The organism is Gracilimonas sp. BCB1 (genome assembly GCF_040117685.2).
Classification (GTDB): Bacteria; Bacteroidota; Rhodothermia; order Balneolales; family Balneolaceae; genus Gracilimonas.
On sequence record NZ_JBEDYP020000017.1, the window covers coordinates 1 to 57,671 of the forward strand.

At 45.4% G+C, this 57,671-nt stretch carries 51 protein-coding genes and 1 riboswitch; of the genes, 24 read left to right on the top strand and 27 right to left on the bottom strand.

What is annotated here, in order from left to right:
- Both ABFW99_RS13555 and egtD read left to right on the top strand, forming a co-directional pair.
- A partial coding sequence (locus ABFW99_RS13555; RefSeq protein ID WP_440707528.1) for an SUMF1/EgtB/PvdO family nonheme iron enzyme occupies positions 1 to 251 on the top strand: 251 nt, incomplete at its 5' end.
- 73 nt (positions 252 to 324) lie between these two features.
- Positions 325 to 1,266 carry an L-histidine N(alpha)-methyltransferase gene (gene egtD, locus ABFW99_RS13560; protein WP_349353063.1) on the top strand — a complete coding sequence of 314 codons (942 nt, stop codon included), beginning with the start codon at positions 325 to 327 and terminating at the stop codon, positions 1,264 to 1,266.
- 362 nt (positions 1,267 to 1,628) lie between these two features.
- On the opposite strand, the gene ABFW99_RS13565 is transcribed toward egtD, so the two are convergent.
- Complete coding sequence (locus ABFW99_RS13565; RefSeq protein ID WP_440707529.1) at positions 1,629 to 2,471, bottom strand: lysophospholipid acyltransferase family protein; 843 nt, start codon at positions 2,469 to 2,471, stop codon at positions 1,629 to 1,631.
- Between the two features lie 5 nt (positions 2,472 to 2,476).
- Here ABFW99_RS13565 and ABFW99_RS13570 point away from each other — a divergent pair, with 5 nt between their 5' ends.
- The gene (locus tag ABFW99_RS13570) at positions 2,477 to 3,430 is read left to right on the top strand and encodes a YheT family hydrolase (protein ID WP_349353065.1); all 954 of its coding nucleotides are present in this window, start codon (positions 2,477 to 2,479) and stop codon (positions 3,428 to 3,430) included.
- Positions 3,431 to 3,803: 373 nt separating this feature from the next.
- Here the strand turns inward: ABFW99_RS13570 and ABFW99_RS13575 are convergent, their stop codons facing one another.
- Positions 3,804 to 4,571 (bottom strand): DUF481 domain-containing protein, encoded by a 768-nt coding sequence (locus ABFW99_RS13575; protein ID WP_349353066.1) that lies wholly within the window; start codon positions 4,569 to 4,571, stop codon positions 3,804 to 3,806.
- 182 nt (positions 4,572 to 4,753) lie between these two features.
- Here ABFW99_RS13575 and ABFW99_RS13580 point away from each other — a divergent pair, with 182 nt between their 5' ends.
- Positions 4,754 to 5,710 carry a YpdA family putative bacillithiol disulfide reductase gene (locus tag ABFW99_RS13580; protein ID WP_349353067.1) on the top strand — a complete coding sequence of 319 codons (957 nt, stop codon included), beginning with the start codon at positions 4,754 to 4,756 and terminating at the stop codon, positions 5,708 to 5,710.
- Between the two features lie 84 nt (positions 5,711 to 5,794).
- On the opposite strand, the gene ABFW99_RS13585 is transcribed toward ABFW99_RS13580, so the two are convergent.
- Entirely contained in the window at positions 5,795 to 8,242 is a 2,448-nt protein-coding gene (locus ABFW99_RS13585; RefSeq protein WP_349353068.1) for a TonB-dependent receptor, read from the bottom strand.
- Between the two features lie 52 nt (positions 8,243 to 8,294).
- Positions 8,295 to 8,388, bottom strand: a riboswitch (TPP riboswitch).
- Between the two features lie 239 nt (positions 8,389 to 8,627).
- Between ABFW99_RS13585 and ABFW99_RS13590 the strand changes: the two genes are divergently transcribed.
- Positions 8,628 to 9,896 (top strand): M20/M25/M40 family metallo-hydrolase, encoded by a 1,269-nt coding sequence (locus ABFW99_RS13590; RefSeq protein WP_349353069.1) that lies wholly within the window; start codon positions 8,628 to 8,630, stop codon positions 9,894 to 9,896.
- Between the two features lie 57 nt (positions 9,897 to 9,953).
- Here ABFW99_RS13590 and ABFW99_RS13595 read toward each other — a convergent pair whose 3' ends face one another.
- From ABFW99_RS13595 to ABFW99_RS13625, 7 genes are all read right to left on the bottom strand, one after another.
- Positions 9,954 to 11,807: a Xaa-Pro dipeptidyl-peptidase gene (locus ABFW99_RS13595; protein WP_349353070.1), complete on the bottom strand. Its 1,854-nt coding sequence runs from the start codon at positions 11,805 to 11,807 to the stop codon at positions 9,954 to 9,956.
- 77 nt (positions 11,808 to 11,884) lie between these two features.
- A complete protein-coding gene (locus tag ABFW99_RS13600; protein WP_349353071.1) occupies positions 11,885 to 12,121 on the bottom strand; it encodes a type II toxin-antitoxin system Phd/YefM family antitoxin in 237 nt (78 codons plus the stop codon).
- Between the two features lie 2 nt (positions 12,122 to 12,123).
- Positions 12,124 to 12,516 (bottom strand): type II toxin-antitoxin system VapC family toxin, encoded by a 393-nt coding sequence (locus ABFW99_RS13605; RefSeq protein WP_349353072.1) that lies wholly within the window; start codon positions 12,514 to 12,516, stop codon positions 12,124 to 12,126.
- Between the two features lie 116 nt (positions 12,517 to 12,632).
- Complete coding sequence (gene mdh, locus ABFW99_RS13610) at positions 12,633 to 13,589, bottom strand: malate dehydrogenase (protein WP_349353073.1); 957 nt, start codon at positions 13,587 to 13,589, stop codon at positions 12,633 to 12,635.
- A gap of 126 nt (positions 13,590 to 13,715) precedes the next feature.
- Positions 13,716 to 14,591, bottom strand: a complete 876-nt coding sequence (locus ABFW99_RS13615) for an NAD(+)/NADH kinase (RefSeq protein ID WP_349353074.1) — start codon at positions 14,589 to 14,591, stop codon at positions 13,716 to 13,718.
- Positions 14,588 to 16,021, bottom strand: a complete 1,434-nt coding sequence (locus tag ABFW99_RS13620; RefSeq protein WP_349353075.1) for an ABC transporter substrate-binding protein — start codon at positions 16,019 to 16,021, stop codon at positions 14,588 to 14,590. The genes ABFW99_RS13615 and ABFW99_RS13620 overlap by 4 nt, the downstream gene beginning before the upstream one ends.
- A gap of 73 nt (positions 16,022 to 16,094) precedes the next feature.
- On the bottom strand, positions 16,095 to 17,288 hold the full coding sequence (locus ABFW99_RS13625) for a D-alanine--D-alanine ligase family protein (RefSeq protein WP_349353076.1): 1,194 nt from the start codon (positions 17,286 to 17,288) through the stop codon (positions 16,095 to 16,097).
- 195 nt (positions 17,289 to 17,483) lie between these two features.
- On the opposite strand from ABFW99_RS13625, the gene ABFW99_RS13630 reads away from it, so the two are divergent.
- The gene (locus ABFW99_RS13630; protein WP_349353077.1) at positions 17,484 to 18,380 is read left to right on the top strand and encodes a dimethylarginine dimethylaminohydrolase family protein; all 897 of its coding nucleotides are present in this window, start codon (positions 17,484 to 17,486) and stop codon (positions 18,378 to 18,380) included.
- An 86-nt stretch (positions 18,381 to 18,466) separates the two neighbouring features.
- A complete protein-coding gene (locus ABFW99_RS13635) occupies positions 18,467 to 20,890 on the top strand; it encodes a penicillin acylase family protein (protein WP_349353078.1) in 2,424 nt (807 codons plus the stop codon).
- A gap of 159 nt (positions 20,891 to 21,049) precedes the next feature.
- Here ABFW99_RS13635 and ABFW99_RS13640 read toward each other — a convergent pair whose 3' ends face one another.
- The 5 genes from ABFW99_RS13640 to gcvT form a co-directional block, all read right to left on the bottom strand.
- The gene (locus tag ABFW99_RS13640) at positions 21,050 to 22,078 is read right to left on the bottom strand and encodes a lysylphosphatidylglycerol synthase transmembrane domain-containing protein (RefSeq protein WP_349353079.1); all 1,029 of its coding nucleotides are present in this window, start codon (positions 22,076 to 22,078) and stop codon (positions 21,050 to 21,052) included.
- A gap of 75 nt (positions 22,079 to 22,153) precedes the next feature.
- Positions 22,154 to 22,861, bottom strand: a complete 708-nt coding sequence (locus ABFW99_RS13645) for a LolA family protein (RefSeq protein WP_349353080.1) — start codon at positions 22,859 to 22,861, stop codon at positions 22,154 to 22,156.
- On the bottom strand, positions 22,854 to 25,400 hold the full coding sequence (locus ABFW99_RS13650; protein ID WP_349353081.1) for a DNA translocase FtsK: 2,547 nt from the start codon (positions 25,398 to 25,400) through the stop codon (positions 22,854 to 22,856). The genes ABFW99_RS13645 and ABFW99_RS13650 overlap by 8 nt, the downstream gene beginning before the upstream one ends.
- Positions 25,393 to 26,130 carry a 2-phosphosulfolactate phosphatase gene (locus ABFW99_RS13655; protein ID WP_349353082.1) on the bottom strand — a complete coding sequence of 246 codons (738 nt, stop codon included), beginning with the start codon at positions 26,128 to 26,130 and terminating at the stop codon, positions 25,393 to 25,395. The genes ABFW99_RS13650 and ABFW99_RS13655 overlap by 8 nt, the downstream gene beginning before the upstream one ends.
- A gap of 12 nt (positions 26,131 to 26,142) precedes the next feature.
- Positions 26,143 to 27,243 (bottom strand): glycine cleavage system aminomethyltransferase GcvT, encoded by a 1,101-nt coding sequence (gene gcvT / locus ABFW99_RS13660; protein WP_349353083.1) that lies wholly within the window; start codon positions 27,241 to 27,243, stop codon positions 26,143 to 26,145.
- 245 nt (positions 27,244 to 27,488) lie between these two features.
- On the opposite strand from gcvT, the gene ABFW99_RS13665 reads away from it, so the two are divergent.
- Complete coding sequence (locus ABFW99_RS13665) at positions 27,489 to 28,613, top strand: P-loop NTPase (RefSeq protein ID WP_349353084.1); 1,125 nt, start codon at positions 27,489 to 27,491, stop codon at positions 28,611 to 28,613.
- Positions 28,614 to 28,689: 76 nt separating this feature from the next.
- Here the strand turns inward: ABFW99_RS13665 and ABFW99_RS13670 are convergent, their stop codons facing one another.
- Positions 28,690 to 29,211, bottom strand: coding sequence for a hypothetical protein (locus ABFW99_RS13670; protein WP_349353085.1), 522 nt, complete (start codon positions 29,209 to 29,211; stop codon positions 28,690 to 28,692).
- Positions 29,212 to 29,406: 195 nt separating this feature from the next.
- Here ABFW99_RS13670 and ABFW99_RS13675 point away from each other — a divergent pair, with 195 nt between their 5' ends.
- Complete coding sequence (locus tag ABFW99_RS13675) at positions 29,407 to 30,015, top strand: trimeric intracellular cation channel family protein (RefSeq protein ID WP_349353086.1); 609 nt, start codon at positions 29,407 to 29,409, stop codon at positions 30,013 to 30,015.
- A gap of 99 nt (positions 30,016 to 30,114) precedes the next feature.
- Here ABFW99_RS13675 and ABFW99_RS13680 read toward each other — a convergent pair whose 3' ends face one another.
- The 5 genes from ABFW99_RS13680 to ABFW99_RS13700 form a co-directional block, all read right to left on the bottom strand.
- The gene (locus tag ABFW99_RS13680) at positions 30,115 to 31,620 is read right to left on the bottom strand and encodes a sodium/proline symporter (RefSeq protein WP_349353087.1); all 1,506 of its coding nucleotides are present in this window, start codon (positions 31,618 to 31,620) and stop codon (positions 30,115 to 30,117) included.
- A gap of 71 nt (positions 31,621 to 31,691) precedes the next feature.
- Entirely contained in the window at positions 31,692 to 33,098 is a 1,407-nt protein-coding gene (locus ABFW99_RS13685; protein ID WP_349353088.1) for a Glu/Leu/Phe/Val family dehydrogenase, read from the bottom strand.
- A gap of 76 nt (positions 33,099 to 33,174) precedes the next feature.
- Positions 33,175 to 33,906 carry a hypothetical protein gene (locus ABFW99_RS13690; RefSeq protein ID WP_349353089.1) on the bottom strand — a complete coding sequence of 244 codons (732 nt, stop codon included), beginning with the start codon at positions 33,904 to 33,906 and terminating at the stop codon, positions 33,175 to 33,177.
- Positions 33,907 to 33,936: 30 nt separating this feature from the next.
- Positions 33,937 to 34,335 (bottom strand): hypothetical protein, encoded by a 399-nt coding sequence (locus ABFW99_RS13695; protein WP_349353090.1) that lies wholly within the window; start codon positions 34,333 to 34,335, stop codon positions 33,937 to 33,939.
- A gap of 90 nt (positions 34,336 to 34,425) precedes the next feature.
- Positions 34,426 to 34,692: a GlsB/YeaQ/YmgE family stress response membrane protein gene (locus ABFW99_RS13700; protein WP_349353091.1), complete on the bottom strand. Its 267-nt coding sequence runs from the start codon at positions 34,690 to 34,692 to the stop codon at positions 34,426 to 34,428.
- Positions 34,693 to 34,821: 129 nt separating this feature from the next.
- On the opposite strand from ABFW99_RS13700, the gene ABFW99_RS13705 reads away from it, so the two are divergent.
- The 4 genes from ABFW99_RS13705 (at position 34,822) to ABFW99_RS13720 (ending at position 39,708) form a co-directional block, all read left to right on the top strand.
- On the top strand, positions 34,822 to 36,114 hold the full coding sequence (locus ABFW99_RS13705; RefSeq protein WP_349353092.1) for a dipeptidase: 1,293 nt from the start codon (positions 34,822 to 34,824) through the stop codon (positions 36,112 to 36,114).
- 215 nt (positions 36,115 to 36,329) lie between these two features.
- Complete coding sequence (locus tag ABFW99_RS13710; RefSeq protein WP_349353093.1) at positions 36,330 to 36,821, top strand: GNAT family N-acetyltransferase; 492 nt, start codon at positions 36,330 to 36,332, stop codon at positions 36,819 to 36,821.
- 125 nt (positions 36,822 to 36,946) lie between these two features.
- On the top strand, positions 36,947 to 38,269 hold the full coding sequence (locus tag ABFW99_RS13715) for a TlpA family protein disulfide reductase (RefSeq protein ID WP_349353094.1): 1,323 nt from the start codon (positions 36,947 to 36,949) through the stop codon (positions 38,267 to 38,269).
- 194 nt (positions 38,270 to 38,463) lie between these two features.
- Positions 38,464 to 39,708 carry a S8 family serine peptidase gene (locus ABFW99_RS13720; protein WP_440707530.1) on the top strand — a complete coding sequence of 415 codons (1,245 nt, stop codon included), beginning with the start codon at positions 38,464 to 38,466 and terminating at the stop codon, positions 39,706 to 39,708.
- A gap of 128 nt (positions 39,709 to 39,836) precedes the next feature.
- Here ABFW99_RS13720 and ABFW99_RS13725 read toward each other — a convergent pair whose 3' ends face one another.
- Positions 39,837 to 40,610, bottom strand: a complete 774-nt coding sequence (locus tag ABFW99_RS13725) for a lytic murein transglycosylase (protein ID WP_349353096.1) — start codon at positions 40,608 to 40,610, stop codon at positions 39,837 to 39,839.
- A gap of 131 nt (positions 40,611 to 40,741) precedes the next feature.
- Here ABFW99_RS13725 and ABFW99_RS13730 point away from each other — a divergent pair, with 131 nt between their 5' ends.
- The 9 genes from ABFW99_RS13730 (at position 40,742) to ABFW99_RS13770 (ending at position 47,717) form a co-directional block, all read left to right on the top strand.
- Complete coding sequence (locus ABFW99_RS13730) at positions 40,742 to 40,954, top strand: addiction module protein (protein WP_349353097.1); 213 nt, start codon at positions 40,742 to 40,744, stop codon at positions 40,952 to 40,954.
- Complete coding sequence (locus ABFW99_RS13735) at positions 40,951 to 41,256, top strand: type II toxin-antitoxin system RelE/ParE family toxin (protein ID WP_349353098.1); 306 nt, start codon at positions 40,951 to 40,953, stop codon at positions 41,254 to 41,256. Before ABFW99_RS13730 ends, ABFW99_RS13735 begins: the two co-directional genes overlap by 4 nt.
- Positions 41,257 to 41,382: 126 nt before the next feature.
- Positions 41,383 to 42,804 carry a dihydrolipoyl dehydrogenase gene (lpdA, locus tag ABFW99_RS13740; protein WP_349353099.1) on the top strand — a complete coding sequence of 474 codons (1,422 nt, stop codon included), beginning with the start codon at positions 41,383 to 41,385 and terminating at the stop codon, positions 42,802 to 42,804.
- Between the two features lie 81 nt (positions 42,805 to 42,885).
- Positions 42,886 to 43,608 (top strand): lipoyl(octanoyl) transferase LipB, encoded by a 723-nt coding sequence (lipB, locus tag ABFW99_RS13745; RefSeq protein ID WP_349353100.1) that lies wholly within the window; start codon positions 42,886 to 42,888, stop codon positions 43,606 to 43,608.
- Positions 43,609 to 43,786: 178 nt separating this feature from the next.
- On the top strand, positions 43,787 to 44,665 hold the full coding sequence (lipA, locus tag ABFW99_RS13750; RefSeq protein WP_284700193.1) for a lipoyl synthase: 879 nt from the start codon (positions 43,787 to 43,789) through the stop codon (positions 44,663 to 44,665).
- Positions 44,666 to 44,771: 106 nt separating this feature from the next.
- Positions 44,772 to 45,482, top strand: a complete 711-nt coding sequence (gene plsY / locus ABFW99_RS13755; RefSeq protein WP_349353101.1) for a glycerol-3-phosphate 1-O-acyltransferase PlsY — start codon at positions 44,772 to 44,774, stop codon at positions 45,480 to 45,482.
- Positions 45,479 to 46,495, top strand: coding sequence for an NAD(P)H-dependent glycerol-3-phosphate dehydrogenase (locus ABFW99_RS13760; RefSeq protein WP_349353102.1), 1,017 nt, complete (start codon positions 45,479 to 45,481; stop codon positions 46,493 to 46,495). Before plsY ends, ABFW99_RS13760 begins: the two co-directional genes overlap by 4 nt.
- A gap of 40 nt (positions 46,496 to 46,535) precedes the next feature.
- Entirely contained in the window at positions 46,536 to 47,234 is a 699-nt protein-coding gene (locus ABFW99_RS13765; protein ID WP_349353103.1) for an AlbA family DNA-binding domain-containing protein, read from the top strand.
- Positions 47,235 to 47,264: 30 nt separating this feature from the next.
- On the top strand, positions 47,265 to 47,717 hold the full coding sequence (locus ABFW99_RS13770) for a HesB/IscA family protein (RefSeq protein ID WP_349353104.1): 453 nt from the start codon (positions 47,265 to 47,267) through the stop codon (positions 47,715 to 47,717).
- A gap of 147 nt (positions 47,718 to 47,864) precedes the next feature.
- Here the strand turns inward: ABFW99_RS13770 and ABFW99_RS13775 are convergent, their stop codons facing one another.
- The 4 genes from ABFW99_RS13775 to hslO form a co-directional block, all read right to left on the bottom strand.
- On the bottom strand, positions 47,865 to 50,204 hold the full coding sequence (locus ABFW99_RS13775) for an amino acid permease (protein WP_349353105.1): 2,340 nt from the start codon (positions 50,202 to 50,204) through the stop codon (positions 47,865 to 47,867).
- 109 nt (positions 50,205 to 50,313) lie between these two features.
- Positions 50,314 to 51,564: an NAD(P)/FAD-dependent oxidoreductase gene (locus ABFW99_RS13780; protein ID WP_349353106.1), complete on the bottom strand. Its 1,251-nt coding sequence runs from the start codon at positions 51,562 to 51,564 to the stop codon at positions 50,314 to 50,316.
- A 24-nt stretch (positions 51,565 to 51,588) separates the two neighbouring features.
- Positions 51,589 to 52,422, bottom strand: a complete 834-nt coding sequence (locus ABFW99_RS13785) for a TMEM14 family protein (protein WP_349353107.1) — start codon at positions 52,420 to 52,422, stop codon at positions 51,589 to 51,591.
- 13 nt (positions 52,423 to 52,435) lie between these two features.
- Positions 52,436 to 53,338 (bottom strand): Hsp33 family molecular chaperone HslO, encoded by a 903-nt coding sequence (gene hslO, locus ABFW99_RS13790; RefSeq protein ID WP_349353108.1) that lies wholly within the window; start codon positions 53,336 to 53,338, stop codon positions 52,436 to 52,438.
- Between the two features lie 379 nt (positions 53,339 to 53,717).
- Here hslO and ABFW99_RS13795 point away from each other — a divergent pair, with 379 nt between their 5' ends.
- On the top strand, positions 53,718 to 54,089 hold the full coding sequence (locus ABFW99_RS13795; RefSeq protein WP_349353109.1) for an endonuclease domain-containing protein: 372 nt from the start codon (positions 53,718 to 53,720) through the stop codon (positions 54,087 to 54,089).
- Between the two features lie 312 nt (positions 54,090 to 54,401).
- On the opposite strand, the gene ABFW99_RS13800 is transcribed toward ABFW99_RS13795, so the two are convergent.
- Positions 54,402 to 55,577 (bottom strand): Glu/Leu/Phe/Val family dehydrogenase, encoded by a 1,176-nt coding sequence (locus ABFW99_RS13800; protein WP_349353110.1) that lies wholly within the window; start codon positions 55,575 to 55,577, stop codon positions 54,402 to 54,404.
- A 296-nt stretch (positions 55,578 to 55,873) separates the two neighbouring features.
- Between ABFW99_RS13800 and recJ the strand changes: the two genes are divergently transcribed.
- Positions 55,874 to 57,583, top strand: coding sequence for a single-stranded-DNA-specific exonuclease RecJ (gene recJ, locus ABFW99_RS13805; protein ID WP_349353111.1), 1,710 nt, complete (start codon positions 55,874 to 55,876; stop codon positions 57,581 to 57,583).
- Positions 57,584 to 57,671 lie beyond the last annotated feature (88 nt).

The window sequence follows — 57,671 nt, forward strand, 5'->3', positions numbered from 1 at the left end:
CATTCATCCGAAAACTAAGGCAGATGTATGGTGAGGTTTGGGAGTGGACGATGAGCGCCTATGCTCCCTATCCCAACTACAAGCCACTGCCCGGTGCGCTTGGGGAATACAACGGAAAATTTATGGCTAATCAGTATGTACTGAGGGGTGGATCTTGTGCCACATCGCAAATGCACATCCGTAAAACCTACCGCAACTTTTTCCATGCGGATGCCCGCTGGCAGTTCAGCGGAATCAGGCTCGCCAAATAAAATGCCCCGTAATAAATGATTGGATTAAGACATCTGTTAGGAAAATGTATCAGAGAAACAGCTACAGAAATAAATGACCAAAGTTAAAGAGCGGACATCGATGCTGGATGAAGTACTGCATGGATTGACCGGGCCTCAGAAATCACTGCCCAGCAAATATTTTTATGATGAACGAGGTTCGAGGTTATTCGATGAGATTACGGAGCTCGAGGAATATTATCCGACCCGAACCGAGCGAAATATTCTCGAGCAGAATATAGAAGAAATTGAATGTCATCTGGGTGAGGAAGCCATTTTAATTGAGCCGGGTAGCGGTAGCAGTGATAAAACCCGGATTTTGCTAAAGGGCTTGAACAACATTGCCGGTTACATCCCCATTGATATCTCCGGTGATTACCTGTTTAGTGTGGCATCGGAACTGCAGAAAGCTTTTCCCGAAATTACCATTCAGGCTCTTCAAGCCGACTATACTCATTCCATCGATTTGCCTGATGCTTTGCCCGAAGGTAGAAAAGTGGTGTTTTTCCCGGGCTCAACCATTGGGAATTTCAAAAGAGATACGGTAGATCGCTTCCTGAATGTGGTGGCTGATATTGTGGGCTCAAACGGAGCTTTTCTGATAGGCGCTGACCTGAAGAAAGATATTGATGTGTTGCTTGCTGCCTATAACGATTCAAAAGGAATTACAGCGGAGTTCAATAAGAACATCCTCCGGCACATTAACAGGGAATTAGGCACGGATTTTAATCCGGACTTGTTCGATCACAAAGCTATCTGGAATGAAGAGGAAAGCCGTATTGAAATGCATCTGATTTGCAGAGAAGCTCATGAGGTTGAAGTCGCCGGAACCACGGTTTCATTTCGCAAAGGGGAATCCATTCACACTGAGAATTCCCACAAATACACGCTTGCCGAGTTTTCTGAAATCGTATCTCCATGGTTCGATGTGAAGAAAGTGTGGACGGACGAAAAAGATTGGTTCAGCCTGCAGTACCTGGAGCCGAAGCAAGGATAGTTTTCCAAGAGAGAAATTATTTATGAGTCGGAGTGCAGTCATTCCGCGGCGAAAGCCGGAATCTAATTGTTTGATGTTGACCCTACTCTTGATGTATAACTACAACCAGATCCCTGCCTGCGCAGGGATGACTATTAGGCCTAGTTGCACTTTTCGATATAGAAAAAGCATCCGTGCGCTATAAAAATAGATCAATTAAGAGATATGAAGCTGTCATTTCGCGGCGTATGCCCGAAATCTAGTTGTTTGATATTGTTTTAACTTTCGACGCAATAGCTACAATCAGATCCCTGCTTTCGCAGGGATGACCATGTTCGTGGCAGCCTACTTATTTTTAATGTTATTGAACTTCCGGTGAGTTGCTATTCTTCCACCCCGGCCCATTCGAGGTACTTATTCCGAACTTCGGCTATGTGCTCGTTCAGCGTTTCCCGCTTCCAGTCAGAAGTGTCAACCGGTGGATGAATATGGGCATTAATGGTTCCGCTTTTGGATAGCAGGGATCCGCCGAGACTCAGCTCCTGGTTTCCGTCAAAGTAGATGGGGACAATGGGGAAGCCGAGGTCGATAGCCATGTGAAAAGCCCCTTTCTTAAACGGTCCGATTACACCGGGATGCTTTCGTGAACCTTCCGGAGCCACCATAATGGAGAGTTGATCCCGCTTGAGGCGGTCGTATGCACTTTGAATGCGCCGGATGGCTTTTTCACTTTTTTTGCGCTGAATGAAGACCTGTCCGGTCAGCCTTCCCACAATAAAAAACAGCGGATTATACTGCAGCTCCCATTTTGCCACGAAACGAATCCCCGGAAGCCCGAGGGCAATCATCGTAACCAAATCGAGGGTGGAGCTGTGGTTGATGGTGTAAATGACCGGCTGATCGACAGGTTTACCGTGCTGGATCACATTGAATTTGATGCCGAGAGTCCACAACACCGGGTAGGCAATAAAAGGCCCGAAGTTTTCTACCACAAAATTCGTTGCCTTCCCAAAAGAGAGGATAAGTAAAATAGTAATCAGCGGTGTGGAAATGGCAAACATGATAAAGAATACCACGATGGCCAGAATGCTTCGGATGTATTCAATGGGTGTGAGGGATGTTGCCATAGGAATAAATTTGAGTCCGAATATAGGGCAAGCTGCGGTTGACTGAAAATCGGAAATGGAATCCGTGCTGATTTCTGTATAGTTTTGCCGGGAAATCATTCATCATGCCTGAAAAAGAACAGAACCGCATTTCTCTTGAGCCGTTTAAGCCAGCCTGGTGGGCGTGGAATGTGCACGTGCATACCATTGTGGCTTCACAGTTCTCGAAAGTGAAGAAGCCATCGCACGAGCGCATTGAAATCGATACCCCGGATGGAGACTTTCTGGAAATTGATGCCTGTATTCCGGATACAGACAAACCGGTGGTAGCCTTGTTTCACGGACTGGAAGGCTCTACCGACCGCTATTACATCGCCAACCTGATGTCGGAGTTGAAGGAGGCGGGTTTTTCGTCTGTAGCATTGAATTTTCGGGGATGTGGAAGCCGGATGAATAACCGACCGAGATTCTATCATTCCGGAGAAACGGAAGATTACCGGACTTTTTTTAAATGGATTGCTGAAACCTATCCTGATAAAGAAATATATGCGGTCGGGTTTTCGCTGGGTGGAAATGCATTGGTTAAATACCTGGGTGAAGAAGGAAGCCAAAGTCGGGTAAGCCGGGCAGTTGCCGTTTCTCCTCCTTACGATTTGAAAGAAGGCTCGCTTAGGTTGAACCAGGGCTTTAATCGTATCTACGAAATCAATTTTCTGAATACCCTGGTGCAAAAGCTGGAAAAGAAACGGCAAAAAATGGAGATGCCGAAATTCAACGGTTCTTCTGTATATGAATTTGACGATCAGGTGACCGCAAAGCTGCACGGATTTAAGGATGCCGACGACTATTACCATCAATGTTCCAGTAAGCACTTCTATGGAGAGGTAAAAACCGACCTGCTGGTCATTCACAGCAAAGAGGATACGCTGTGTCCTTTTGAGTTTGCCCCTTTTAATGTGATGGAATCAAACCCGCACATCCAAACCTGCTTTACAGACGAAGGCGGCCATGTCGGATTCCTCAGCTCACCAAAAGGCTGGTTGTTTCGGGTGATCCTGCAATGGTTGGATCAGAAATAGATTGCCCCGTCCTTCAGGGCGGGGGAATTGAAATCTAAATGGAAAAACCCAAGTATCCATGGATTAAAAGGCAGTTTGGTGTCGCAGGGTTGGGCTCAATATCTTTTTGCGGGCAATGTTGCCAAAGCTTCGGAAAACTACCTTGCTTTTATCAAGAATGGGGCGAAGCTTGGTTCTTTATCTTATTCTACTCCGCCCTGAAGGGCGGAGCTATTTATTTGTTTGGCTTTGCTTACTTCTATTCTTAATTAAGTTTGAAATGAAGCAACCTTTCAGCGTCCGCAGGACCTGGAAGCGTTGCGGGGTTTGGGGGACAGAGTTTACCAGCGAACGCTCCAAGGTCTTTCAGACGCGTGGAGGTTCTTTTCTTGCATTAAAGCTTTATGACAAATCCATTACTTAACTCATACGTCCAGTTGGGGATATCGATGACCGGGTCGGCATCATAAGCGGCCGAGAATTGCACGCTCATTGAAATGCGCCGTGTCATTGTAACCTGAAGCTGCGTCTCCAGAATAGACCGGGCTTGAAAAAACTGATCGGGACGGGCTTGGTAATATCCAATCAAAAGAAACGTAGTCTGCGGGTTCAGTTTTCCCCTTAGGGAAAGATTAGAAGTGCTTTTCAGGAACTCATTCTCGATGGGCGGTTGACCGGTTTCTTTCCATTGTTCGTACTCGGCCATTAGTCCGGTTGAAAAGCTCCCGGTCCAGTTGTCCCCATCAAACAGCGTGTATCGAAATCCGGCTCCGCCCAAAAAACGATTCCGGAGTCCCAGGTTATTGTTGTACTGATATTGGAAAAACACCTCAGGTGAAAAACGGTTCTCCCGGTTAAACGTAGTGCGCAGGTGACTGTAACCGCTGCTTATGACAGAAGCGCCATCCAGGTTAACCAGCTTCAGGTTGTTCAAAAACAGGTATGCGTGATGGTCAGAAAAGTAGGAGAGGTTAGCTTTGTTGGTAAACTGAAGCACCCGGTCGTTATACTGGCTCAGGGATAGATTGAAGTTCAGCTGCCCGTGCCAGCCGGCAGAATCAGCATCTGAGCGAACACTTTCAACATTGAGAAGCTGTGCCTGGGCTGAAGAGGAGAAAAGCAGGATGAATAGAAGTACAATGGAAGAAATGTTGTTCTGCATTCGGGCTGTTGTGGTACGGTTCGTTTGTATGGAATGAAAGGTACGGCTTTGAGAAAAGTTCCGTAAATAAAAACCTACCCTTATCATCCCCATTAAAGAGTTAAACGATTCGTATCTTTGGGCTGTTAAGAACCTTCATACAACTACTTACTTACTCAAACCTAAGAACTACGAAAACGGATATGGTTATTATTATAGGTGCGGGTCCAATCGGGCTTGCAACCGGAATTGCACTTCAACAGAAAAACATCCCTTTTAAAATAATTGAACGTGGTTGCCTGGTAAATTCTCTGTATCACTACCCCACCAACATGACCTTCTTTTCCACTTCGGATAAATTGGAAATCGGGAACGTGCCTTTTATTTCTCACGGACCCAAACCTACGCGTGCCGAAGCCCTTGAATATTACCGCCGGGTGGCTGAGCACTATGAGCTGCCCATCAACTTGTATGAAACCGTCACTTCGATGGAAGGAGAAGATGGCAACTTCACCGTTAAGACAGATAAAGATGAATACAAGGCCAAAAAAGTGATTGTAGCTTCCGGCTTTTATGGTCAGCCCAACATGATGGGCGTGCCCGGCGAAGATCTCCCTAAAGTGAAGCATTATTATGATGAACCTCATCCCTATGCCTGGCAAAAAGTACTGGTGATTGGTGGTGGAAATTCCGGCGCGGATGTAGCCCTGGAGTGCTGGAGAAGTGGTGCCGATGTAACCATGCTGCTGAAATATGATCAGATTAAACCCTCAGTGAAATACTGGGTAAAACCGGATATCGAAAACCGGATTAAGAACGAGGAAATCCCCTGCTTCTTTAATTCTGAAGTGAAGGAAATCCGGGAAAAGGAAGTAGTGATTAATACTCCGGACGGTGAAGTTACCATCGAGAATGATTTTGTGTTGGCTATGACCGGATATCACCCCAATTACGAGCTGATGGACAGCTTAGGAGTTGAGTTAACCGATGACGAAAAATGCATGCCTGTTCATGATGAAGATAGCCTGGAAACCAGCCGGAAAGGCGTTTATGTGGCTGGTGTTGTGTGTGGAGGAATGGATACGAGCCGCCTATTCATTGAAAACTCTCGAGTGCATGCCGAGCAGATTGCCAGTCATATTCAGGATGCTTTGGGGTAAAAGCTGATTGCTCAAATATATAAAAGCCTTCAGCGTTCAAGCTGAAGGCTCTGGAAGGTCAAACTTCTTGTCTAATATTTTAGATTAAAACTCCCATTTTACCTGGAACAGGAAGTTGGTTCCTGCCTGTGGGTAGTAGTAATTGTAATGCACCGGGTCACCGCTTTGCAGCCATCCAAAAGTGTATCCATTCGTCTCATACTCATGATTGAAAATGTTATTCACCTGTAGTGTGGCTGTAACACCTTCCAGCAGGGGTACCTGATTCAGGTTAAAGCTTAGCCGAATATCATTAACGAAATAAGGATCGATTGATCGGCTTTCGGTCTGAGTGTTATCCAGGTATTGTCGCGACACGTATTTTGAGATCAATTCTGCATTCAAGCCGCCTTTATTATACCCAATCACTCCATTAGTGATTACCGAAGGAGAGAAAGCAATATCGGTATCTTCATACACCGTTTCCTGTTGACCAAGGAAGTTGAAATTGGCGTCATATTGATCCGTGAACTGCGTGTATTCTACAATCTTATTTTGGCTGAAGGTTGCGTTAGCAGAAAGACTCAGGTTTTGACTGAGACTTACTCCACCTTGAAGTTCAATTCCTGCTCGATAGCTTTCCGGAACATTCTGTCGAACAATTTCTCCCACATCATTGATCTCGCCCGTCGGTACCAGCTGATCTTTGTAGAACATTCCATATAGGTTTGCTCCAACATAATAGGTTGTGAAATCACCACGATATCCGACTTCGACATTGTAGAGTTTTTCAGCATCAGGCCGGCTGTCGGGTGTGGAATCTACATATTCATCCCGTGTCGGTTCTTTGCCTCCTACAGCAAAAGAAGCATACACTCGTTGATTCTCTGGCAGGCTATATACAAAACCGAATTTAGGATTGAAGAAAGTCAGACTTTCTGATTGTTGAATGGCTACCAAACTATCTCTGACATTGCTGCCGGCACTGCGCACAAAGCCATTCCCAAGGAAATCGTATTGAACGCCACGTACCTGAAGATCCAGGTAGGAACTTAGTTTTTCAGTGAAGTTATACTGCAGTTTACCATAGAAATTACCGTCTTTTTTGATGCCGTCATTGTCGTAATAGCGATCTTCAATTTCGCTGTTGCCGGCATAACGAGCCCAAATAACTTCTCCAAAGTGCATTCCATTATAATAACTGTAGCCTCCACCAAAAGTTACATTCCATGCATCAGAATGTGTGTATTTGGTTGAGAAAATGGTGCCATAGAAATCATTATCCAGCCAGCGCCTGCGAATCAGGTCAGACTCGTTTGGGGTTGAAGATAACAGTGGTTCGATTCCATATTCCTCCAGAGGTTCGTCAGCAACATATTCCTCATAATATCCAAATCCTTTGGTGTAAAAGGCAGAAATACTGGCGTTCCAGTTTTCCTGTAATTGATAAGAATAATGCAGCTGATAGTAATTTTGCTGGTAGTTATCGACCTGGTTTTCATAAGGCTCACCATCTTTTTCAGTACCCGCCTCGTTGAATTTGCGATCATTCTCAAGCATACTTTCTTCAATCCCATACCAAGCCTGGTAGGTTCGCTCCCGACCTGAAAATACGTCGGCGCGGAGCAAACTCCGGTCTCCATGATGGGAGGCGGATAGGAAATACGAATCAAGATCAGAGCTGGCGCGGTCGATGAAACCATCGGAATCAATTTTGGACAAACGACCCTCAAATTGCCAGCCGTTTTCCATTAAACCGGAGCCTAACTTTACATTATATTTTTGGGTGTTGAAAGAACCGAAGCCGGTATTCACTTCCCCAAAAGGGTCCGCTTGGGAAGAACTGGTTTGTAAGTTTACGGTAGCTCCAAACGCACCTGCACCATGGGTAGATGTTCCCACTCCGCGTTGAATTTGAATGTTCTCCGTAGAGGATGAAAGATCCGGCAAGTTCACCCAGAAAACGGCATGCGATTCTGCGTCGTTAACCGGAATTCCATTGATGGTCACATTAATACGGGCCGGATCAACCCCGCGAATACGAATGCCTGTATAGCCAATACCTGCACCGGCATCGGATGTGGTGGTTACTGATGGCGCACCTTGCAGCAAGTACGGAACATCCTGCCCGAGATTACGCCTCTCGATTTCCTCTGCATCAATGTTGGTGTAGGTGATGGGTGATGATTCATCTGCACGCGTGGCACTTACAAAAACATCGTCCCCGATGTAGGTTTCCGGGTAAAGAAAAACATCCAGGTTCTCTTTACTTCCTGACACATCAACTTCCTGATCAGTATATCCGAGGTAGGTGACGTGCAGTGCTTCTCGCCCGTTTTCAGAAAGCCGGATCTCGAATGAGCCATCATCCTGAGTTACCACACCCCGGGACGTGCCTTGCTGGCGTACAGCTGCTCCCTGAAGTGGTTCTTTGGATTGAGCATCAAGCACCTTACCGGTTACGGTTTGTGCGTGTACTTCCTGTGAAAAGAGTAGTGGTATTGTTAACAGAAAAGCCGTTAATAACGACTTCTTATAGAATAGATTAAACATAATCCTCCATTTGATACTTCATTGATTAATGGAGGAGGTTAACTTGCGTTACTGTGCGGTAAACAGGTTTCCCTACGCCGGTATTATCCGGTTCAGGTATTAGGGTGTAATCTCAGCCCGCTATGCAAGCACCCCCAACCTTGGTTGTGAACCCTTAAGATACGGGCTTAAAAAGGCATTGTAAATTCTAATTAGTAAAATGAGCTAAAAGTGATGATCAGAAATGGAAATCAGAAATCGGTTATTCGGTCGCTCGGTTAATCGTTATTCTTTTGATTTGCGATAGATCGAATGATCGTTGTCAGAGGACGATTTTATCATTCAAATAACCCATTTCAAATGTTATCTTAATTAAGCTCATAAATCCAATTAATGATCCATAGTCATGATTAAATACTCTTCAATTTTACTGCTGGCTGTACTGTTTGTTTCCTGCACAACTGCAGAAAAAGAAAAAATCACTACTCCCGAAATCTCTGATGCAGATGTAAAAACGCATATCACTTTTTTGGCAGCCGATGAAATGAGGGGAAGAGAGGCCGGAACTCCCGAAGAAGCAGCCGCTGCTAATTATATTGCCGATTTATTCCGAAGCTATGGGCTTGATCCTGCCGGCGACGATGGGACGTATTTTCAGGAGTTCACTATCAATACGGCCGTGCTTAATAATCCTCATGCAACAGCCGAAGACACCTCCGGCGAAAAGAGATTAAGTAAAAACGTTGCAGGACTATTACAAGGAACCGGGGATTCGGATGAAGTATTAATTGTAGGAGCACATTATGACCATTTGGGAATGGGAAGTTTTGGATCGCTGAGCAGCAGTGAGGAGCCCCGCATACATAATGGAGCTGATGATAACGCCTCCGGAACTGCCGGCGTATTGGAACTGGCTGAATATTTTGCGGCAAACCGCCCGGCGACAGATATTCTCTTCCTGGCTTTTTCGGGGGAGGAAATGGGTTTGTTGGGTTCACAGTATTTTGTGGAGAATCCAACGATAGAACTTGAAAATGCTCTGGCTATGATCAATATGGATATGGTGGGGCGAATGAGTAACGGACGCCTCATGATTTTCGGAGTGGCTACAACAGATAGCTGGGAATCTATTCTCACTACAGCCAATACCGATTCTCTTGAATTGGATTTAATACCGGATGGCACCGGAGCCAGTGATCATACCAGCTTTTATTATAAGGATATCCCTGTACTCCACTATTTCACAGATACCCATGCCGATTATCACCGGCCCTCAGATGATACAGAGTGGATTAATGCTGAGGGACAGAAACAACTACTCTCTCACTTAAAACGGGTAATTGAACAGCTTGATAAACTGGATAAAGAGAATATGGTATTTACCGAGGCTCCTGGTGAACAGCAACGAAACATGACTATGGACGGGCCCACACTCGGAGTACTTCCGGATTACGGCTATGACGGTGAAGGGTTCCGAATTACAGGTGTAAGCGAAGGTCGTGCTGCTGATAATGCCGGCCTGCAAGGTGGTGATATTATCATCAACATCGGGGGTATGGACATTGCCGACATCTATAACTACATGGAAGCTTTGAATGAGCTGGAAGCCGGTCAACAAACATCTGTTACTGTAATCCGGGATGGAGAAGAACTGACCTTCGATTTGCAGCTGTAATAATTCTATGAACCGTTTATAAATGTAGCGAGACAAGATTTTGTGTCGCTACATTTTCTACCAATCGATGGCTGCTTTACCACCAACTACCGGTAAGGTGAACGTGGTTGCATCCAGGTCAACGGTTAATTCCGTGCCGGGATCAGGGTGAATGGTATATTCTTTATCACTACTGAAAATCATCAACCCAATTTGCTGGCCCGGACGTATTATTTGATCATCAGGCTGAAGCTCAAAAATCAGCTCATAAAACTTACCGGGTTTCAGCGGTTCGCTTTCGGTTAATGATTCATGATTCTGTGGGTCTGCCCAGCCACGTGTAATGATGTTATCTGTGATCCGTCCATTTCGGCGCTCATCCCAGGGAAGTGAAACCAGCCAAACAGAAAGATTGGCTGCCGGTTTACTGCTGGCCAGTTTTATATTGATAGTCGGCAATCCCGAAATGTGTAGAGAATCTTGCAACGGTGGCGTAACATATAACAAGCGATGGTCCGTAATTTCTGCCCGTGCCAGTGACTCTCCATCAAAAGAAAAATTGTCGACCAAGGTTTCTGTCCCTTGCTTTCCGGGCTTATTCAGACTTAAGCTTCCTTTCTGCGGAGCTCCGCTGTTCAGGTATAAAGTAACGGGTTCGGCTGCGGGGTTAGGGAAATCCGGGTAGAAGGCAGGATTTGCGGGATCATCATATTCACGGACAATCCAGGCTCCTGTCTCGTTTCGGATTCCATTATCAACACCGAACAAGTAATGTGTAAACCAGCGGTTCATCATTTCAACAGGAGGTGGCCCGCCATGGCCAAATTGGTGGTAATAAATTTGGGTGTGGAGACCCATTTTTTTAGCCTCCGCGTAAATGCGATAGCTGTGCTCCGGCATCACGTTCCAATCGTTGAAGCCGTGGCTCATTAGCATGGCAGCTTTCATCCCGGGCATGTCGTTCAGGTAATCACGTCCGGCCCAAAATTCGTTGTAATCTCCGGTTCGGCGATCCATGTTTTCTGCCATTTCCGTATCCCGGATTCGCAGGTTATTTCGCTCCCGCATCGATTCTTCTCCGCTATGGATGAAATCATAAAGCACGTCAATATCCTCACCCAAATAGCCGCCGGGGCTTCGAACCAAGCCGTTTGAACGATAGTAGTGATAGTACGACGTATTTGGAGCCACGGGAATGATAACTTCCAGGCCATCTACACCGGTTGTTGCAGCCGCAAGAGGAAGTGTACCATTGTAAGAAGTTCCGGTCATGCCCACTTTGCCGTTCGACCAGGTTGCCATTATTTTTTCATTGCCATCACGGGTGGTATATCCATTATTTTTACCAGCCAGCCATTCGATAACGGCTTTGGGAGCCAGCGACTCATTATCTCCTCCAACCGTTGGTGCTCCGTCCGAGAGCCCCGTTCCGGGGGAAGATGAATGAACCACAATATACCCCCGGGGTACCCAGGTCTTGATTTGTGAGTTTGAGATAATGGGGCGTTCACCACGTCGAATAACTTCAGGATGTGCCCGGCGGCTTTTTCCTTCACCCACTTCATTAGACCCAAGTTCACCAAGCTCGTGTCGCACATTCCAGAAAAGTCCGTCAACCATACCCGCGGTACCGGCGTAGTACGGACTGGTTTCATAAACCACCGGTAGCTTCAATCCATCTTCGGTTTGTTTGGGACGGGTCACATCCACATGCATGCGGTCTGGTTTTCCGTCACGGTCTGAATCAAACTCGGTTTCTACCCATAGGTCTTCCCGAATCCAGTTTTCAGGATTTTCAAGTTCGGGGATCACCTGTGCCCGGCCATTTTCGATCACCGGAATTTGGACATCCTGCGCGATGAGTTGACTGCCTGAAAGAAAAATCAGGGTCAATACAGTGAGAAAAGACATGGATTTTTTGAACGTATTCATGATTTGAAGTTCTGTATTAAAATGATTGAAGGAATGTAATGGAATATCTGTAAGTAATTGTCGGAAAATGAATGCTATTATTCTTTATTCAGATCATAGCGTTGCCGGCCTTCTCTGACAATATCATTCAGTTCGTCTTTGGTAAAGTTGGTGTTTACACCTTCGACGTCTAATGGAGACTTTTCCTCTTCAAGTTGCTTTACCACATAGGTTCTCCCATCTCTTCGTTTGATACGAATTTCACCATCTTTTTTTACCTCATCCAGTAGTTGGGCAAGGTTCTGCCGCGCTTGTGAGTAGGTATATACTTTCATTGCTAAACCTCTATTGTTTTTATCCCTTTATTTTTTGCGTGATTGAGGAGAGTTGTATCTAAACTCAAAAGTGGGGAATTGTATTTAATACAACAGTAAAGCATATACGCATCATATGCATAAATATTCAATTCTTTACTTAAGGATATAGACTCCTTTAGGTCCAAACTAGATTTTCTGATTGGAATAAGATGGTACTGACTCAAAACTTTCAGAGCCTCATCAAACACCAAACGGTTTCTTTTAAACATGGAAGATATCGCATTGCCGATTTCGGCATCAATATTTATCGGTGCAATGAGATCCATTCCCTTGCTGCTTGAAAGAATCGAGTTTTTCGAAGCTTCATTTAATAGAACAGCCAATACGGCTGATGTGTCAATTACAATATCCATAGCTGAATATAACAATTGTACAAGTGCAATACTTTATCAAAAAAAATCCCTCACGCGAACGAATTCACGTGAGGGATTAATGCAAGTAGTGAAGACCTTAGTCCTCGTTGTTTAGTTTACTTGTTCATTAGTTTTCGGAAATCATCTAAAGTACTGCGCACGGCTTTAGCTGATTCCTCTAAAAGGTCTTGTTCTTTTTCGTTTAAGTCAACCTCTATCACTTCTTTTACACCACCGGTTCCCAGCTTAACGGGTACGCCTATGTACAGGTCATCAATTCCGTACTGACCATCGATGTGTGCACATACCGGGAAAATACGGTTTTGGTCCAGAAGGATGGCTTCAACCATTTGGGCAGCAGCAGCTCCTGGAGCATACCAGGCAGAAGTTCCCATCAGGCCTACGATTTCACCACCGCCTTTCTTGGCGCGTTCTACGATTTCATCCAAACGATCTTCATCAATAAAGTGAGTGATGGGCATCCCTGAAAGTGTGGTAAATCGTGGAAGTGGAACCATCGTGTCTCCATGGCCACCCATTAGTAGTGCCTGAATATCTTTCGGAGATACGTCCAGCTCGTCGGCAATAAAAGCACGATAGCGGGCGGTATCCAGAATTCCGGCCATTCCCATTACTTTCTCGTAAGGAAGTCCGCTCGCTTCCTTGGCAACCTGTACCATTACATCCAATGGATTGGAAACCACAATAATGATGGTATCAGGAGAATGCTTGGCAAGTTCTTTAGATACACTGCTTACAATATTGGCATTAATCTCGAGCAGGTCATCGCGGCTCATTCCCGGGCGGCGAGGCACACCGGCAGTAATCACACATACATCAGATCCGGCCGTGTCGGCATAATCAACGGTGCCTTTAATGCGGGTATCAAAAAGGTGGACCGGTGCAGATTCCCACTGATCCAGTCCGCGACCTTTGGACGGGTAAAAGGTTTTATCTCCGTCTTTCTTCTCAATATCTACGGCGACGATTTCTTTGCAAATGTCTCGTTGTGCGAGTACGTCAACTACGGTTGAGCCAACGTTACCTCCAGCTCCAACTACTGTTACTTTCATTATATTTGGTTTTTAGTGTTCAGTTTTCGATTTAAATAATATCCTAATATGAACCTCTTGTCTTGGAAGATAAGAAATCAGAAGGCAGGAGTCAGGATTCACATTACAATCCTGACTCCTGAGTTCTTAATTCTGACTTCTCCTTCTATCCATACCCCACATCAGCTTATTTCGCAGGGTTTCAAAGTAATCCTGACCCGGAAGGTGTACAAGATCAAAAGTTAGATCAGATTTCAAAATCTTCACTTCAAAGGGGAAGTTTTCAATTTCATGAACCTGACCGTCATACGAAAATTGCACCTCGCTCTGCTGTTTCTCAATAATCACCCTCAGCGGTTTCGTTGAATTCAGCACCAGCGGGCGGGTTGTAAGTGTGTGCGGATTAATGGGTGTTACCAAAAAAACTTCCGTACCCGGAGCTACAATCGGTCCGCCCGAAGCCAGGTTGTAAGCAGTAGAGCCCGTCGGTGATGCTACAATCAAACCATCAGCCCAATAGGTGTTTATCAGGCTTCCATCATATTCGGCCGTCACATTTACCATCGAAATGGAGTCCTTCCGGGTAAATAAAAATTCGTTCAGCGCGTGGTATTGATTTCCATTTTTATCGGTTGCTAACAAAAACGATCGTTTATCAAGGGAGTAGTCGTTATTGAGCAGGCAGTCGAGAGCTCGCTCCAGGTCCTCGATCTGCGTGTTCGCCATAAAACCCAGCCGGCCGCTGTTTATACCCAGAATGGGTTTATTGATATCTTTCGAAATTCGGGCCGTATAAAGGATGGTTCCATCTCCGCCCATCACCAATACAATATCACAGGCTTTTATGGAATCAAGATCCGTGTCTGTTTTTTGGATGACATCCGTATGGTTCAGCTCGGTTTCATCGCACACCTCCTTATGTATAAACAGCGAAATTTTCTTGCGCTCCGCCCATTTAATGGTTTCGGACAGAACTTCTCTTACTTCATACTTCTGCGGATTTGCAACGATTCCGAGCTTCATTCACTGCCTCCGGTTTTTTTTAACGATATCACGCTGATGTTCCACGGTTCATGAGTAATACTTATTCCTGAGATATCCGTGCTGCTCAAAATATAAACCGGGGATTTCCAGCTGAGGACTTTTTCTGTATCGGGATAAGGCCGGGTGGTTAGGCTGATATCATTGTAAAGGGCAAAAGAAGCATTCATTGAAAAGGAGAAGCCCATGTTCGTTGCCTGCGTTGCCAGTTTATCCAGCAAAAAAACTTCGAATGGATGCACGGTTTGTGTAATCACTAATCTTCTGCTCGAATCAGGTTGCGCCGTATCCACCCCCACCTGATTAGCGTCAATATTGCCCAAAGCCGAAAGCGGCAACAAGGATTCAAAATCAGTATTTGTGATTAACTCATTAATAGAAGCACTTTGGGCCGAATTCTGATTGTAAAAGTATGAATAGTCAGAATGTGTGGAAGTTTGATTGAGCTGAAATGTGTTAGTAAAACTATCCAGAAGTGACCCGGTGGAATCAGTGACAGACATCAATGTTGAACTTCCAACCTCGATGAGTGCATCTAAGTTTTTTCTGGCTAGTTCCTGGTACAGATCCTTTTCCTCTAAACCTGATACAATATCCAAGCGGTTTATTTTTGGGGTGAACCCGCGATAGGTTTTGTTCTGAGTAAGTAAATGGGCATTCCCCTCTTTTTTGATGAAGGCAAAGCGACCGGTTCCGGCTGCTGCCTGAATCGGGCCATTGCCTTGCGGTACACTTTCTTTGGCATAGATGGAAGCCATGGGATGAGCCAGCCTTTCAAGAAAATCAGAAGAGGTTTTTTCCAGGAAGAATACGACGGTCGAGTCATTTCGAATTTTCAGACCTTCGATGGTACTAAATGCTCGCTTCTCCGGATTCTTAATCAACGTTTGTTCACTGTGATAAGCGGAGAAACCTCTGACATCTTCAAAGTGATTTGCTGTAAAGTCAGGTACATCATTATAAGCCATCCGCTCAAAAGCGTAACGTACATCACTGGCCGTAAATCGCCTTCCCGAACCATTTTCGAAAGCCGGCGAATCATGAAAATATACGTCCGTTCTCAGGTGAAAAGTGAATTGAGTGGAATCGTCATTTATCTCCCATTCTTTTGCAAGCGCCGGTGAAGGATTGCCCGAACTGTTCAAACTTGTTAACCCTTCGTAAATCAGATTCATAACCCGCCACTCGCTGTTGGAGGTTACAAAAAGCGGATCCAGTGACTCAATAGCCGCAATTTCACCAAAACGAATCTGTACAAAATCATCCTGAGTTGGATCAATTTCGGTATAAACGGAATCGGACGGAGCGTTTAATAATTCAGAAGTATCTGACTTAACCGTCACTGTTTCCAATTCCTTTCCGCAGGAAATGAAAACAAAAACTGAAATTAAAAGAAGGACAAGTTTTTTCATTGAGTTGTGTCTGTCTGTTTTAGTAAAACAAAATATGAACGACGGAAATCATTCCCTTATTAGTGTTCTGAAATCAGTTTTTACTGCCTTTTAACCCTTTAATGCCTTTTATGGCTTTTTCACTAAGCAAATTAGTTTCATAACTGCGTACCCGGCCGTTTTTAGCCCGGTGCTGCTTCAGCCCAATCTCGATAAGTTCATTGAGTAATTGAGTAAAGTTAAGACCCGATTTTTCCCAAAGGTAGAATGAAAAGGAGCCCGGGATCGTATTAATTTCATTGAAATAGACTTCCTCGGTGTTCGCGTTCACCAAAAAATCCAGCCGGGCAAGTCCGGAGGCGTCCAATGCTGAAAAGGTTTTAGTAGCCAGATTCTGAATTTTCTTCGTGAGCTCATCAGAAATATCAGCCGGAATTACCCGGTCAGCCGATGCCATTCCTTTATCTGCTCCCTCACCACTCTGGTACTTATCCTCAAATGAAAGGGTTTCCGTTTGTCCCAGCGGTTTTTCACACACACTGGCGCGGCAATCATCCGGAGTGCCCAACACCGAGCAGTTGATTTCCATCAGAGGGTTTACGGCTTCCTCGATCAGCAGGTGCTCATCATAGCGAAAGGCCGTTTCCACCGCATCAATCAACTCATCACGGGAATTTGCTATAGCCACGCCGATACTGCTGCCCAGGCTCACGGGCTTCACAATCAACGGGTAACTGTATCCCTCGGCAATAGTGATGATATCATCCTGTTCTTTCTCCCAGTCTGATTCATAAAAGTTCACCGCTTTCGTTACCGGAATACCGTTTGAGGCGGCAACCAGTTTTGCCTTCACTTTATTCATTCCCAGCGAAGACCCTAAAACACCGCTTCCTGAATACGGCACATTCATCATTTCGCAAACTCCCTGAAAGGCTCCGTTTTCCCCTTCACTTCCATGAAATGCACAAAGAACGGCATACACCGGGTAGCTTTTAGCACTGGAAAATAGTCCGCCTCCCTCTTGCTCTTTGAGCTGGGTTTTTCCGGTTTCATCTTTTACGAAAGCACAGGAAACGCAATCATTTTCAAGCTTAGAAAGCTCCTTAAAATTACTGAGGTCCAGAAGCTTTTCTCCGGTTAGCCAGCGTCCCGATTTTGTGACATAAAGGGGAATGCATTTATAGGAACTATCTTCAAGAGCAGAGATCGCCTGTATGGCTGTCAATACAGAAACTTCATGCTCCGGAGAAACGCCTCCAAAAGCGACAATAAGGTTTTTTTGAGTCATAGCTGAGTGTATAGTTGAAGCCGAAAATAGGATTGTTTCCGCTTAATTGTTAATAGATTGGAAGGTTTTAGGTTTTAGCCTTCTTCTAACACCTAAAAGCTTCCAACTAATGCTTATCTTTTTAAACTTGATCTTGTTCCTCAACATGATATTTTCAATATTTGCTGTTCTGTGCAATCTTTAAAATAAACGCTTATGAGTAAGGTAATCACATCTGTTAATCAATTGGATTTTACAATTTCGGAGCTGGAATCAATGCCTGCACCGGAGAAAGTTCTTTTGGTGAAGCCCACTTATTTTTCGGTGGAATATGTGATTAACCCGCACATGGAAGGTAACATTGGAGACGTGGACAAACTGGCCGCCCAGAATGAGTGGGAACACCTGAGCGCAGCTTATGAAGAGCTTGGGCTTTATGTGCATGTGGAAGAAGGGCAACGCGGATATCCCGACATGGTTTTTTGTGCTAACCAGAGCCTGCCAAACATCACTAAGGATGGCAAGAAAGAAGTGATTATGAGCGTGATGAACTCCGATCAGCGAAAAGGGGAAGTGCCTACCATTCAGAAAGTATATGAGGATAGCAGCTACGAAATTGTGCACCTCGACGGAGATCGCTTCTCCAGTTTTGAGGGGATGGGAGATGCCATCTGGCACTTCAAAAAAAGATTGCTTTGGGGCGGGTATGGCTATCGGTCTTCCAAGGAAGTGTATGATGTAATTTCTGATACGTTCGACACTCCGGTTATTGCCTTGGAACTTATTGATGAACGCTTTTACCACCTCGATACCTGTCTGTGTATTCTTGATTCTGATACCGCTCTTATCTACCCGAAAGCATTTACCGATGAAGGGCTGGAGCTGATTCACACCTTGTTTACCAATGTTATTGAAGCTTCAAAATACGAGGCGGAAAAGCTCTTTGCCTGTAATGCTACCTGCCCGGATGGTAAGAACGTTTTTATTCAGCAGGGCTGTGTGGATGTAAATCATAAATTGAAAGAATCCGGATTTAAAGTCCATGAGTTCAGTACCTACCAGTTCCTGAAAAGCGGTGGTTCTGTTTTCTGCATGAAGATGCTGCTTTGGTAATTATTCCGGTTGTAATTTTAAATGTTAAGTGTTAAATGATGTCGATTCCATTAAACATTTAACATTGAGCATTCAAAATTCTGTACATGAATTATTTGAAATCCGGAATTTCTTTTCTGATTCTTCTCGCCCTCATCACCTCATTAAACACAAAATTCGGGTCGGTACCACCGCTGGGTAAATTTTTTGATCCGGATGCGGGTTTTTGGGCCAATGCTGAAACATCTGCACCTCAATCAGAAGAGCTGGATATACCAGGGTTGAAGGACGAGGTCTCCGTGTATTACGACGACCGCCGCGTACCCCACATCTTTGCAAAAAACGATCACGACCTATATCTGGCTCAAGGATACATCGTTGCCCGCGACCGCCTTTTCCAAATGGAAATGCAGACCTATGATGCAGCCGGAAGACTGGCCGAAATTGTTGGCCCGTCTTTGCTGAACAGAGACAAACAAACCCGGCGATGGGGAATGCCATACGGAGCAGAAAAAGCATGGGAAGAGATTCAAAGCGACCCGGACATGCTGGCCGTAATCCAGGCCTATGCCGATGGAGTTAATGCCTATATAAATGAACTCTCCCCGTCAGAATATCCGCTGGAATATAAAATTCTTGACTTTGCTCCTGAGCGATGGGAACCCATAAAAACGGCGTTGCTTCTAAAGAACATGACCCGAACGCTGGCTGCCGGAAATAATGATAACCGAACCAGTAACACCTTGGCGTATTTTGGCGATGATTTCATAAACCGGTTTTTTACCCAGGATCCTGAACTCAACGATCCGATTATTCCGCCAACCAGAGAATGGGATTTTGAGGCTGACATCCCCGAAGCACCGGATAGTTTATTTGTGCCGACTACTGCCACAGAGCTCGAAGCTTTTACGATGGAAGAAGGCGTTGGCAGCAACAACTGGGCGGTAAGCGGAGCTAAAACAGCTTCCGGCTATCCTATTTTGGCCAACGATCCTCACCTTTCCCTTACGCTGCCTTCCATCTGGTATGAGGTACAGCTGCATGCGCCGGGAGTTAACACCTATGGCGTGAGCCTTCAGGGTTCACCCGGAGTGATCATCGGCTTTAATGAAGATGTAGCCTGGGGCGTTACAAATGTGGGAACGGATGTCCTGGATTGGTATGAGATAAAATTTCGAGACCAAACCATGCGGGAATACCGGCACGATGGACAGTGGAAACCGACATCAACCCGTATAGAAAAGATTAAAGTACGAGGAGAAGAAACGGTGATGGATACGGTGATTTACACGCATCACGGACCGGTTTCTAAAGTAACATCCAGAGTGAATGAAGAGAGCGTACCTTCTTATCGGGCCATGCGATGGATTGCTCACGAACCATCCAACGACCTAAAGACTTTTTATGGGCTGAACCGAGCCCAAAATTATGATGACTATGTAGCTGCCCTCAAGGAATACACCGCGCCTGCTCAAAACTTCGTATTTGCCAGTAACGAGGGCGACATCGCTTTGTGGGTGAATGGGAAAATACCGGCAAAGTGGGAGCATCAGGGGCGAACGGTAAGTGACGGAACAGACCCTGCATACGACTGGCAAGGCTGGATTCCCCGCGATCATGTTCCTCATGTAAAGAATCCGGAACGGGGATTTGTGAGTTCTGCTAACCAGGAATCGGCTGCTCCCGATTACCCCTATTATCTGGACGATGATTTCGCTCCATTCGAGCGGGGACGCAGAATTAACGACCTGCTGGAGTCGATGGAAAACATCACCCCGGAAGATATGCAAAATATGCAGATGGATGATTACAGTTACTACGCCTCCACCTTTTTGCCAAGCTTAATAGCCTGGACAGATACAGATAGCCTGACAGAAGAAGAGGAGGTTGTGTATGACCTGCTGACCCAATGGAATTACCATATGGAAGCCGATGAAATGGCACCTTCCATTTTCCGGCAATGGGCTGGAAATTTCTACCGGGCGGTGATGTACGATGAGTACGAAACCACCGATGCCCTTCTGCGTTATCCTTCACGAGACATATTTATCGAAGTGGTGAAAAAGGACCCCGAATTTTCTTTTATCGACAATATTGAGACCGAAAAGAAAGAAACCAGAGAGGATATAGCTACGGCAACTTTCAAAGAGACTTTCAGGGAGCTGACAGATGCCTGGGGTGAGCTTGGTGATCGATGGAAGTGGGGAAATGCCATCAATAATGATATTGATCACCTGGCAAATATTCCCGGCTTAGGCAAACAGAATATGTATAGCAGTGGCTCCTCAGATGCTATCAATGCCATCCGAGGTGGATTCGGGCCATCATGGAGAATGGTTGTTGAAGTGGGCCCTGAAGTAAAAGGCTGGGGGGTGTACCCAGGAGGTGCTTCCGGAAATCCCGGATCGCCTAACTATGATTCTATGCTTGAAACATGGAGAACCGGCGGCCTTTTCGAGCTGAATTTCTTCAAGGAAGCACCATCCGAATACAATTATAAGGTCAGCCTTAAAAACCAGGGCATAGATTAATTCTATATCTAAAATCGCGCCTCATAGTTCAGCCTCATTTGTTTTCTCCTTTGCAAGGTGAAAGACGCCTATACAATAATTTTTGCTTTAACAGAAGGGCTGTTTGCCTTTAAGAACTGAACTTTAACACTTCAACATTCAGTATTGAATGTTCCTTGTTCAATGTTCTCCCGCTTCTTTCTTCATAAGCTGATACTTATTGATAGCCAGCATAATCGGCGTACTGGTTATGATTATGACCAGCGTGGTAGCGTGAGCAATGGTAGCATAAGCAAGGCCCATGGCCTCGGGTACCGCATAGAGAATGAGCAACGTCTTGGTTATAAACAGATGATAGGTTCCAACCCCGCCCGGTGTGGGAATTGAAATGCCAACAGCACTTACTACTGTCAACACAACTGCCTCCGTGATTCCCAGATCATACACATTCTGCATATCAAACATCCAGAAGCCGATGTAAGTCATGGTTATGTAGAACACCCAAATCAGGAGGGAATAAAAGATGAACAAGGGCCAGTTTTTAAGCTCTTTGATCGCCAGCAATCCATCTACAAAAGTTCTGATAACCTTCTGAACCTTATGAACAAAGTCGGCGATTTTACCTTCGGTTTTTTCTTCTGCTTTTTTGAAAATCCAAAGAAGCAGCCCAAGTCCTGCAGCCGCAAAAAGGCCATACATACCCAGCGTAAGAATAAAATTAATCTGGGTTTCAGAACTGGTGATATCTACACCAAATAAACGGGAAAGCACCTGAGGATCGGCTACCAAAAACACCACAACAAAAGCCATCAACAGTAGCATACCCAGTAAATCGACTACTCGCTCCAGCACAATAGTGCCTATGACCTTACTGTTGCTTTCATCTACCTGTCGTGCTACGTACACAGGGCGGGCTACTTCTCCCACTCTCGGAAGTGGAATATTGACCAGGTACCCGAACATCACCCCGGTAAACAGGGTAGTTTTGGATGGTACTTTATCCTTATTGGTGAAAAGCATTTCCCAGCGCAGTGCTCTGATGAAATGGGCAAATAACGTAGTAGCAGCGAATGGGAAAATCCATGACCAGGACATACCGCGTGCCGATTCAATAACTTCTGCAAACTCCACTTCCCGGAAAGCCAGCCAAAGAAAAAGAATCCCGAGTGTGACGCTGCCAACAACCTTTAATGCTTTTTTTGTATTCATTACTATTTGGTGAATTCGTTATTCGTGAATTCGTTATTCGTGTACCCGTCTATTAACAAATAACGATTCACCTGCTTAATATCTCATATCTACAACTTCGGCATCATCAGGATAATCGAGTTGGAACAGGCCGTCTTCCGGTTTTAGAAAAGCTCCCTCAGAAAAGGTGGTTACGATTTCATTATCTGATATATCCCAGGCGGTGATTTCTATTGGCCGAAACTGATTATCAATGATTATCTCAACTTCTGCAAAAACAGCAAAGTCATCGTTTGAAATCAAGGATATTTTAGTCTGACCATTCATTTGCTCTTCACTGACAGTATAAGTGGTATCGATACCACTAAGCATTCGGGACGGTGCAAAATCATCTTCATCGGCATTATACACATCGATAATAACACGATTTCTGGACGGGTCATATACTTTTGAAGTTTCTCCATCTACCACAACCACCTGTCCGTCAGCCTCCAGCTTGTAGCGTACTTTATCGAGCCAGATTTGTCCTTCACTCCGGGTTACTTCCCCTGTGTAGGAGTCAGTAAAGGTTTGGGTGAACATAGCGCGGAAAACAAGCCCCTCATCAAACTTATCCTTCAGCTGATCAAAGTTAGGGGTTTGAGCGATGGCTGATGAACTGAAGATCAAACTAAAAATAAAAACCAGAGATAGGGCTTTTAATACATAGGTTGTACCGGAGGTTCTGACAGACGTTCCGAACCGGAGGTTCAGAACGAGGCGCTGAGAGCTGAAGCCTGACAGCTGAAAACTCTTCCTAATCATACTCATCAAGATTGTCCAATAATTCCTGAAGTTCTTCTTCATCCTGAATGAGTACATCCCGTGCGGTACTGCCCTGATATGGTCCAACAATTCCTGCATTAAATAACTGATCTATAATTCGACCGGCCCGGTTATAGCCGATTTTCAATTTCCGTTGCAACAGTGAAACTGACCCTTGCTGATGTAGAATTACCAGCTTGGCAGCAGCTTCGAAATACTCGTCAATATCATCCAGCGGGTCCGGTATATCTGCTACATCCTCTTTAATGATGGGCAAATGGAAAGGTTCCTTATATCCCGCCTGTTGACCAATAAAAGAATTTATCTCATCTACCTCTTCGGTAGAAACAAAAGCGTTCTGGATTCGGACCAGCCCGGTTCCATTGTTAAACAGCATATCTCCCATTCCAATCAGCTGGTCGGCTCCGCCCTGATCCAGAATCGTTCGTGAGTCCACTTTAGAAGCCACCTGGTAGGCAATTCGTGCCGGGAAGTTGGCCTTAATGGTACCGGTAATCACATTTACGGAAGGCCGCTGCGTGGCCACCACCAGGTGAATTCCAATGGCACGTGCCAGCTGAGCCAACCGGGCAATGGGTTCTTCAATCTGCTTCCCTGCTGTCATCATCAGGTCGGCCAGCTCATCAATAATTACTACAATGTAAGGAAGGTGCCGGTGCCCCAGCTCTTCGTCCAGCTCACCGGTTGCATATTTTTCGTTGTACGATTTGATGTCGCGAACCATGGCCATCTTAAGCAGGTCATAGCGATCATCCATTTCCTTACACAAGCTCTCTAACGTTTCCTGAGCCTTGGTAGTATCCGTAACAATAGGCTCATCTGCATCGGGCAGCATAGCCAGAAAATGATTCTGAATATTTCGATACAGGGATAGCTCGATTTTTTTCGGGTCAATCATCACAAACTTCAGATTGTCCGGATGGCACTTATACAACAGACACGTGATAATGGTATTAATACCCACCGATTTACCCGAGCCTGTGGCACCTGCAATCAGCAAGTGAGGCATCTTGGTAAGATCGATCATAAACACTTCGTTCTCGATGGTTTTCCCAAAGGCCACCGGAAGTACAAAGTCGGTTTCCACGAATTTCTTGGTGTTAATCACCTGTTTGATGTACACTGTTTCTCGGGTGCTGTTCGGCACCTCAATACCCACGGCCGACTTACCCGGAATAGGAGAAAGCATACGCAACCCTTTGGAAGCCGTAGCCATCTTCAGATCGTTAGAGTAACTTTCAATCTTGGAGATTTTCACGTCAGGGGCGGGTTCCAGCTCATATAGCGTCACCGTTGGCCCCACAATCGCATTGATCCCCACAATCTCAATCTTGTGGCGCTTCAGCTTATCAAGGATGATTCGCTTATTCTCTTTAATCTCTTCAAGATCTACTTCGTTGCCCTCGTTTGGCGGAGGATCCAGCAGATCTACTTTAGGAAACTTGTATTTAATGACCGGAACTTCCTTGGCTTTCTCCCGATTCTGCTTATCAAGATCTCGTTCGTCGGCTTCTTCCTCACCCTTACCTACATATACGGACACTTCCAGATCATCCTCATCTTCATCTACCACCTCTTCCTTTTCAAGCGAGGCACGCTGACGGGTGTCCAGCGTCTTAACTTCTTCCTTATCTTTTTCGCGCTGCTTGCGTTCTTCCTCTTCCGACTTCTCCACCAGCTCATCGATGGAAGGTGCCGGCTTCACCGGTTCTTTCTCGTCCTGCGGTTCGGCAATTTCTTTTTTCTGAAGTTCTTTCTCTTCGTTCTCGGAAGTGCTTTCTTCCTTTTTGGATTGTTGTAGAGCTTTTTTCTCTTCCTTCGCAGCTTTCTTGGCCGCTATGCGTTCTTCCCGCTCTTTGGCTTTTTGCTCTTTACGAAGCTGACGCTCAGCCCGCCAGTCTTCCATTTTGTCCCGCAGGTTATCCATCCAGATCTTCACGCTGTCGATGGTTTTCTGAAGGTCACGATCCACGAACATCAGTAAGGTTACTATGATCAAAACTGACAGAATGAAAATGGATCCAATGCCCGTGATGTTCTGCAGAACCTGTGAAATAGCTATACCTGCTGAACCGCTCCATATAGAATCAGCCGGGAAATCTGCGTTGGTGTTCAGCCAGCCAATAAAAGTAGAAAGTAATACCATGCCCCAGATGGAAAGCACGGTTAGCCAGCTCAGCTCTTTGAAATCCCGCCGGCGAAAAGTATGCCAGCCATGATAACCGGTTATCAGCGCCAGGATGATGCTGGTGTAGCCAAATAAACTGTGCACCAGATAATGGGACAGGTAGGCACCAACCGGGCCCAGCCAGTTTTGGACCAGCCGGGAAGAAGCATCGGGGTTAAACAAATCGAGGAAGGAAATACTTTTGGCGTATTGGTAGTCTTCCGGATTATAGGATATGATGCTCAGCCCGAGCAAAATCGCAATCGACATCACAATGATACCGATAATTTCGACCTTACGGTTTGAATCCAGCCCCGTAGTTGTAGATGTATTTAGGTTGTTTTTAGCCATTCAAATTGGTCAGGATGCCATCCCGCATGCCGGGAAGCACATCAAATTCATTTACTTTGCAACAGAATTCAATATCGCCATTTGGAACCAGTTCAGCCAATCTTTTTGCATGATCGCTCTTGCTTATGGCTCCTTCTAAATCATCCCCAAATTTTTGGAAAAGACCAAATGCAACTTTGGCCCCGTCTTTGGCGGAATCCGGCAGCTCTCCGCCGGTAATAGCGTGCAGGAGCGACCCTGCAAACAAAGTATCTTCAATGGATAACCGTCCCTGCCATCCCGAGCAAACCAGCACTACTTCATCGTCATGTTCCTTCAGGGCATTCAATATGCTATCCTGGTTCAGAAAGGTGCCCACATAAATCTGGTTGGCAAGTGAAGCTTTTTTGATGGCCTTGGTGCCATTTGTGGTATTAAAAATCAGCGTTTTTCCTTCCACCACTTCCGGCTCATATTCGGCCGGAGAGTTCCCGAGGTGATAGCCTTCAATTTTGGTTCCGTTCTTCTCGCCGCACAATAAAAAATCTTTTTGGTCCATGGTGTTTGCGATTTTCATGGCATCACTCATATCCGCAACAGGAATGATTTTCTTTGCTCCGTTACTCAGTGCTGTGGTGATGGATGACGATGCTCTCAACACGTCTATGATGACCGCTGTTTTTCCGCGCAGCTCTTCTTCCTGAAAAGCCTGGACGGAAAAGAAAACGTCGATATAATTAATCTCTGGCATATTCTCTCTTTGTTATTTTTTGATGAATGGTGGCCGGGTAACCGTTGCCTTGGCCGTCTTTTTGCGGATGCTGATTTCTATTTCCGTTCCTTCTTCCGCATAGTCTGTAGCAACGTATCCCATACCTATACCTTTACCCAAAGTAATCGACATTGTTCCACTGGTTACTTCTCCAATGGCTTCTCCCGCATCGTTTTGAATCTCGTAGCCCTGACGCGGAATATTGCGCTCGCCCTCAACCACGAAGCCCACAAGCCGGCGGTTTAACCCTGCTTCTTTTTTCTTAAGAAGAGCTTCTTTTCCGTTAAAATCTCCTTTATCAAATTTGGTAACCCACCCTAAGCGGGCTTCAAGCGGATGCGTGTTTTTGGTGATGTCGTTACCATAAAGTGCATAGCCCATTTCCAGTCGCAGGGTATCACGGGCACCTAATCCACACGGTTCAATACCGAATTCCTCGCCGGCTTCCATAATGGCATTCCATACCTTCTCCGGGTCGGCATGATTTTTATCAAAATACAGTTCAAATCCTTTTTCGCCAGTGTAACCTGTAGCAGAATACACCACATTTTCCATCCCAGCCAGGCTTCCCATTTTGTAGCTATAAAAACTGATCTCACTTAAATCAATATCCGTCAGTTTCTGGAGGGTTTCTATCGATTTAGGGCCCTGAACAGCTAACAGGCAGGTATCATCCGATTGGTTGTGGACATTGGCATCGAAGGTGTTGTTTTTGGTGATCCACTCAAAGTCTTTTTCAATGTTGGACGCATTTACAACAACGATATACCCAGCATCGTCGAAAAGCTTGTACACAATCAGGTCGTCCACAATGCCGCCATCTTCATAGCACATGCAGGTGTATTGCGCTTTGCCTTCCACTAATTTGGACGCATCGTTTACGGTCACTTTTTGAATTAAATCCAGGGCTTCCGGTCCGCTGATGAAAAACTCACCCATGTGGGAAACATCAAATATACCGACGGCTTCGCGAACGGCCGCATGTTCGGTTTTAATTCCTGAGTATTGAACCGGCATCTGATATCCGGCGAAATCTACCAGCTTGGCGCCGGCTTTTTCATGGATGGAATAGAATGGTGTCTTTTTGGACATGAAGTCAGCTGAAATAGTTTTGTTCGTATTACCCTGTTGGATATATGATATAGCCTGTGGTACTGCTTATTTTCATTGAGCCAAACTTACTGATTTATTGGCAAACATCATTGTATATAGAAGATTTCTAAAGATTATCAGGATTTATTTTTTCCCGGCAACTGTTTCTCATATCCCTCTGTTAAGTTCCTTATCTTTAGGAATTCAAAAAACACCGAATAACTAAGTCAGACACATAGCAATACATGTCTATCAATAAAGAGCAGGTTAAATCAGCACTCAGCCAGGTTTTACACCCCGAAGAACAACGCGACCTCATTTCCCTGGATATGGTTCAGGATGTGATTGTTCAGGACAAATACATTTCTTTTACACTGGAATTTCCTGAGAAAAATGAAGGGCTGGAAAAGCAATTATCCCAAAAATGTGAAGAAGCGATTCAGAAGTTTGTAGACAAAGAGGCCATTGTTGATATCCAGGCTGCGGTAAATCTCTCCAAAAAGCGGGAAATGGAGGCCTCTAAACCCGGTCGGCAGCAAGAACAACAGCAGGAAATACTGCCCGGTGTAAAAAACATCATCGCAGTTGCTTCCGGTAAAGGCGGGGTAGGAAAATCTACCGTAGCTGTAAATATCGCTGCCGCACTTTCCAAAAAAGGTCATAAAGTTGGCTTGATGGATACTGACATCTACGGCCCAAGCATCCCAACCATGTTTAATATCCATGAGCGGCCGAATATAACCACGCAAAAGAAACTGGTACCACACGAGAAGTTTGGTATTAAACTGGTTTCCATGGGCTTTTTGGTGGATGTAGACCAGGCGATGGTGTGGCGCGGACCGATGGCCACCAGTGCCGTGAAACAATTTATGACCGACGTGGAGTGGGGTGAACTTGATTACCTTATTCTGGACCTGCCTCCGGGAACCGGCGACATACAGCTTACCATCGTTCAAACGGTGCCTTTAACAGGTTCTGTTATTGTATCCACCCCCCAAACCGTTGCTCTTGATGACGCCCGCAAAGGCGTGGCGATGTTCAAGAAAGTGAACGTACCCGTACTGGGTATGGTGGAGAATATGGCGTATTTCACTCCACCGGATATGCCGGATAAGAAGTATTACATATTCGGAAAAGGCGGAGCAGCACATTTGGCTCAGGAAATGAATGTACCTGTGTTGGCCGAAGTACCCCTTCAGCAAACCTTGCGCGAAGGCGGAGATTCCGGCAAACCTATTGTTTTGGAAGATAGTGAATCTCCTGCGGCAACGGCACTTATGGAAGCCACCGGCAATATGCAGCAACAGCTGGCGCTCCGGAATAAAGAGCAGTCACCGACTAAAAAAGTGGATATTAAGTTCAGGCCTTAAATCAACTAAGCTCCAAATACCAAGGTTTAATCAGTCACAGGTTGCTGGTCGTTGGTCATTGAATTTGAATTCCGACTTAAAGCGGGTTAAAGCTTTTTGCAAAGCGTTTAATGGCTTCGGGCAGTTGATCTTGGTCAATAATTTCAAGGTGGCTGCTTCGAATCATGGCAAATTGGCGCATGTATTCTTCGTTTATGTACGCCCGTATTTCCCGGCCGTCGGTACTTGTGGGTTTTGGACTGTCGGAGGCTACAGCTTTGTGAAATACTTCTTCTTTTACCCCGGCCTTTACCACTTCTTCAGGAACCTTTAAAAAAGTTGAGATGGAGAGGGCTATGTTGTTATCTGCATCCGGTTCGGTAAGATCTATAAAGAAAAGAAAACCTTCTTTCTCATCATAGGTGCCGCCATTGGCAACAAGGGTTTCTGTTAACTGTTTCTTTGCTGATTGTAGCCGCTCAAGGTCAGCTGAATCTGTAACCTTATAGCTGACGCTGAACTTTATATCAGTTGATGTTTGTCCAAAAATAAGATTGGGCATTAAGGCCAAACCGAAAAGAATGAGTAGGTGGGAAGGGTTAAAAAAGAACTTATTCATAGCTCTGTCTATTTAGTTAGAGTTAAGGTTTAAGAAAGAAATGGTAGCCTTAAGTAATAGACAGTGCTTAATTTAGGATTGATCCATTTTAGTTATTTAGATGTTAAATTCAAAACCCCAATCCATAGGTCATTGAATATTGTGATTTGAAATTTGGAGCTTGTAACTTCCTCCCCTTAATCTACCACACCATCTATGGACCTTATCTACCTCTTAGACCTCATCGGTACGTTCGTCTTTGCAATTAGCGGCATCAGGATTGCCTCCCGGACTAACATGGATGTATTTGGTGCTTCGGTGGTGGGCTTTGTAACAGCGATTGGTGGGGGAACCGTCCGGGACTTACTGCTCGACAGTCACCCCATTACCTGGATGGCCGACCTGACCTACCCAATGGTCATTCTGGCGGCTGTACCCTTTACCTTCCTGATGGGTAAACGTCTGAATAACTACAGCAAAACCATCTTCATTTTTGATACTATTGGGATTGCCCTGTTTACCATTATCGGGATGGAAAAAGCGCTGTCCTTCGGATTCAACCCTTTTATTGCCGGATTGATGGGCATGATATCAGCAGTGGTTGGCGGGGTTACACGAGATGTGCTCTGCCGGGAAGTTCCGCTTATATTCCGGAAAGAAATTTATGCCACGGCCTGCCTGGCCGGAGCCGTTATCTTCTATCTTGGGCTGGAACTGAACCTCCCTGAAAACCTTAACTACCTAATTACAACCGCCGTTATTATCACTATACGCACGTTTTCCATAAAGTGGAATCTGTCCCTCCCAAAAATGAAAAAGGTATAGGCCAGAAAGAACCAAATCACAAGTTCCAAATCCCAAATTTGATTTGGTCATTGGTCTTTGAGACTTGGAATTTGGGATTTGGAATTTGATGCTTAAACCCTACTTCATCATCTCCTCAAAATGCTCTTCCAGCTTATCGGGTGTTTGGGTGAGCTTGCTAACTCCCCATGTTGCCAACAGGCTCAGGGTAAATGCAGGGATCAGCTCGTATAGATTGTTTTTCAAAACGGGGATAAAATACCAGATGATGGTCACGGCGGTTCCGGTGAGGAGTCCGGCAATCACACCAGCCTTCGTTGTTTTTTTCCAGTAAAGAGCTAAAATGGAAGTCGGACCGATGGATGCACCCAATCCCGCCCAGGCAAAAAGCACCAGCCAGAACACGATGTTCTGAGCAACCAGCCCAAAAATCAGGGATAAGATGACCAGCAATACAACCACTATGCGACTGTACAGCACCAGTGTTTTTTGCGGAATTTCCTCGTCTTTCTTCAGCAGCTTGTCATAAACATCACGCACTACACTGGATGCAGCAACTAAAAGCTGGGAATCGGCGGTGGACATAATGGCGGCAAATATGGAAGCAATCACAACTCCAAACAGAATAGGGTGAAGTAGGTTTTGAGCTAACAGCGGGTACAGATTTTCGGTATCTGAGGCAGGCAGCATATCCACTTCCGGAAAATAAGCCCGGCCAACCAGCCCGATTAAAATGGCTCCACCGGCCATCAGCACATTCCAGATGGTTCCGACTGCCGCTGCATATTTTAGCTGTTTGGCATCATCAATCGACATGTAGCGGGAGAGGATATGAGGATTCCCCGGGGAACCCAGTCCGATACCTACGAACCCAATGAATGCTCCGAAACCAAGTGCTGTCGGGTCGATGAAAGCCGCATCATAAAGATTCAGTTCTGCAGAGACGATGCTCCATCCGCCCATATCATAAATCGCGATGATAGGGAGAAACACCAGGGCAAAAATCATAAAGAAAGCCTGGATGGTATCCGTCAGGCTAACCGCCATAAAGCCTCCAACTACGGTGTACAATAAAATAATGGCGGCAGAAAGAAACACTCCCATATTTTGAGTGATCCCGAAGCTGGATGCAAATGCTTTTCCGCCGGCTACAAATTGGGAAGAGACATAACTCACCATAAAAACAAGAAAGATAATGACGAGAATCACCCGAAGGCTGCCGGATTTATCATCAAAACGTTCGGCGAAAAAGTCAGGGACGGTGATACAATCATAGCGTTCTGAAAATTGGCGGAGTCGTTTGGCGTAGTACATGAACAGAAACCATTCTACCACAATGTAACCAACGGCCGCCCAAAGAGCCGATGCACCCTGAGCATAGGCCATCCCGGTAACCCCGAGCAACAGCCATGCACTTCGCCCGGATACTACAGCAGACAGAGCAACAACCAGCCGGTTCATTTTCCGGCCACCTATAAAAAATTCGGAAATCCCCTCAGAAGAAAAGCGGGCCGAATAAATACCAATCCCGAAGAGGATAATCAGGTAGCCGATGAAAGCTGCTAATACATAGCCGCCTCCGTCAATCGATATGGTATTTAGTTCATCCACAATGGGGAGGTCCAAAAAACAAGTTCCAAATCCCAATCGCTCAAAATTTGGAATTTGTGCTTTGGGATTTGAAGCTTAAACATTGATCACGGGAAAATGCCCATTTGTTCGTACATGATGCCAATTTTATCGATGGCACCCACAAAGGCGGCTGTTCTCAGATCATTGAGATTATGCTTTTCACGAACTTCGGCGATCTGCTCATAAGCGGTAATCATTGTTTCTTCCAGGCCGGAATCTACCAGGTCATACTCACCGGCCCCTCTGGCCAAATCAGCCAGTTCAGCATCAGTGAAGTCCCGATCCGAAATGTTTTCAATTACCCGGAGAATTTTCTTCAGGCTGGTTTCATCAAAGCGCTTACTCAAGCGACCATACCGAACATGCTGGATATCCTTCAGCCATTCGAAATAGGAGACAACCACACCACCCGCATTCAGGTATGTATCGGGAAGGATTAGTGCGCCACGTTCTTTCAGGATGTCGTGGGCATCGGCGGTGGTTGGGCCGTTAGCTGCCTCTGCAATAATTTTCGCCTTCACTTCTGCCGCGTTATCGCCGGTAATCTGGCTTTCCAAAGCCGCCGGGATGAGTATGTCACATTCAGCCGTGAGCGCATTATCTCTATCTTTGAGTTCTTTGGTGTTTTCAAACCCAATGATGGACCCGGTGTCTTTGCGGTATTCCATCAGCTTTTCAAGGTCGATGCCGTTTTCATCATAAATAGATCCTTCAATTTCAGCCACACCCACCAGCTTGGCTCCGGCTTCGGTCATATACTTGGAAGCGTGGTAACCTACATTACCCAGTCCCTGCACGACGAATGTTTTTCCATCAATGCCGGTAGATAATCCAATCCGATCCATGTCTTTTTTGTTGTTGCAAGCTTCGCGAATACCGAAATAAACGCCCCGGCCGGTAGCCTCGGTTCTTCCGCGAATACCGCCCTGCTGGATAGGCTTTCCCGTTACACAGGCCTCAGCGTTCAGGTCGTCTTTCATCTGTCGGTACGTGTCCAGAATCCAGCCCATTTCACGGGCTCCGGTACCGTAATCCGGAGCGGGCACATCCACACCCGGACCAATAAATCCTTTCTTAATCAGCTCGTAAGTGTAACGGCGGGTAATTCTTTCCAGCTCGTTTTCCGAATACTCACGGGTACTGATTTTGATACCACCTTTGGCTCCTCCGAAGGGAACATCAACAATAGCACACTTGTACGTCATTAAAGCAGCCAGGGCCATGGTTTCATCTTCGTCCACTTTATGGCTGTACCGGATACCGCCTTTGGTTGGCAGTTTATGGTGGCTGTGTTCTACCCTCCACCCCTCTACAACTTCGATGGAGCCGTCATCTCGCCGAACGGGAAAAGTGACGTGATAAACGGTATTACAGATTTTAATCTGTGCCAAAATACCTTTGTCGAAGCGGGTGTACTTGGCAGCTTTATCAAAGTTTTTGTTAACCTGTTCATAAAATTTATATGTGGACATGTTCCCTGTCTCCTTAGCTAATTTTGAAGTACCTGATGGTCGCAATTATATCACAGAGAAACAAGGAAAAGCCGCTCTATTCGGTAATTGGAAGGGACACGTGAAGATGATCGGCAGTGCCGGTGTGCCGGATGGTGTTGAGCCCCATGATTTCGAGGGAGCCGCGGAGCAAAATGTTCCTGAATTCATTACGACCAATAGTTCTAAGGTCGATAGCATGAACGTAGCCGGTTTCTTGCGTGTAATGAAGTGATCGCTGATTGAGGGGTAGTCCCATTGCTGCATAATCTTCAGGCTGTCGCTGAATATCGGTGACCACCAGATCATTGTCGGCAAGGGTAGTAGTAGCTATGGCTACACGTAAAATGGGATGCATGGACCGATACACCTCGCGAATGTCATTACTTTTGGCATTAACAGACGAGATGTACATCACCCCATAGAAACAGAAAGCAAAAACGAGTGCTCCGATGCCACCAAGGCTGAACTTCAACAACATTTTTTTATTATCGATCCGCCTGAACAAAAAGAAGATGTAAAAGAGAAGCAGCAACACAGTAGCAGAAATTCCACCGCCCAGAGCCAGCCAGCCATTCCATCCGTAGGAAAGGTTCAGAAAAACAGAGGTTCGGATTAACAGAAAAAAAGGGAGTACAACGAGGCCAATGACCATCAAAAGTCCGAATAAAACGCGGAAGCCGGTGTTCTTCTTTCTTTGCGGTGAGCCGGTTTTTGAAGCCGTGGATGCCGCACCGCTTTTGTCCATATTCAGCAGCCAGTCGATATCTTTTTGGGAAATCTTGTCCATGGCTGCTTCAACGGATTAAAACAGTTGGTGTTACATGCTGCGGTACGACCGGCGCAATAAAAAGGGAAAGCTCTGCAGGATAACGACTAATACCAGCACGATAGGAATAATCTCATACGAGTTCTGGTGTATGGCGGTGCTCAGGTTCATCAGGTGATAAGAGAATAGAATACCGGATGTAAACAGGGAAAAACCATAGGCCCAGCTCGCTCTCGTCCAAAGCGAAAAGCCACTCACCAGTGATGTGATCCCAACAATGATGGAAGTGCCAAAGGCGAGAGCGGGCAAGTCATTGTGTTGAAACTCAAAAAGGTTACCGGAAAACTGACCGCTTTGTAACGAACCGATTAGTTCCACAAACTGGTACAGGCCAACGAGCAGGAAAAAGAGTTGCAGGAACAGGTGAATTCTGCGGTCTTTAAGGGTCATTCGAAAATAAATTTAGGTTAGAGAAGGTCTCACTATACCCTAATTCGAAACCCGGAAAATTGTTCCTGCAGAATTCAGGTTTTTGTTTGGTTAAACGGTTTCGGTATCCGCAAAAATGGGATCATCCTGACGAAATACATTCACGGTAAACAACACCCCAACCGATCCTACTACAGCATAAAAAGCCGATCCGGCCAAGCCGACCGCATGCACAATGAAGGTGCCTGCTAAAGCCCCGAGCACTCCAAAAGCAAGGCTGGGCAACATAGTCACTCCCCGATCCTGAGTGATAACACGGCTCAGCCATCCAATTATTAATCCTATGGTGATATAGCTTAATAAATACATGAGGGTCATACGTACTCCTTCATTTGTTAATATCTATTAAATAAATGGGATGCAGAGGGTATGCGTTCCGTGGCGCTTCACAACTTTCCAAAAATTAGTATAGATTCTTCTCCTAAAATCACTAATAAAAGAACCACTATGAAAAAACTACTCAGCTCTTCCATCCTTGCATTATTACTGTTGGTGGGGTGCGCCCCAAGTGAAAAGGAAACTTTTGACAAAGCCATGGATATTCATGAAAGGGTTATCACGCTGGATACCCACGTGGATATTAACGTGAATAACTTTACCGAAGAAACCAACTACACACAAAGATTAAATACCCAGGTCGATTTGGTTAAAATGGAAGAAGGGGGGCTGGATGTGGTTTGGCTGGTGGTTTATACCGGACAGGATACGTTGACGGAGGAAGGCTATGCGGATGCCTATGAAAATGCGGATGCCAAATTTGAGGCCATCCACCGTTTAACCCAGGAAATTGCTCCCGATCAAATGGAGCTGGCAACCACCTCTGAGGATGTGAGGCGTATTATTGCCGAAGGAAAGAAAGTGGCTATGATTGGAGTGGAGAATGCGTATCCGGTGGGTACTGATCTCTCCAGGATAGAAGAATTTTATGAGCGCGGTGCCCGATATATGTCCCTTTCGCATAACGGGCACAGTCAATTCAGCGATTCCAACACTGGGGAGCGCGATGACCAATGGATGCATGACGGCCTGAGCGACCAGGGAAGAGAAGCCATCGCTGAAATGAACCGGCTGGGCATGCTGATTGATATCTCCCATCCTTCTAAAAAAGCAAACATCGAAACGATGAAGTTGTCGAAAGCACCGGTGATAGCATCGCACTCCTCAGCCAGGGCGATGAATGATGTAAGCCGCAACCTGAGCGATGAAGAACTGATGCTGCTGAAAGAAAATGGCGGAGTTGTGCAAACCGTCGCTTTTCGCAGCTATCTTGATTCCGAAAAACACGCCGCCTGGCAGGAAGCCTCGCGCACAGTTCTGGAAGAAGAAGCCGGAAAATTGGGTTTTGAGCTTTTAAATTGGGGTGATATTCGCGAAATGAGCGAAGAAGAACGTGATGAATACATGGAAATGTACCGCACTGCTCAGGATAATGCCGAGCCCCGAATTACCGAAGAAGTAAACGAGATGTACCCACCGGTTAATGTTTCGGATCTGGTTGATCATGTAGATTATATGGTCGATTTAATTGGATTAAAACATGTTGGAATCAGCTCGGATTTTGATGGCGGAGGCGGTGTTTACAATTGGATGGATGCCTCAGAAACCTTCAATGTGACGCATGAGCTGGTGAAGCGCGGTTATAGTGAAGAAGAAATCGCGATGCTGTGGAGTGGAAATTTACTTCGTGTATTGGATGAAGCCGAAGCTGTTGCCGCCGAAATTCAAGCTCAGGAAGAGTAAGCGAATACCCAACAAGGAACTCCGAACTTTGGACCATTCCGTTCAAAATTTAGAGTTGGATGTTCCTTGTTTGGTGTTTAACTGTCCAAAAATCATTAAAGCCAAATTATCTTTTTGCAAAGAAAAGTTAGAAAAAGGTTATTTCCTTTAAACCTCCGCCTAATCTTTTTAACTTTACGGCTCACAAAAATTACTGTAAACAAAATCATAAAAAAGTGATTGCAGAAGCAGACGTTTCAACTGACGTCAAGATTTTAAAAGCCGATTTAAGTAACCCTAAACACGCCTCAGATATAGTCAAGATTGTAGACCTCTTTGCGAGAGATCCTATGGGGCAGGATGAACCGCTGGACGAGGAAGTCCGCGTAGATATGATCGCAGAGATGAAGAAGGTGCCCACCACCATGACCTACATCGCCTATGCCGGCGAAAAAGCGCTGGGTATTGTAACCTGTTTTGTAGGATTTTCAACCTTTACGGCAAGCAAGGTATTCAAAATTCATGATGTAGCCGTTCACCCCGATGCACGCGGGATGGGAATCGGAACCATGATGCTGGAAAACATTGAAAACGAAGCCAGGGAAATGGGCTGCTCTAAAATTACCCTTGAAGTGCGGGAAGATAACCCGGCGCGCCGCCTGTATGAAAAACAGGACTTTGAATACGGTGATCCGAAATGGTATTTCATGACGAAGAACCTCGGGTGAAAACCGAACAAGGAACATTGAACTTCGAATATTGAAGTGAAGCCTCTTCTTAGCAGAAGAGGCTTTTTTTGTTTAAATGTTTTCCCCATATTCATTCGTCATTGTAGTCACTTGTACTTAAACGCATGAAAAGATTAATTATACTGTTTGTAGGGTGCCTGCTGTTAGCATCCTGCAACAATAAAACTTCCGGGCCGCCCTTCAAGATTGAGCTGGAACTAAAAGAGAACTCCGGTCAGGTTCCGCCATTACTTGCGGTGTCTATGGGCGGCGGGTTTATTTTTGACCCTGAATATCCGGGAGAGCCTACTGAAATGCCTGAAGGGTTACAGAATGGAGAGATTTTTCATGGCATCATCGATTTGTATCAATACGTGAGTCAGGGTCACGCCGCGGGATTTATCAAGGAGTCTATTTTTCAGAGAAACAGTGCCCTGATAGATTCTGTTACTATTACCGATGAGTGGGTAGATGTAATTTTTACGGTGGCTGTTGGCGAAGACGAACAAGGCAGAGCCATAGCATTTGTGGAAGGTAAAGATGGAAATTTCCCGGATGATCCAATTTACTTTGATTCCACCACGGTTGAGTTTCAGGATCAGGTATTTAAGGTGATGGAAGCCGTAGTTCCGGCCCCCTTTGAATATTACAATGGTGAAGAAGTGGTGTGGCATGAAGGCAAGGCCAGCCTGATGTACCTTTCCGATTCCACTCCCTCCGAAAGCTTACAGTTGTTCTATCATAAAATCCGAATGGGGACATGGACGGTTAATGACCAAACATTCGATATTCTCCTCTCCAAAGAAAGTGCTCCTCCTTACCGGAAAGAGTTATACACCTATTTATACATAGACCTGGACGAAGACGGAACATTTGACGTGATGCCCGATGGCATGGAGGCATACCCCGTAACGGAGCCCTTCAACATAGCCGGGGAAAGCTGGAAGATAACCGATATTACCATCGACGGCAGCTCGGTAACCATAGACGTATCCGAAGAGAAAGTGGACCCTAAAGTAGCCCTCCGTCCGGGTATAGAAGCCCCGAATTTTACCGCCACAACTGTAGCGGGAAATCAGTTCAACCTGGAGGAACTTCAGGGTAAATACGTGATGCTTGATTTTTGGGGAACGTGGTGCGGACCTTGTATCGATGTCCTGCCGGTGTTAAAACAAGCCTATGAAGAATATGGCGGAGCTGATTTCGAAATTATAGGAATAGCCAATGAAGTTAGTGCCGATGGTTTTAAGAACTTTCTGAAAAATGAGGGCATCAGCTGGCCTCAGGTTCTGGAAATCTATGAAGAGAATAATACCATTCAGGAAATCTATTCAGTCAACTCATATCCCACCTATTATTTGATCAACCCGGAAGGGGAAATTGTAGAGTACGGGATGGCATTGTCGGAGGAGAACCTTATGGGCACGTTGAGCAAATATTTGGATTGATCTATACAGGCACAGTTTGGGGTCTATTTTCTGTATTCTTGCCCCTAAACACAGTTAAATCAACACTAATTTGTAACATTTATCATTTTTTTACTCTTGTGTATGCAAGCAGTTAATAAATGACCGGTCATAGATAGTTAGCTAACTCTTAATTGCTGTGTTATAAAAAGAACACCAATTAACAGAGGTAATCTATGTCAAGTACTATGTTAAAAAAGCTAAGCTCTTTACTAATTATCGGGGCATTAGTCGTCACAGGATGTGACCAAACAACAAGCGTTAAAAAACAAGACGAACTCACCAAGCAAGAGAAAGCCGAGCAAATTCTGGCTAAACAAAATCAGCCTATTGACGGGCAGTACATTGTGGTTTTTAAAGAAGAAGGCAATGAACGGAGGATGGCCAAAGCTCAGCGGGCGCAGCAGGTTGAACGAAAAATCAGCGCTGTCTCTGCAGAGAATAACATCCCGGAAGAAAAAATCAGAAGTACCTATAAATATTCTGTCAGTGGTTTTACGGCCGAACTGGACGATGAACAGCTTTCTGCTTTGAGAAACGATGAACGTGTTGATTACATCGAGCAGGATAGAATTGTGATCTTGTCTCCCCCTAAAGCAACACAATCATTCTGGTGCATTTATTTCGGTATAGGATGTGACTATGGCGGCGGAGATCCTCAGGTAACTCCTTATGGCATCAATCGTGTAGGCGGAGCCGTTGACGGATCGGGTTTAACGGCCTGGATTCTTGATTCCGGAGTTGATCTGGACCATAACGACCTGAATGTGAACACTCAACTGAGTACTTCTTTTGTAGCCACAGAAAGCACGGCCGATGATGGCAACGGGCACGGAACGCACGTTGCCGGAACCATTGCTGCCCTGGATAACGACATTGATGTGATAGGTGTAGCTGCCGGAGCAAGCGTTGTTGCTGTAAAAGTATTAGATAGTAACGGAAGCGGTGCCTATTCCGGTGTTATTGACGGCATCGATTATGTGGCAGCTAACGGATCATCCGGAGATGTTGCCAACATGAGTCTGGGTGGCGGAACTTCTCAGGCTGTGGATGATGCAGTACGAAATGCGGCAGACAACGGAATTATGTTTGCTCTTGCGGCCGGTAACGACGGTGCCGATGCCAACAACTCTTCTCCGGCCCGGGTTGAGTACAACAATGTATGGACCGTTTCTGCCATCGACAGCAACGATAATTTTGCCTCTTTCTCTAACTACGGAAACCCACCGATTGAATATGCCGGACCCGGCGTGGATGTTGAATCTCTTTGGAGAGACGGCGGTGTGAACACCATCAGCGGTACGTCTATGGCAACACCTCATGTGGCCGGTGTGTTATTGGTTACCGGAGGAAATCCTTCTACCGATGGAACGGCCAACGGCGATCCTGACGGAACTCCCGACCCAATCGCAACGCATTAAGAGCAATAGTAGCTCCTAAACATAACAAAAGCCCCCGCTCACATATGAGCGGGGGCTTTTTATTTTTGGGAAAGCTTAGGCCATCATGCTGAATTTATCTTGTGCAAGAAAAAGTAACGGAGACTACACTACTTAGTCTTTTCAATTTTCTTTGCTTCTTCTGCCAGCTCCAACACTACCTTGGTATACATGGTGCTTGGGTTATAGCGCATAACAGCCTTCTCTATGCTGCCTGTAATTTTGTAGAAGTGAGACAGGTAATTGGCCACAGAAAAAATATTGTTCGGCATAAAATAAAGATCAGAGCCCACCCACCAGCGATTCAGTGAATAAGGGATAAACTGGGCATATGACATGGCACCTGCATAACTTGATTCAAGTGACAGTATATCCAGGTTGTTCTTTTCGGCAAAGATAAGCAGCTCTTCCAGCTGAGCTTTCGACCAATCACTTCTATACCCTTCTGCATACATAGATACATAAGCATTAAACGGGTTATAGCTTCCCTTGTACTTCCCAAATTCCGATTCAATTCCGATTATACCGGCAATTACGTGCTTGGGGATACCGTATTTTTCCTGGGCAGCATCTAACTCCGGGGCATATTTAACCAGGAAGTCTTCCAGCTTTTGTTTTTTAACATCGTACTTGATGATTCCCTGATAGTCCTCAAAACTCTCGATTTTAATTTCAACCGCCCGTGTAAACTTGCCGGTTATATCATCGATAAGTTTAAAGCGGGGATCGTTAAGCAAATCATTGAATGCATAGCCCTTATCCTCAAAATATTCAGCAAGCTCATCAATGTTGGCTTTTAGTTTGCCCGGATCGGAATGATCAGCAGATGCCGTACATGGAATCGTTAGCAGGAATAACAGGAGTGTGATGATGGTCTTTTTCATAATAGTCGCGTTTTGTTTCGCCTCTCTGAGCTCTATTATAACAAATTCAGATTGATTTGATTATTAAAGATTGTAGAGTTTTTGAAGTTACTTATCGTTGAGATATATTAAACGTAAACCAATTTCATGTTATGAGAGATCAATTAATAGAAGAATTAAAGGCTTTATCTCCGGAAGAAAAGCTCACCGTAACTGAGATTTTATGGGACAGTTTGAAAGAAGAAAATGTGTCCATTTCTGAGAGTCAGCTAAATATAATCAGGGAAAGAGAAGAAGAATATAAAGCCGGAAACCAAAAACTATATAGCTGGGAAGAGGTGAAAAAACTGGCCAGGAATAAATGAAGCTTCTTCATTTTACGGACGCCGCAAAAGAAGATTATCTTGAGGCAAAAGCTTGGTACACTGAGATTAAAGATGTTCTGGGGGATTATTTTGAATCTGCAATTGATCATACGATTCAAAGAATCTTAGCCAATCCATTGGAATTCCCCATTATTACTGGGAGTACGAGAAAGGCATTGGTGACGCACTTTCCCTTCAATATCTTCTTTATAAACATCAAATCAGAGAATAGTATAATTATCACAGCTGTACTTCATCACAGACGGAACCCCAAACAATTGGAGTCGGTAGATCAAAATTGAACATTCCTCGTTCAATATTCGAAGTTCAAATCAAAAACCCTTACCTTTTAGGGCTTTAAAAAGTCCGCTTCACGGTTTTGTTTGTAATGAAGCGATTAACTTCAAAAACTATTATCAGAAAGTACCATGGCAAAAGAATTTGATGTATGTGTAATCGGGTCAGGCCCCGGCGGATATGTAGCCGCAATTCGTGCTTCTCAGCTTGGCTTTAAAACAGCAATTGTTGAAAAAAGACATCTTGGTGGTGTTTGTTTAAATATTGGTTGTATTCCAACCAAAGCCCTTCTTCGTTCAGCTGAAGTGTATGAATCTATCGAGCACGCCTCTGATTACGGAATTAACGTGAAGGACTACTCAGCCGACTTCGACGGTATAGTGAAGCGGAGCCGTGGTGTTGCCAACAAAATGAGCAAAGGCGTTCAGTTCCTGATGAAGGCGAATAAGATTGACGTTTTCATGGGAACGGGTGTTTTTAAATCCAAGTCTGAATTGTCGGTAAATGACGATAAGGGCAAAGAGCAGGAAAGCATCAAGGCGAAACATTTTATCGTGGCTACCGGAGCGCGACCACGTCAGCTTCCAAGCCTGGAAATTGACGGCGATATGATCATCGATTCTGAAAAAGCCATGCAGCTCGATAAGCAGCCTAAGAAAATGGTGATTGTCGGAGCCGGCGCGATTGGTGTTGAGTTTGCATATTTCTACAATGCTATCGGAACAGAAGTAACGATTGTAGAGCTTCAGGATACACTGGTGCCTGTAGAGGACAAAGACGTTGGTAAAGAGCTTGGTAAAATCTATAAGAAAAAAGGCATGAACGTGATGACCGGAAGCACGGTCGAAAACGTGAAGAAAAAAGGCAAAGGGGTTGAAGTAACCGTTAAGACCAAGAAAGGCGAAGAGAAAATCGAAGCCGATGTGGTTCTTTCTGCCGTAGGTGTGACCGGAAACGTTGAGAACCTTGGATTAGACAAAGCCGGCGTTAAAACCGAAAAAGGTGCTATCGTTGTTGATAAGAAAACATATAAAACCAATGTGGATGGAATTTATGCCATTGGTGATGTAATCGGTGCTCCATGGCTGGCTCACAAAGCTTCTCATGAAGCTGTGGTTCTTGCCGAGCAGCTGGCTGGTGAAAACCCGCATCCTGTGAATTACAATAACATTCCGGGCTGTACGTATTGCGAACCACAAATTGCTTCAGTTGGGTTGACCGAGCAGGCTGCCAAAGATGAAGGTTATGATGTGAAAGTTGGGAAGTTCCCGCTTTCAGCATCCGGTAAAGCAACGGCTTTGGGTCACGAAGAAGGCTTTGTGAAAGTGGTATTCGATGCCAAGTATGGCGAGTGGTTAGGTTGCCATATGATTGGATTTGGCGTAACGGAAATGATTGCCGAAGCAGTTGTAGCGCGTGACCTTGAAACCACCGGGCATGAAATTATCAGTGCGGTTCACCCACACCCAACCCTCTCTGAGGCGGTGATGGAAGCTGCAGCTGAAGCCTACAACGAAGGTGTACACTTAGGAACTCCGGTTAAGAAGAAGTAAGAACATCGAACAAGGAATTACCAACTTCGAATGTTGAACTAAATGGCTCCCCACCGGGAGCCATTTTTATCTGTGAATGTGATGAGCAAAAAAGTCGAACTGTACGATTTGGGTTCTGCCTCATATCAGCCGATATGGGATTTACAGCATGCCGTGCAGCAGCGCATCATAGATGAAAAACGGGCTGAGCAAAAAGGTCAGTTCGAGGGAGCCCGACTTGACGACATCCTTCTTTTCGTAGAGCACCCCCATGTGTACACCCTGGGTAAAAGCGGGAACGAAGAAAACATGCTTCGGTCTATGCTGGAGCTTCAGGAACTGGATGCAGAGTATGTAAAGATCGATCGTGGCGGAGACATTACTTATCATGGCCCGGGTCAAATAGTCGGCTACCCTATTTTAGATTTAGACCGGCATTTCACTGATGTGCATAAATACCTGCGCTTTCTCGAAGAAGTGATTATTCGTGTTTGTGCAGATTACGGATTTGAAGCCGGACGAATCGAAGGAGCCACTGGTGTTTGGGTTGATGATGCCAAGATCTGTGCCATGGGCATTCGCTGTTCCCGATGGGTAACCATGCACGGCTTTGCATTCAATGTGAATACGGATCTCAGGTATTTCAATAACATCGTTCCGTGCGGAATTGACGACAAAGCTGTAACCAGCTTGCAGAAATTAACCGGCCGGGAAATGGACCCTGAGGAAGTGAAGAAAAGGATTGTTTCTCACTTCGAAAACGTTTTCGAAGTATCCATTTCTCCCAAGGGTTCCTTGCAGGAAGTGGAGCATAATATTTTGTAACTTTGTACATAATTTGTCATCGCGAGGAGCTTAAATAGTTGGAGTGGATATAGAACTATTTCGACGAAGCGATCTCCCAGAAATGGCAATTAAATTGAATAATAGAGATTGCCACGGGATTTGCTTCCTTCGGTCGCCGAATCCCTCGCAACGACATGCTGAAATTACCAGAAGCACCATGATTAAAGAACTACAGGTAGTAGATAAGCCATCCGAAAATCGCAGACCCGACTGGCTGCGTGTTAAACTTCCATCAGGAGAGAAATTCAAGGAAGTTTCGGAGAATATCCGGAAACATAATTTGAATACAGTATGTGCTGAAGCCCGCTGCCCTAATATGGGCGAATGCTGGGGAGCCGGTACCGCTACCTTTATGATTTTGGGAGACGTTTGCACCCGTTCATGTGCTTTTTGCGCTATTAAGACTGGACGTCCTCCGCAAGACCTCGACTGGGATGAACCCAAACGAGTAGCTGATGCGGCGGCTAAGATGGGCTTAAAGCACGTGGTACTTACTTCGGTTAACCGCGATGAACGCAAAGACGGCGGTGCACCTATTTTTGCAGAATGCCACAAAGAAATCCGAAAAGCTATCCCCGGTGTAACCATCGAATCTCTGATTCCCGACTTTCGCGGAGAATGGGATGCCGCCCTTCAAATCGTATTTGATACTCCGCCCGATGTATTAAGTCATAACCTGGAAACCGTACCAAGTAAATACCGAAGAGTTAGGCCTCAGGCTCGTTACGAGCGCTCGCTGGAACTCCTTCAGCGCACAAAGAATGCCGGGCTTAGAACCAAAACCGGTATCATGGTTGGTTTGGGCGAAACCCGGGAAGAAGTCATTGAACTGATGCAGGATTGCGTGGACCACGGCGTGGATGTACTCACAATAGGTCAATACATGCAGCCTACCAAAATGCACCATCCGGTAATGGATTGGGTGCACCCCGACCAATTTGCGGAATACAAAGAAATCGGTGAGAAATTAGGCATAGAGCATGTGGAAAGCGGCCCTTTGGTTCGATCCTCTTACCATGCGGAGCGCCACGTTTAGTAACCGGCCCCTATTATTTTCTGTTGATGAGTTTTTACAGCAATTTCAGCCAATAACCGTTAACTAATTTGCTGCGGTTGTAGTAACTTGGAGCAAATAAATAGCTATGGTTTCATTATTTGTTGTTTTATTGGTCAGTTTCCTGTTGGGATCGATCCCATCCTCGCTTTGGGTGGGACAGATTTTCCATAAAACGGATATCCGAACGCAGGGAAGCGGTAATCTTGGAACCACCAACGCATTTCGAATTTTAGGGTGGAAATCAGGAGTATCAGTTTTGGTACTCGATTTTATGAAAGGCTTTGTAGCCTCTTTTTGGGTGAGTCTTTATGCTTTTGAAATTGGAAATGGCCCCATTGCCCCTCCCGGCTGGGAAGCCGATGCTTTTCTGAAAATTACCTGTGGATTGATGGCCGTTATAGGACATATGTTCCCCATTTTTGCCAATTTCAAAGGTGGAAAGGGGGCCGCAACCGCATGCGGTATGCTTTTTGGGATAGAACCGATTTCCATCAGTATTTCTTCCGTTGTATTTATCGCTATTACCTTTTCTACCCGATACGTTTCTTTGGCTTCCATAACGGCCAGCTTTATCTACCCCATCAGTTTGGTGATTATGCGCTATGGGTTCGGGTATTATGTAGATGGAAGCATCATCATTTTTGCCACGTTTATTGCAGCCGGTATTATTTACAAGCATAAATCAAATATTCGGCGTTTATTAGACGGAAATGAGAACCGTGTAAATCTTTACGGAAAGAAGAATAAAGAAGAAGATGAACAGGCTGCTGAGAAGTTGGCCGAGGCAGAAGCATGAGTAAACGAAATGTTACTATTGTCGGAGCAGGAAGTTTTGGAACGGCCCTGGCCCTGGTTCTGGATACCGCCGGAAACAACGTGCAGATGTGGGCCCGGGAGGAAAGCATTGCTAAACAGATTAATGAAAAGCACATCAATCCCTCTTACCTGAATGATGTGGATTTGCCGAAAGGTATACAGGCATACAACGATTTAGAGCAGTGCCTGAAATCTCAGGACATGGTCGTTTTTGCAACGCCTTCTCACACCCTGAGGGAATTAGCAGCCAAATTAAAGCCCTGCCTCGACGGGCATGAAATTCTGGTTACCGTAGCCAAAGGGATTGAAAACGACACCTTCAAAACCATGTCTCAAATATTGGTTGAGGTGATGGAGGGCACAACCTATGAGGATAATATCGGGGTATTATACGGCCCGAGTCATGCCGAAGAAGTTGGAAAACTGAAGCCGACTACGGTTGTTGCTGCTGCATATTCGACCCGGACGGCACGCATAATTCAGGAAACCTTCCTGACGCCTATGTTTCGTGTATACATCAATAATGATGTGATTGGAGTGGAAATAGGTGGTTCTGTAAAAAATATCATGGCTATTGCAGCGGGTATCGTGGATGGAGCTGAATTGGGAGATAATGCCAAGGCCGCACTCATTACCCGCGGGCTCCATGAAATGAAGCGCATGGGACTTATGATGGGAGCTCACTCCGATACCTTCTCGGGATTAACCGGAATGGGCGATTTAATCGTTACTTGCACAAGTACACACAGCCGGAACCGATCGGTAGGATTTCGCATTGGTAAAGGAGAGAAGCTGGACGATATCATCGACAGTATGAATATGGTAGCTGAGGGCGTAAAAACAACAAAATCGGTTAGAGACTGGGCCGTTAAAAATAATGTTGAGATGCCCATTACCCGCGCCATTTACAGTGTTTTATTTGAAAATGTTGACCCGCGGGATGCGTTGTATGAACTCATGACCCGCGACCCTAAAGATGAAATCGTGATGTAGCCGGTTTTATCCAGAGTTCAACCTATAATCATCTACAATCATGAAAGACGAACTCGAGTTTTATTTACAATACACCGACAGCGTTCAGGTTTCCAGGCTCACCCCAAGCGACCTTAAAGGACTGATTCAAACCGGTGAAAGCAGCTTTTTGGAATTCAAACACAGTGTTGCTTCGCCCGAAAAAATTGCACGGGAAATTGCTGCCTTCGCCAATACAAAGGGTGGAACCATTCTGATCGGTGTTGAAGATAACGGTGAAATGGTAGGAGTGGAAGGGTATCACGAGGAAGAGTTTTGGCTAAACCAGGCTGCCTCGGAAGAATGTATTCCGGAAGTTCCGATCTCCATTGAACTGGTAAACCTTGGCGAACGCGATGTGCTGATTGTAAAAGTACCGGAAGCCGAAGAAAAGCCGGTGTATGTGAAAGGAAAGAAAGTTCGGCAGGTGTATGTACGCCTGGAAGATGAAAGCGTGGTTGCCAGCGATGAATATATAGAAGTGCTCAAGCAGAATTATTCTGATGAAGGTTTCACATTTGAGTATGGAGAAAAAGAGCAGCAACTCTTTCGTTTTCTGAATGAATACGGAGACATCACGGTTAAGAGGTTCTCACTGCTGATAAGTGTGACCACCTATCGTGCGGCTAAAATTTTGGTGAATTTAGTGAGTGCCGGAATTCTGGATTTATTCGAAAAAGACGGAATTACGCATTACACATTTTCCAAAAAAAGTTCGTAATTTTGACTCGTTCTAAATAAAGGGAGCGACATGAGTGTTCAAGAAGAAAATTTAGATGATGTTATTTCCTCACTGATTGATGTGGATGAAGAGGAGGAAACGAGTTCACCACAGCCCATCACGCAAAAAGACTACCAGAAAAAAGAGCTGACCGGCGAGCCGGTGGTGCTTACCGAGCGGGCCGCCCGACAAGTGGAGAAAATCAAACAGCAGGAAGATATGGATGAGAACCTGTATCTGCGCGTAGCTGTTGATGGTGGAGGGTGTTCCGGTTTAAGCTACAAGCTGGGCCTCGACTACCGCACCGATGAGGATAATGTGTATGAAAGCCATGGGGTGGAAATTATCGTAGCCCCCAAACACCTTATGTATTTAGAGGGAATGCAAATCGACTACCCCGATGGATTAGACGCTCGTGGTTTTACCTTTGACAATCCCAATGCCGTTGAGAACTGCGGCTGCGGCACATCTTTCGCTATTTAAAGACCTCACCTCTTTCATAGTATGTTGTCATTCCTGCACAGGCAGGTAAATAATTGGTACACGAAGACGAGCAGTTGTACTTTTATGACATCAAAATCCCGGGCACACGTCTCGAAATAACATAGTATAGAAACCTGCTTATAGTAACTAATTATTATTCTCAGGCGAAGAGGTCATTCCCAACTGCTCTTTCACCCGCTTGATGCCTTCCGTTGCTTTCAGTTTCCAGTCTTCTGTAACGTAACGACGAACCATCAATACGGAACAAGGAGCCCGGTCGGCAATAATGTCCGGTATGGTTCCAAAGAGTACGTTTCGAATGCCCCACTCATGAGAAGCTCCGATAATAATCAGGTCATCCTGATGCTCTTCAAGCTCCTCCAGAATGCCGCCTGTTACATCTGTGGATTCTTTAATGGTGAAAACCACTTTGTCAAACCCTTCCAGCAAGGGGCTGACACGTTCCCGGAGTTCCTGCTCTTCTTCCTTAAGGTCGATGCCGGGCTTCACCAGCCGCAGAACGCGTAATTTGGCGTCAATGGCTTGCGCAATACGGATTCCTATTTCCATTCCAAGCCGTGCATGAAGTCCGCCACCCCAGGGCACTACTACCGACTCAATGTTTTCCAGCTCACGGTCTTTCAGCACGGCCAGGTCAGCTTTCAGGTTTTTGATGATGGGCTGAATGGGAGTGTTATAAATACGGCCGAGGCTAAATCCTCCCTGCCATCCCATAACCAGCATGTCGGCTTCCCGGTTTTCTGTTTCGTTAATCAATCCTTTAAAGATATCGTGAGAAGCAGCCGAAGCTGAATCGAAGGTAGTGGAGGCAAGCACTTCTTTATTTCGGTAATCAAGGTTTTCAACCCGGGAGGCCTCACTTATATTTTGGATACTTTCGCGAACCGGTTCTTGCTGCTGAATCATTCGTTCAACAGTTGAAATGGGAGTCTGAAAAGGAACTTTGAGCATGTTTAAACCCGTCACAGAACCGCCCTCTTCTTTACCTGTGGCTATGAGCTGAGAGACTTTTAGTAAAGCCTGCTCGTGAATGGGATTTGCAAGTGCGGTAATAACTTTACGTCCTTGCTTGATATCAAGCGCACGAATAGCCGGCGCCCATTCCTCAAATTCAGAATCGTGACGTTCGGGAGCTTCAACCAGAACCTTGATCCCCTTCTCCTTCCAATTCTGTTTGAATTGGGGAACGGCATGTTCAAACTCAACCCGGGATCTTCCCCAAATCATATACCAGGCCAGGCTAACAACGATAAGCACCACAACGGCAATCTGGGCAAAAGTACCGGATGAAATAATAATGGACAAACAGCCAATAGCAGCAAGTATTTGCAGCCAGGGGGTACCCGGTGTTCGGTATGTGGGCTTGTACCAGTCCGGATTGGAGACCCGTAACACCACACAGCCAATATTGAGTGCGGCATAGCTGTAAAGTTGAAGCACACTGGCAATCTTGGCCAAATTTTCGAGGCTGTCGAGCAGCAGGAACAGCAGCGCCAGGATGCCTGTAAGCACAATAGCCCGGTAGGGAGTAAGTAATTTTTTGTGAATGGCACTTAACCAGTTTGGAACCATGCGGTCTCGGGCCATGGCAAGGTTAATTCGGGATGAAGCCATGATGCTGGCATTAGCAGACGATAAAGTCGCTAACAGTCCGGCAACGATAATGGCGATGGCTCCGGGATTACCGAGGATGGTGCGTGCCGCAGTAGTTAAAGGATCACGAACATCAGCGATGGTAGATTGCGGAAACATGCCGCCGATCACAAGTACAATGATTACATACAAAAGCGTGACCAGTGCTACAGAACCTATTAAAGCACGGGGTAAATTCTTGGAGGGTTTTTTAATTTCCTCGGCAACAGCTGCAATTTTCACAAATCCCAAAAAAGAAACAAAAACCAGGGCTGTGGTGGCAGAAATAGAATCAAAGCCAAAAGGCATGAACGGGTCGTAATAGTCAGCCTCGATATGAAATAATCCAAGAACACTGAATCCACCCAAGATCACAAACAAAATAAGAACCACTACCACCTGTGTACGGCCCGATTCTTTCGCACCCACTACATTTAAAATAGTGAGCAAAACTCCTCCAATCACCGCACCCCAAAAGGCTGAAAGCGGCAGGAATTGAGCCATATATTCTCCCAGTCCATACAGGTAGAAAGCGATGGCAAAAGTAAGACTAAGCCAAATGCCGACCCCTGAAATAGCTCCGAAAGCAGGACCTAAGGAGCGGGAAACGAAAAAATAATCGCCTCCGGATTTGGGCATCCCGGTTGCTAATTCAGCTGCGCTGGAGGCCGTAATCATACAAACCAATCCGGCAGATAAATAGGCAAAAATGGCCGCCGGCCCCGACATTTCCAAAGCAATACCAGCCAGCAAGAAAATACCTGCGCCTATCATGGTACCAGCTCCGATGGTTAAGGCGTCCCAAAATCCGAGCTCACGTTTTAAATCTGCCATAAAAAGATGTCCTAAATGAGTTAAGGGGCTAAGCTACTATCTATTCAACAGAAGTAAAATTATTAAGCAGCTAATTTTTTTGTTTTAGTGAAAGATGAATCTTAGAAAATCACCGACCTGGGATGTCATCCTTCTTGGCAATTAAACGCACTCCGCGCTTAAAGGTGATATAGTGCCAAACCCACTCAGCAAACACTCTGAATCGGTTTCGGAACCCAATGAGAAAGAAAATGTGGATGAGACCCCACAGCAACCAGGCAAAAAAGCCGCTGAATTTAAACCCACGAATATCAGCCACAGCCTTGGCGCGACCAATGGTTGCCATGGTCCCTTTATCCACATAGCGAAAGGGTGTTCGGTTATTAGAGTCTTTCTTAATTAAATCTCCCAAATATTTGCCCTGTTGAAGGGCTACCGGCGCCAGCCCGGGAAGTGGCCTCCCTTTGTTGTCTTTAACATGAGCAGCATCTCCGGCTACAAATATATGTGGAGAACCTGCAATGGAAAGGTCCGGTTCAACTATTGCCCTTCCAATGCGATCTGTCTCTATATCTAAGTTTTCAATTAGCGGAGAAGCCTTTACCCCTGCTCCCCATATAATGTTCGGCGTTTTGATAAACCGGTCGTCTATCTGTACACCATCTTCCTTCACCTCCTGTACGGGAGTATTCAACAGCACTTCAACTCCCATGTTTTCCAGTGTTTTCACCCCTTTTTCCGGGAGAGGTTCATCAAAGCCATTCAGGATACCATCAGCAGCTTCAACCAAATATATCTTGGTTTCTTCCGGCTTGATATTTCTGAAATCCCTCATCATGCTTCGTTTGGCGATCTCGGCAATAGATCCCGCCATTTCCACTCCGGTGGGTCCGCCACCTATCACCACATAAGTCAAAAAGGGTTTTCGCTTATCCGGATCAATGATTTGTTCGGCTTTTTCGAGAGACAGCAGAATACGTTCCCGAATTTCAAGGGCATCCGAAAGGGATTTTAATCCCGGGGCGTGTTGTTCCCAGTCTTCATTGCCGAAGTAGTTATATTGTGCACCGGGAGCTAAAATCAGGTAATGAAAAGGGAGGCTGGATCCGTTTTTAAGACGAATACGATTGCTGGTTTTGTCAACCTCGGTTACTTCACCCAGAATAACCTGTACATTTTTCTGCTTGCTGAAAATAGCCCGGATGGGCATGGCAATATCTCCGGGAGAAAGAGCTGCTGTAGCAACCTGATAGAGCAGAGGTTGAAACAGATGGTGATTGGTCTTGTCAACAATGGTGACGTTGAATGAAGTGCCGGCCAACTTTTTTGCAACCGAAATACCGACAAAGCCCCCGCCTACTATTACTACGTTTTTACCCATATTTAAGAAAAGTGAAGGTGGTTATTATTTGATTCGTGGTCGTGAATCTTTTTCAACACTTTCTTCTTCATATTCATTTTCAGGAATTTCAATTTCCCCTTTTTCTTCTTCCTGACCTGCATCCTTAGAAAAAATGGCAGATTTAAAATGCCGTTCAATTTTTCCTGAAAGGATTTCCGCTAATTCCTGAAGATCTTTTTTACGTTTCTTTTTCCGGCTGTTTATGAACCGGGTATAAAACACAGAAGCAGTAAGAATTAGTAGTGAAACAATGAGAGGAGGAGCGACCTCATTGCCTGTTTGCCCGAATATTGTGCCGGCAAATAACATGAAACCTCCGAAGGCTACCGCAATACCGGGCAGGTACAACTTATTGAGCGTTTTCAAGCTTTGGGAAACCGTAATTTTAGTGTTTCCATCAACCTGTTCGAACTCGATTTCCGGGGAGTTTGCTGAGGCTATGAATTTTGAAGGCCCCACCGGTTTGGCTTTCCAGATGTACTTATTTCTCCTGCGGCTCACCTTGCCCAATGAGTTGAAGTGATACTCTGCCTGACTTTTCAATTCGTTAAAAAGCTCTTTATCCACTGAGCCTTTTGCATAACCGACAACCTTTGTGCTGTTAAAATCGTGGTTGTCTATAACCATTGCTTCCTGTACGGGAACCCCTTCCAATTCCACATAGGCTTCGTACACAAACTTTCGGGGGATGCCAAGCTCGTCCGTAATCTCCAGCAGCGACTGCATCTTATTGTTGGAAGGAGCTGTTATATCGGGAGAGCTCTGTTCTCCATATTTCTGGAGTAGTGTGGCTTTTTGTACAATTTGCCGGATTTCGTTGTCGGAGAGCTTTCCCATAAGGTCAGATTATTTAGTTCATTTTAGCCTGAGCATCCATCACAATTTTTTCGATCTCATCTTTCGAAATAAACTCCTTATTGTTGCAGTACTGGCACACCATTTCCTGTCCTTCACCGTCCATTTCTTTCAGGTCTTCATAATTCAGCATAGCCAGGGCATTCAGAAATCGTTTGCGGGAACAACGACAGAAAAAATCTACCGGCTGGCGGTTCAGTTCTTTGGCTTTGAGTGGTGAAACGGCCTTGTTCATAATCTCATCTATATACTGATCATCAGCCAGCAGTTCGTCGATGGGAGGGAATGAACCGAGTCGCTCCTGCAACATATCAATCTGACCGTCCGGGGCACCGGGCAGCCGCTGAATCATAAGTCCGCCTGCTTCAGTAACGTTTCCGTCTTCATCAATACCTACATCGGTTAGCAGTGCAGACGGAATTTGCTCGGATTGCGCCAGGTAATGAGCTACATCACTATTCACATCTCCTTTGATGAGCTCAATGGTACTCGTTTTAGGTTCGGCTTCATTATACAGCACCTTGGAAAAAGTCATGATGCCTAAGCCGATGCCATCTCCAAGTTCTGTTTCCGGGTTGGAATAATCCAGTTCAGCAGCCGGATTCTTTACGTATCCGCGAATCTCGCCAACCGAATTCGCTTCAGCAACGATAAACCCAATCGGGCCGTCTCCATCCATGCGCATGCGGATGCGTTCTTCTCCTTTTAGCTCGGATGCAAGCAGCATAGTGGCCGTTAAAGCTCTCCCTAAGATGACGGTGTTGAGCAGAGAAAGCTGGTGGTTATCCCGTGCTGTTTTAACAACTTCCGTGGTTTTTACTACAGATATTTTGAAATGACCGTCTGTTGTGATTCCCTTGATTAACCGGTCTTTGAAATTAAATTCTTCAATGTTCATAGAAGTAATAAAAGTCTCTTTGATAGAAAATGAATGCCACAAAGATACGCAGAAAAAAGCGTTTTATTTGAATGTGGGCAGGTAAAAAAATGATGAGTTGGGTGGCTGTTTTTTTTGGGGTGATGTGATAAAAGTGAATAGCCTTTTGCCGGCATTGACCCACCCCACTATCCCCGCCCGAGCGGGGAGGCTCGTTGGTTGGCTACTGAATTGGAAAAAGATTATACCCACTGGCAAGAGTCTTGAAATAACCTGAAATATCACCAAGGAGTCTTCCTCTCCGCGGGAGAGGAAACAAAGGAGTGGGTCAATGCCCGCGAAGGCATCAAAACTTGCCATTAGCGCATATTTTGTAGTCTTTAAAATAAAAGAGGGTACAATGAAGAAGAGAATGCGAATTATTCCATACAGAGAAGATCTTATAACCAAAGCCCGATGGTTAAGAAAAAACTCAACTCCCGGAGAAATCGAAATTTGGAAAGCTATTAAGAGTAAGCAGTTGCTCGGGTTTAAATTCAGAAGGCAACATCCCATTCACCATTTTATAGTCGACTTCTATTGTAAGGAATTAAGGCTGGCTATAGAGATTGATGGCAGAAGCCATGACTATAAAATTGAATATGACAAACAACGTCAGGAAATAATTGAGCAGTTAGGAGTTAGTTTTTTACGGTTCAGTGAATCTGATGCCAAGCATCATACGGAGTCGGTGGTTATGGAGATAGAGAGGTGGATACTGGAGCATCAATGAATGTGGGGAGATGTAATAAAGTGAGTATCCCTTAGCTAGCATTGACCCGCCCCTCAATCCCCTCCCACGGAGGGGAAGCTCGTTGGTAATTGTAGGGTTAGAAAACAGATTATAGCTTCTGGCAAAACGGTTGAATCAATTACGAAACATACCACCAACGAGTCTTCCCCGACAAGCCTGTCGGGGGAAACAAAGGAGTGGGTCAATGCCCGCGAAGGCCCCCAAAACTTAGCACCACTCAAAACCAAAACAAAAAAAGGGACGCCTCAAACTGAAGCACCCCTTTCACTCACTCAAAATGTAACAGCTGCATCAATCGATGAAGCGCTTGTAAACTTCACCCAGCCTTCCGGATACATTGGCCTTAGAAGAATATTTATTCTTGATATGACCTACTGTCTTAATACGCTTCTCCGCCAAATCGTTGGAAGCCACATGAGCAGGAGTGCCATGATCTTCCGAGTAATTCAGGATATCGGTAATGGTGTTGTAAATGTTACCGGCATTTTGAAGAGCTCGTTCTTCATTATACCCTTCCAGCTCGCTGGCAATATTGATAAGTCCACCCGCATTAATCACATAATCAGGTGCGTAGATAATACCTTTGTCGAGCAGTTGCTGCCCGTGCTTGTCTTCATCATCAAGTACGTTATTGGCTCCACCGGCAATGATATCACACTTGAACTGGTCCATGGTGTCGTCATTGATTACACCGCCTAAAGCACATGGGGTATAAATGTCTACATCCAATCCGTAAATGTCATCGGGATCCACAAGTTCGCCACCCACTTCTTCAGCCAGTTCCTTTGCCTTTTCTTCGTAAATGTCACAGATGTAAAGCTTGGCACCTTCTTTGGCTGCGTGACGTGCAAAATAGGAAGCTACATTACCGGCTCCCTGCAGGGCGATTTTCTTGCCTTCAAGAGAGTCACTTCCGTACGCTTTTTTAGCACAGGCCTTCACACCCATATAGACCCCATAGGCTGTTACCGGAGAAGGGTTTCCGCTACCACCCAAAGCTTTGGGGATCCCGGTTACATATTTAGTCTCGGAGTAAATCCATTCCATTTCACGTTCGGTCATACCCACGTCTTCAGCAGTGATGTACCGCCCGCCAAGTCCATCCACAAAACGGCCAAAAGAGCGAAATAAAGCTTCGGTTTTCTCAGTGTGAGGGTCGCCGATGATCACCGCTTTTCCTCCCCCTAAATTCAGTCCGGAGATAGCCGCTTTATACGACATCCCGCGCGAAAGGCGAAGCACATCTTTGATGGCTGCTTCTTCAGATTCGTAGTTCCACATGCGGGTTCCGCCCAAAGCCGGGCCGAGGGTGGTGTTGTGAATGGCAATAATTGCTTTCAGCCCCACTTCAGGATCAGAGCAAACCACTGCCTGCTCATGTTCATAGTTGGCAAGCTGATTAAAAAGGGAAAAATTCGGGTTTTCTTCAGTCAATTTCTTGGAGTTTTTAACAGGTGCATCAATCATTTTAACTTGGGTAAATTATACAAAAGGCTCGTTATGGAACCGCTTCCAAAGTTCGGGATTTATTTGGCGGTTCTCAACCAAATAAATTGGTTCTATCATAAATACTTGTAATTATTTTTTGGGAAGTTGGGGCGAATTTGAACGATCAGGCGGGTTTAGATTTTTTATGTAAACAAACATGCTGATTTTCTCTTGTTAAATAGTATTTTATATAAGTAATAAAAACGCATTTGCGTTGGCATCCCGGCCTGACCGCCGATCTGCCTTTATGTATAAAAATAAAGCACAAAACAATCATGTCATTCCGCTGGGTATACGCGCAGCCGGAAGAGCCAAAGTACGTCTCCAAATTAGGGGACATGCTGGGAATTCCGGACAAAATAGCCCAACTACTGGCTATACGCGGCATAAAAACATTTGATGATGCAGAATACTTTTTCAGGCCAAAGATAGAAAACCTCCACGATCCTTTTTTAATGAAGGATATGGAAGCTGGTGCAGAACGTTTAGCTCTGGCCATACGTAAAAGTGAGAAAGTACTCGTTTACGGCGATTACGACGTTGACGGGACTACGGCAACTTCCTGCGTCTATACATTTTTGAAAGAATTTGGCGTAGATGCCGACTACTACATTCCCCACCGCTTCAAAGAGGGATACGGAATTAACCCCGATGGCATCAAATACGCTGAAGAAGTTAACGCCTCCCTGATTGTATCCGTTGATTGTGGAATTACAGCCATCGAAGAAGCCAGAGTAGCCCGAGAAAAAGGCATCGACCTGATTGTTTGTGATCACCATACCGTGGGTAATGAAATCCCGGAAGCCGTTGCCGTGCTCGATCCCAAACGCCCGGATTGTAATTATCCTTTTGACGGACTTTCGGGAGCCGGGGTTGGATTTAAACTCATTCAGGGTACAATAGAAAAGCTCGGATTACCGGACACCATTTCCTATAAATTTCTGGACCTGGTGGCCATTTCCATTGCCTCCGATATTGTACCCATCATTGATGAAAACCGGGTGTTGATGAAGGCCGGGCTGCAGATGATTCAACGAAGTCCAAGAGTGGGAATAAAAGCTTTATTGGAGTTGATCAAAGTTTCCAAGGAGGATGTGAATACCTCCAAGATTGTGTTTTCCATCGGGCCCCGGATTAATGCGGCCGGACGCATGGGAGACGCCAGCACGGCCGTAAAGCTCATGATCTCAGAGACGCTGGGGGAGGCTAAATCACATGCTTATGAGTTGGAATCTGTGAATCTGAAGCGGCGTGATACCGACTCCAAGACTATGAAAGAGGCGATGGAGCAAATTGAGAAGGATTTTAACATGGATGAAACCTCCACCATCGTGCTGTACAGTGAAAACTGGCATCTCGGGGTAATCGGGATTGTAGCCTCCCGGCTGGTGGACTTGTATCATCGTCCGGCCATTATGCTCAGCAATGTGGATGGAAAGATTAAAGGGTCGGCAAGGAGTATAAAAGGGTTTAATATTTATGATGCTATCAAAAAATGCGATGACCTGCTGGAGCAATTTGGCGGACACGAATTTGCGGCCGGACTCACGCTCGAAGAAGGCAACCTGAATGAGTTCCGCCGACGGATGAATGAGCTGGCCTATACCGACCTTTCCGAAAATTCCTTTGAACCAGAACTCACTGTAGATGCCAAGCTGGATTTGGGTGAAGTGGATATGAAATTCTGGAAGCTGCTCAGTCAGTTTGAGCCCTTCGGGCCGGGCAACCTGCGACCGGTGTTTGTGAGTGAGGAAGTTAAAGTAGTTGGGGTTCCCACCATTGTAGGAAATGGCCACTTGAAGATGAGAGTCAGCCAAAATGGGTCGGGTATTTTTGATACCATCGGTTTTAATATGCACGAGTACCTGCCCGATGTTCGAAAAGGAGATCCCTTTAAAATCGCCTATGTGCTGGAAGAGAATAACTGGAACGGCCGGCGCACGCTGCAACTGAGGTTAAAAGACATTCATATTCCGGGGAGATAGGTTTTAGGGGCAAGGTGTTAGGTGTTAGGGTCATCTTGAACGAAAGCGAAAGATCTTTGCCCATAATACTTGGTAATTAACTAAAGCA

Excerpts from the sequence above, each read along its gene's own strand:
- egtD (WP_349353063.1), top strand. The coding sequence starts at position 325 with ATGACCAAAGTTAAAGAGCGGACATCGATGCTGGATGAAGTACTGCAT.
- ABFW99_RS13565 (WP_440707529.1), bottom strand. The coding sequence starts at position 2,471 with ATGATTTCCCGGCAAAACTATACAGAAATCAGCACGGATTCCATTTCC.
- ABFW99_RS13570 (WP_349353065.1), top strand. The coding sequence starts at position 2,477 with ATGCCTGAAAAAGAACAGAACCGCATTTCTCTTGAGCCGTTTAAGCCA.
- ABFW99_RS13575 (WP_349353066.1), bottom strand. The coding sequence starts at position 4,571 with ATGCAGAACAACATTTCTTCCATTGTACTTCTATTCATCCTGCTTTTC.
- ABFW99_RS13580 (WP_349353067.1), top strand. The coding sequence starts at position 4,754 with ATGGTTATTATTATAGGTGCGGGTCCAATCGGGCTTGCAACCGGAATT.
- ABFW99_RS13585 (WP_349353068.1), bottom strand. The coding sequence starts at position 8,242 with ATGTTTAATCTATTCTATAAGAAGTCGTTATTAACGGCTTTTCTGTTA.
- ABFW99_RS13590 (WP_349353069.1), top strand. The coding sequence starts at position 8,628 with ATGATTAAATACTCTTCAATTTTACTGCTGGCTGTACTGTTTGTTTCC.
- ABFW99_RS13595 (WP_349353070.1), bottom strand. The coding sequence starts at position 11,807 with ATGAATACGTTCAAAAAATCCATGTCTTTTCTCACTGTATTGACCCTG.
- ABFW99_RS13600 (WP_349353071.1), bottom strand. The coding sequence starts at position 12,121 with ATGAAAGTATATACCTACTCACAAGCGCGGCAGAACCTTGCCCAACTA.
- ABFW99_RS13605 (WP_349353072.1), bottom strand. The coding sequence starts at position 12,516 with ATGGATATTGTAATTGACACATCAGCCGTATTGGCTGTTCTATTAAAT.
- mdh (WP_349353073.1), bottom strand. The coding sequence starts at position 13,589 with ATGAAAGTAACAGTAGTTGGAGCTGGAGGTAACGTTGGCTCAACCGTA.
- ABFW99_RS13615 (WP_349353074.1), bottom strand. The coding sequence starts at position 14,591 with ATGAAGCTCGGAATCGTTGCAAATCCGCAGAAGTATGAAGTAAGAGAA.
- ABFW99_RS13620 (WP_349353075.1), bottom strand. The coding sequence starts at position 16,021 with ATGAAAAAACTTGTCCTTCTTTTAATTTCAGTTTTTGTTTTCATTTCC.
- ABFW99_RS13625 (WP_349353076.1), bottom strand. The coding sequence starts at position 17,288 with ATGACTCAAAAAAACCTTATTGTCGCTTTTGGAGGCGTTTCTCCGGAG.
- ABFW99_RS13630 (WP_349353077.1), top strand. The coding sequence starts at position 17,484 with ATGAGTAAGGTAATCACATCTGTTAATCAATTGGATTTTACAATTTCG.
- ABFW99_RS13635 (WP_349353078.1), top strand. The coding sequence starts at position 18,467 with ATGAATTATTTGAAATCCGGAATTTCTTTTCTGATTCTTCTCGCCCTC.
- ABFW99_RS13640 (WP_349353079.1), bottom strand. The coding sequence starts at position 22,078 with ATGAATACAAAAAAAGCATTAAAGGTTGTTGGCAGCGTCACACTCGGG.
- ABFW99_RS13645 (WP_349353080.1), bottom strand. The coding sequence starts at position 22,861 with ATGATTAGGAAGAGTTTTCAGCTGTCAGGCTTCAGCTCTCAGCGCCTC.
- ABFW99_RS13650 (WP_349353081.1), bottom strand. The coding sequence starts at position 25,400 with ATGGCTAAAAACAACCTAAATACATCTACAACTACGGGGCTGGATTCA.
- ABFW99_RS13655 (WP_349353082.1), bottom strand. The coding sequence starts at position 26,130 with ATGCCAGAGATTAATTATATCGACGTTTTCTTTTCCGTCCAGGCTTTT.
- gcvT (WP_349353083.1), bottom strand. The coding sequence starts at position 27,243 with ATGTCCAAAAAGACACCATTCTATTCCATCCATGAAAAAGCCGGCGCC.
- ABFW99_RS13665 (WP_349353084.1), top strand. The coding sequence starts at position 27,489 with ATGTCTATCAATAAAGAGCAGGTTAAATCAGCACTCAGCCAGGTTTTA.
- ABFW99_RS13670 (WP_349353085.1), bottom strand. The coding sequence starts at position 29,211 with ATGAATAAGTTCTTTTTTAACCCTTCCCACCTACTCATTCTTTTCGGT.
- ABFW99_RS13675 (WP_349353086.1), top strand. The coding sequence starts at position 29,407 with ATGGACCTTATCTACCTCTTAGACCTCATCGGTACGTTCGTCTTTGCA.
- ABFW99_RS13685 (WP_349353088.1), bottom strand. The coding sequence starts at position 33,098 with ATGTCCACATATAAATTTTATGAACAGGTTAACAAAAACTTTGATAAA.
- ABFW99_RS13690 (WP_349353089.1), bottom strand. The coding sequence starts at position 33,906 with ATGGACAAGATTTCCCAAAAAGATATCGACTGGCTGCTGAATATGGAC.
- ABFW99_RS13695 (WP_349353090.1), bottom strand. The coding sequence starts at position 34,335 with ATGACCCTTAAAGACCGCAGAATTCACCTGTTCCTGCAACTCTTTTTC.
- ABFW99_RS13700 (WP_349353091.1), bottom strand. The coding sequence starts at position 34,692 with ATGACCCTCATGTATTTATTAAGCTATATCACCATAGGATTAATAATT.
- ABFW99_RS13705 (WP_349353092.1), top strand. The coding sequence starts at position 34,822 with ATGAAAAAACTACTCAGCTCTTCCATCCTTGCATTATTACTGTTGGTG.
- ABFW99_RS13715 (WP_349353094.1), top strand. The coding sequence starts at position 36,947 with ATGAAAAGATTAATTATACTGTTTGTAGGGTGCCTGCTGTTAGCATCC.
- ABFW99_RS13720 (WP_440707530.1), top strand. The coding sequence starts at position 38,464 with ATGTCAAGTACTATGTTAAAAAAGCTAAGCTCTTTACTAATTATCGGG.
- ABFW99_RS13725 (WP_349353096.1), bottom strand. The coding sequence starts at position 40,610 with ATGAAAAAGACCATCATCACACTCCTGTTATTCCTGCTAACGATTCCA.
- ABFW99_RS13730 (WP_349353097.1), top strand. The coding sequence starts at position 40,742 with ATGAGAGATCAATTAATAGAAGAATTAAAGGCTTTATCTCCGGAAGAA.
- ABFW99_RS13735 (WP_349353098.1), top strand. The coding sequence starts at position 40,951 with ATGAAGCTTCTTCATTTTACGGACGCCGCAAAAGAAGATTATCTTGAG.
- lpdA (WP_349353099.1), top strand. The coding sequence starts at position 41,383 with ATGGCAAAAGAATTTGATGTATGTGTAATCGGGTCAGGCCCCGGCGGA.
- lipB (WP_349353100.1), top strand. The coding sequence starts at position 42,886 with ATGAGCAAAAAAGTCGAACTGTACGATTTGGGTTCTGCCTCATATCAG.
- lipA (WP_284700193.1), top strand. The coding sequence starts at position 43,787 with ATGATTAAAGAACTACAGGTAGTAGATAAGCCATCCGAAAATCGCAGA.
- plsY (WP_349353101.1), top strand. The coding sequence starts at position 44,772 with ATGGTTTCATTATTTGTTGTTTTATTGGTCAGTTTCCTGTTGGGATCG.
- ABFW99_RS13760 (WP_349353102.1), top strand. The coding sequence starts at position 45,479 with ATGAGTAAACGAAATGTTACTATTGTCGGAGCAGGAAGTTTTGGAACG.
- ABFW99_RS13765 (WP_349353103.1), top strand. The coding sequence starts at position 46,536 with ATGAAAGACGAACTCGAGTTTTATTTACAATACACCGACAGCGTTCAG.
- ABFW99_RS13770 (WP_349353104.1), top strand. The coding sequence starts at position 47,265 with ATGAGTGTTCAAGAAGAAAATTTAGATGATGTTATTTCCTCACTGATT.
- ABFW99_RS13775 (WP_349353105.1), bottom strand. The coding sequence starts at position 50,204 with ATGGCAGATTTAAAACGTGAGCTCGGATTTTGGGACGCCTTAACCATC.
- ABFW99_RS13780 (WP_349353106.1), bottom strand. The coding sequence starts at position 51,564 with ATGGGTAAAAACGTAGTAATAGTAGGCGGGGGCTTTGTCGGTATTTCG.
- ABFW99_RS13785 (WP_349353107.1), bottom strand. The coding sequence starts at position 52,422 with ATGGGAAAGCTCTCCGACAACGAAATCCGGCAAATTGTACAAAAAGCC.
- hslO (WP_349353108.1), bottom strand. The coding sequence starts at position 53,338 with ATGAACATTGAAGAATTTAATTTCAAAGACCGGTTAATCAAGGGAATC.
- ABFW99_RS13795 (WP_349353109.1), top strand. The coding sequence starts at position 53,718 with ATGAAGAAGAGAATGCGAATTATTCCATACAGAGAAGATCTTATAACC.
- ABFW99_RS13800 (WP_349353110.1), bottom strand. The coding sequence starts at position 55,577 with ATGATTGATGCACCTGTTAAAAACTCCAAGAAATTGACTGAAGAAAAC.
- recJ (WP_349353111.1), top strand. The coding sequence starts at position 55,874 with ATGTCATTCCGCTGGGTATACGCGCAGCCGGAAGAGCCAAAGTACGTC.